54 protein-coding genes (2 of these 54 running past the window's edge) are annotated in these 57,671 nt (G+C 51.3%); 25 read left to right on the top strand and 29 right to left on the bottom strand.

The annotated features are described in order from the left end of the window. Nucleotides 1-929, top strand: the 3' portion of a protein-coding gene (locus tag HRM2_RS01705) for a sulfite exporter TauE/SafE family protein (RefSeq protein ID WP_041272985.1). It extends 223 nt beyond the left edge of the window; 929 of the gene's 1,152 nt are visible here — the last part of the coding sequence; the start codon falls outside the window, past its left edge; the stop codon is at nt 927-929. Between the two features lie 59 nt (nt 930-988). Then, nucleotides 989-1,537 carry a hypothetical protein gene (locus HRM2_RS01700; protein ID WP_012662715.1) on the top strand — a complete coding sequence of 183 codons (549 nt, stop codon included), beginning with the start codon at nt 989-991 and terminating at the stop codon, nt 1,535-1,537. 188 nt (nt 1,538-1,725) lie between these two features. On the opposite strand, the gene HRM2_RS01695 is transcribed toward HRM2_RS01700, so the two are convergent. The 3 genes from HRM2_RS01695 to fdnG all read right to left on the bottom strand — a co-directional run bounded on the left by HRM2_RS01695 (nt 1,726) and on the right by fdnG (nt 6,665). After that, on the bottom strand, nt 1,726-2,637 hold the full coding sequence (locus HRM2_RS01695; protein WP_012662714.1) for a formate dehydrogenase accessory protein FdhE: 912 nt from the start codon (nt 2,635-2,637) through the stop codon (nt 1,726-1,728). Between the two features lie 141 nt (nt 2,638-2,778). Then, a complete protein-coding gene (locus tag HRM2_RS01690) occupies nt 2,779-3,528 on the bottom strand; it encodes a 4Fe-4S dicluster domain-containing protein (RefSeq protein WP_012662713.1) in 750 nt (249 codons plus the stop codon). 83 nt (nt 3,529-3,611) lie between these two features. Further along, nucleotides 3,612-6,665 carry a formate dehydrogenase-N subunit alpha gene (gene fdnG, locus HRM2_RS01685; RefSeq protein ID WP_012662712.1) on the bottom strand — a complete coding sequence of 1,018 codons (3,054 nt, stop codon included), beginning with the start codon at nt 6,663-6,665 and terminating at the stop codon, nt 3,612-3,614. A gap of 400 nt (nt 6,666-7,065) precedes the next feature. Between fdnG and HRM2_RS01675 the strand changes: the two genes are divergently transcribed. Further along, nucleotides 7,066-7,467 (top strand): GNAT family N-acetyltransferase, encoded by a 402-nt coding sequence (locus HRM2_RS01675; RefSeq protein WP_012662711.1) that lies wholly within the window; start codon nt 7,066-7,068, stop codon nt 7,465-7,467. Nucleotides 7,468-7,514: 47 nt separating this feature from the next. Here HRM2_RS01675 and HRM2_RS01670 read toward each other — a convergent pair whose 3' ends face one another. Next, the gene (locus tag HRM2_RS01670) at nt 7,515-8,879 is read right to left on the bottom strand and encodes a sensor histidine kinase (protein ID WP_012662710.1); all 1,365 of its coding nucleotides are present in this window, start codon (nt 8,877-8,879) and stop codon (nt 7,515-7,517) included. After that, nucleotides 8,876-9,556, bottom strand: coding sequence for a response regulator transcription factor (locus HRM2_RS01665; protein ID WP_012662709.1), 681 nt, complete (start codon nt 9,554-9,556; stop codon nt 8,876-8,878). The genes HRM2_RS01670 and HRM2_RS01665 overlap by 4 nt, the downstream gene beginning before the upstream one ends. Before the next feature lie 337 nt (nt 9,557-9,893). Here HRM2_RS01665 and HRM2_RS01660 point away from each other — a divergent pair, with 337 nt between their 5' ends. Then, complete coding sequence (locus tag HRM2_RS01660; RefSeq protein WP_202944678.1) at nt 9,894-10,166, top strand: hypothetical protein; 273 nt, start codon at nt 9,894-9,896, stop codon at nt 10,164-10,166. Here the strand turns inward: HRM2_RS01660 and HRM2_RS26890 are convergent. Continuing rightward, nucleotides 10,153-10,308 carry a hypothetical protein gene (locus HRM2_RS26890; protein ID WP_187149321.1) on the bottom strand — a complete coding sequence of 52 codons (156 nt, stop codon included), beginning with the start codon at nt 10,306-10,308 and terminating at the stop codon, nt 10,153-10,155. The genes HRM2_RS01660 and HRM2_RS26890 overlap by 14 nt on opposite strands. A gap of 409 nt (nt 10,309-10,717) precedes the next feature. Continuing rightward, nucleotides 10,718-12,352 carry a long-chain-fatty-acid--CoA ligase gene (locus HRM2_RS01650; protein ID WP_012662708.1) on the bottom strand — a complete coding sequence of 545 codons (1,635 nt, stop codon included), beginning with the start codon at nt 12,350-12,352 and terminating at the stop codon, nt 10,718-10,720. Nucleotides 12,353-12,616: 264 nt separating this feature from the next. Here HRM2_RS01650 and fdhD point away from each other — a divergent pair, with 264 nt between their 5' ends. Beyond that, complete coding sequence (gene fdhD, locus HRM2_RS01645; RefSeq protein ID WP_012662707.1) at nt 12,617-13,441, top strand: formate dehydrogenase accessory sulfurtransferase FdhD; 825 nt, start codon at nt 12,617-12,619, stop codon at nt 13,439-13,441. Between the two features lie 463 nt (nt 13,442-13,904). On the opposite strand, the gene HRM2_RS27480 is transcribed toward fdhD, so the two are convergent. The 8 genes from HRM2_RS27480 to HRM2_RS01610 all read right to left on the bottom strand — a co-directional run bounded on the left by HRM2_RS27480 (nt 13,905) and on the right by HRM2_RS01610 (nt 20,029). After that, nucleotides 13,905-14,045 (bottom strand): hypothetical protein, encoded by a 141-nt coding sequence (locus tag HRM2_RS27480; protein ID WP_232364168.1) that lies wholly within the window; start codon nt 14,043-14,045, stop codon nt 13,905-13,907. A gap of 45 nt (nt 14,046-14,090) precedes the next feature. Further along, a complete protein-coding gene (locus HRM2_RS01640) occupies nt 14,091-14,750 on the bottom strand; it encodes an amino acid ABC transporter permease (RefSeq protein ID WP_041273555.1) in 660 nt (219 codons plus the stop codon). 2 nt (nt 14,751-14,752) lie between these two features. Beyond that, on the bottom strand, nt 14,753-15,517 hold the full coding sequence (locus HRM2_RS01635; RefSeq protein ID WP_012662705.1) for an amino acid ABC transporter ATP-binding protein: 765 nt from the start codon (nt 15,515-15,517) through the stop codon (nt 14,753-14,755). Nucleotides 15,518-15,519: 2 nt separating this feature from the next. Further along, complete coding sequence (locus HRM2_RS01630) at nt 15,520-16,197, bottom strand: amino acid ABC transporter permease (protein WP_012662704.1); 678 nt, start codon at nt 16,195-16,197, stop codon at nt 15,520-15,522. A gap of 57 nt (nt 16,198-16,254) precedes the next feature. Beyond that, the gene (locus tag HRM2_RS01625; RefSeq protein WP_012662703.1) at nt 16,255-17,007 is read right to left on the bottom strand and encodes an ABC transporter substrate-binding protein; all 753 of its coding nucleotides are present in this window, start codon (nt 17,005-17,007) and stop codon (nt 16,255-16,257) included. Between the two features lie 278 nt (nt 17,008-17,285). After that, nucleotides 17,286-17,702, bottom strand: a complete 417-nt coding sequence (locus HRM2_RS24860) for a response regulator (RefSeq protein WP_012662702.1) — start codon at nt 17,700-17,702, stop codon at nt 17,286-17,288. A 60-nt stretch (nt 17,703-17,762) separates the two neighbouring features. Beyond that, the gene (locus HRM2_RS01615; RefSeq protein WP_012662701.1) at nt 17,763-18,053 is read right to left on the bottom strand and encodes a glycogen-binding domain-containing protein; all 291 of its coding nucleotides are present in this window, start codon (nt 18,051-18,053) and stop codon (nt 17,763-17,765) included. A 287-nt stretch (nt 18,054-18,340) separates the two neighbouring features. Then, a complete protein-coding gene (locus HRM2_RS01610) occupies nt 18,341-20,029 on the bottom strand; it encodes a hypothetical protein (RefSeq protein ID WP_012662699.1) in 1,689 nt (562 codons plus the stop codon). Nucleotides 20,030-20,449: 420 nt separating this feature from the next. Here HRM2_RS01610 and HRM2_RS01605 point away from each other — a divergent pair, with 420 nt between their 5' ends. The 3 genes from HRM2_RS01605 (at nt 20,450) to HRM2_RS01595 (ending at nt 25,913) form a co-directional block, all read left to right on the top strand. After that, the gene (locus HRM2_RS01605; protein ID WP_012662698.1) at nt 20,450-23,455 is read left to right on the top strand and encodes a PEP/pyruvate-binding domain-containing protein; all 3,006 of its coding nucleotides are present in this window, start codon (nt 20,450-20,452) and stop codon (nt 23,453-23,455) included. 3 nt (nt 23,456-23,458) lie between these two features. Beyond that, complete coding sequence (gene gdhA, locus HRM2_RS01600) at nt 23,459-24,808, top strand: NADP-specific glutamate dehydrogenase (RefSeq protein WP_012662697.1); 1,350 nt, start codon at nt 23,459-23,461, stop codon at nt 24,806-24,808. Between the two features lie 154 nt (nt 24,809-24,962). Beyond that, complete coding sequence (locus HRM2_RS01595) at nt 24,963-25,913, top strand: helix-turn-helix transcriptional regulator (protein WP_012662696.1); 951 nt, start codon at nt 24,963-24,965, stop codon at nt 25,911-25,913. A gap of 102 nt (nt 25,914-26,015) precedes the next feature. Here HRM2_RS01595 and HRM2_RS01590 read toward each other — a convergent pair whose 3' ends face one another. After that, nucleotides 26,016-28,052: an NADPH-dependent 2,4-dienoyl-CoA reductase gene (locus HRM2_RS01590; protein ID WP_012662695.1), complete on the bottom strand. Its 2,037-nt coding sequence runs from the start codon at nt 28,050-28,052 to the stop codon at nt 26,016-26,018. A gap of 72 nt (nt 28,053-28,124) precedes the next feature. Beyond that, nucleotides 28,125-28,469: a DUF4143 domain-containing protein gene (locus tag HRM2_RS27475; protein ID WP_232364167.1), complete on the bottom strand. Its 345-nt coding sequence runs from the start codon at nt 28,467-28,469 to the stop codon at nt 28,125-28,127. A gap of 275 nt (nt 28,470-28,744) precedes the next feature. On the opposite strand from HRM2_RS27475, the gene glpA reads away from it, so the two are divergent. From glpA to HRM2_RS01525, 13 genes are all read left to right on the top strand, one after another. Continuing rightward, complete coding sequence (glpA, locus tag HRM2_RS01580; protein ID WP_012662693.1) at nt 28,745-30,349, top strand: anaerobic glycerol-3-phosphate dehydrogenase subunit A; 1,605 nt, start codon at nt 28,745-28,747, stop codon at nt 30,347-30,349. After that, a complete protein-coding gene (glpB, locus tag HRM2_RS01575) occupies nt 30,346-31,635 on the top strand; it encodes a glycerol-3-phosphate dehydrogenase subunit GlpB (protein WP_012662692.1) in 1,290 nt (429 codons plus the stop codon). The genes glpA and glpB overlap by 4 nt, the downstream gene beginning before the upstream one ends. Then, on the top strand, nt 31,632-33,335 hold the full coding sequence (locus HRM2_RS24855; RefSeq protein WP_012662691.1) for a 4Fe-4S dicluster domain-containing protein: 1,704 nt from the start codon (nt 31,632-31,634) through the stop codon (nt 33,333-33,335). Before glpB ends, HRM2_RS24855 begins: the two co-directional genes overlap by 4 nt. Then, nucleotides 33,332-34,204, top strand: coding sequence for a CoB--CoM heterodisulfide reductase iron-sulfur subunit B family protein (locus HRM2_RS01565; RefSeq protein WP_012662690.1), 873 nt, complete (start codon nt 33,332-33,334; stop codon nt 34,202-34,204). Before HRM2_RS24855 ends, HRM2_RS01565 begins: the two co-directional genes overlap by 4 nt. 529 nt (nt 34,205-34,733) lie before the next feature. Then, nucleotides 34,734-35,018 carry a hypothetical protein gene (locus HRM2_RS27295; protein WP_012662689.1) on the top strand — a complete coding sequence of 95 codons (285 nt, stop codon included), beginning with the start codon at nt 34,734-34,736 and terminating at the stop codon, nt 35,016-35,018. Next, entirely contained in the window at nt 34,958-35,728 is a 771-nt protein-coding gene (locus HRM2_RS01560) for a TRAP transporter substrate-binding protein (protein ID WP_012662688.1), read from the top strand. The genes HRM2_RS27295 and HRM2_RS01560 overlap by 61 nt, the downstream gene beginning before the upstream one ends. Before the next feature lie 57 nt (nt 35,729-35,785). Next, nucleotides 35,786-36,388 carry a TRAP transporter small permease gene (locus HRM2_RS01555; RefSeq protein WP_012662687.1) on the top strand — a complete coding sequence of 201 codons (603 nt, stop codon included), beginning with the start codon at nt 35,786-35,788 and terminating at the stop codon, nt 36,386-36,388. Further along, nucleotides 36,385-37,677, top strand: a complete 1,293-nt coding sequence (locus HRM2_RS01550; RefSeq protein WP_012662686.1) for a TRAP transporter large permease — start codon at nt 36,385-36,387, stop codon at nt 37,675-37,677. The genes HRM2_RS01555 and HRM2_RS01550 overlap by 4 nt, the downstream gene beginning before the upstream one ends. Before the next feature lie 194 nt (nt 37,678-37,871). Further along, nucleotides 37,872-39,182, top strand: a complete 1,311-nt coding sequence (hisD, locus tag HRM2_RS01545) for a histidinol dehydrogenase (RefSeq protein ID WP_012662685.1) — start codon at nt 37,872-37,874, stop codon at nt 39,180-39,182. A 12-nt stretch (nt 39,183-39,194) separates the two neighbouring features. Then, complete coding sequence (locus HRM2_RS01540; protein ID WP_012662684.1) at nt 39,195-40,394, top strand: DegT/DnrJ/EryC1/StrS family aminotransferase; 1,200 nt, start codon at nt 39,195-39,197, stop codon at nt 40,392-40,394. Nucleotides 40,395-40,415: 21 nt separating this feature from the next. Next, entirely contained in the window at nt 40,416-40,796 is a 381-nt protein-coding gene (locus HRM2_RS01535) for a RidA family protein (RefSeq protein WP_012662683.1), read from the top strand. Nucleotides 40,797-40,906: 110 nt separating this feature from the next. Further along, complete coding sequence (gene cuyB, locus HRM2_RS01530; protein ID WP_012662682.1) at nt 40,907-41,632, top strand: cysteate racemase; 726 nt, start codon at nt 40,907-40,909, stop codon at nt 41,630-41,632. Between the two features lie 81 nt (nt 41,633-41,713). Beyond that, nucleotides 41,714-42,367, top strand: coding sequence for a GntR family transcriptional regulator (locus tag HRM2_RS01525; RefSeq protein WP_012662681.1), 654 nt, complete (start codon nt 41,714-41,716; stop codon nt 42,365-42,367). A gap of 112 nt (nt 42,368-42,479) precedes the next feature. Here the strand turns inward: HRM2_RS01525 and HRM2_RS01520 are convergent, their stop codons facing one another. The 11 genes from HRM2_RS01520 to pncB all read right to left on the bottom strand — a co-directional run bounded on the left by HRM2_RS01520 (nt 42,480) and on the right by pncB (nt 53,803). Next, a complete protein-coding gene (locus tag HRM2_RS01520; RefSeq protein ID WP_012662680.1) occupies nt 42,480-43,388 on the bottom strand; it encodes an SDR family oxidoreductase in 909 nt (302 codons plus the stop codon). A 69-nt stretch (nt 43,389-43,457) separates the two neighbouring features. Next, nucleotides 43,458-43,925, bottom strand: coding sequence for a MaoC family dehydratase (locus HRM2_RS01515; protein WP_012662679.1), 468 nt, complete (start codon nt 43,923-43,925; stop codon nt 43,458-43,460). A gap of 90 nt (nt 43,926-44,015) precedes the next feature. Continuing rightward, nucleotides 44,016-44,834 (bottom strand): nitroreductase family protein, encoded by an 819-nt coding sequence (locus HRM2_RS01510; protein ID WP_012662678.1) that lies wholly within the window; start codon nt 44,832-44,834, stop codon nt 44,016-44,018. A 43-nt stretch (nt 44,835-44,877) separates the two neighbouring features. Continuing rightward, nucleotides 44,878-46,683 (bottom strand): acyl-CoA dehydrogenase, encoded by a 1,806-nt coding sequence (locus HRM2_RS01505; protein ID WP_012662677.1) that lies wholly within the window; start codon nt 46,681-46,683, stop codon nt 44,878-44,880. 339 nt (nt 46,684-47,022) lie between these two features. After that, a complete protein-coding gene (locus HRM2_RS01500; RefSeq protein WP_012662676.1) occupies nt 47,023-47,781 on the bottom strand; it encodes an SDR family oxidoreductase in 759 nt (252 codons plus the stop codon). A 13-nt stretch (nt 47,782-47,794) separates the two neighbouring features. Continuing rightward, nucleotides 47,795-48,697 (bottom strand): 3-hydroxyacyl-CoA dehydrogenase, encoded by a 903-nt coding sequence (locus HRM2_RS01495; RefSeq protein ID WP_012662675.1) that lies wholly within the window; start codon nt 48,695-48,697, stop codon nt 47,795-47,797. Between the two features lie 19 nt (nt 48,698-48,716). Then, complete coding sequence (locus HRM2_RS01490; protein WP_012662674.1) at nt 48,717-49,784, bottom strand: phosphotransferase family protein; 1,068 nt, start codon at nt 49,782-49,784, stop codon at nt 48,717-48,719. Further along, a complete protein-coding gene (locus HRM2_RS01485; protein ID WP_049770384.1) occupies nt 49,775-50,497 on the bottom strand; it encodes a TetR/AcrR family transcriptional regulator in 723 nt (240 codons plus the stop codon). The genes HRM2_RS01490 and HRM2_RS01485 overlap by 10 nt, the downstream gene beginning before the upstream one ends. A gap of 72 nt (nt 50,498-50,569) precedes the next feature. Continuing rightward, nucleotides 50,570-51,778, bottom strand: coding sequence for an acyl-CoA dehydrogenase family protein (locus HRM2_RS01480; protein WP_012662672.1), 1,209 nt, complete (start codon nt 51,776-51,778; stop codon nt 50,570-50,572). Nucleotides 51,779-51,800: 22 nt separating this feature from the next. After that, on the bottom strand, nt 51,801-52,523 hold the full coding sequence (locus HRM2_RS01475) for a histidine phosphatase family protein (RefSeq protein WP_012662671.1): 723 nt from the start codon (nt 52,521-52,523) through the stop codon (nt 51,801-51,803). A 110-nt stretch (nt 52,524-52,633) separates the two neighbouring features. After that, complete coding sequence (pncB, locus tag HRM2_RS01470) at nt 52,634-53,803, bottom strand: nicotinate phosphoribosyltransferase (protein WP_012662670.1); 1,170 nt, start codon at nt 53,801-53,803, stop codon at nt 52,634-52,636. Between the two features lie 227 nt (nt 53,804-54,030). On the opposite strand from pncB, the gene HRM2_RS24850 reads away from it, so the two are divergent. After that, complete coding sequence (locus HRM2_RS24850) at nt 54,031-54,816, top strand: electron transfer flavoprotein subunit beta/FixA family protein (protein WP_148214538.1); 786 nt, start codon at nt 54,031-54,033, stop codon at nt 54,814-54,816. After that, nucleotides 54,813-55,802, top strand: coding sequence for an electron transfer flavoprotein subunit alpha/FixB family protein (locus tag HRM2_RS01460; protein ID WP_012662668.1), 990 nt, complete (start codon nt 54,813-54,815; stop codon nt 55,800-55,802). The genes HRM2_RS24850 and HRM2_RS01460 overlap by 4 nt, the downstream gene beginning before the upstream one ends. Here HRM2_RS01460 and HRM2_RS01455 read toward each other — a convergent pair. Further along, a complete protein-coding gene (locus HRM2_RS01455) occupies nt 55,779-56,714 on the bottom strand; it encodes a universal stress protein (RefSeq protein WP_012662667.1) in 936 nt (311 codons plus the stop codon). The genes HRM2_RS01460 and HRM2_RS01455 overlap by 24 nt on opposite strands. A 198-nt stretch (nt 56,715-56,912) precedes the next feature. Here HRM2_RS01455 and HRM2_RS01450 point away from each other — a divergent pair, with 198 nt between their 5' ends. Both HRM2_RS01450 and HRM2_RS01445 read left to right on the top strand, forming a co-directional pair. Beyond that, nucleotides 56,913-57,299, top strand: a complete 387-nt coding sequence (locus HRM2_RS01450; protein ID WP_041272978.1) for a hypothetical protein — start codon at nt 56,913-56,915, stop codon at nt 57,297-57,299. Nucleotides 57,300-57,322: 23 nt separating this feature from the next. Further along, nucleotides 57,323-57,671 carry the 5' portion of an RNA polymerase sigma factor gene (locus HRM2_RS01445; RefSeq protein WP_232364166.1) on the top strand. Its footprint extends 266 nt past the window's final position, so only the first 349 of its 615 coding nucleotides appear in the window; its start codon is at nt 57,323-57,325; its stop codon lies beyond the right edge, outside the window.

Here is a 57,671-nt window from a genome sequence, read left to right as displayed (position 1 = left end):
TGGGCTGGATTTTCTCTACAGTGGGCGCTTTTGGCGGAGTCATGGCCGGTGTGGGGCATATGAGTATCTTCGGTCTCGGCGGGTACGCAAAGTCCTTCAAGGAAACGGCACCTTCTCTGAACAAGGCCATCACCGACTCGATTCGTGGTTCCAACCAGTACCTGGTGGGATTTTCGGCCCTTATTTCGTCGTTTAATTATTATAAAATGGGCCGCCTTGTTGTCCCCCTTGCGGTTTCCCTGGGTGTCGGATCCATACTGGGTGCCTGGGGATCTGTTTCCCTGAGTGCCGGCAAGATCTCATTCTCCCAGTACCAGGGATATTTTGGGGTGTTTGTCCTTGCACTGGGTCTTTATCTGCTCTATGAGACCTCTTCCAAAGGACAGGCCAGTAAGAAAAATGCCAAGGCCGCCGCCCAGGCCTTTGAGGAAACCGTTCAAAAACAAAAAAGCGGTGAAAAAGTTGATGTATCGTCACTGGGCGTCAAAATAACAAAATTTTCACTGACCCAGGTCTGTTTTACCTTTTACAGTGTTGAGTTCAAATTCAATCCCCTGATTCCCCTTGTGGGCGGCGTGGTCATTTCCGCCATTGCTGCATTCCTTGGTGTGGGTGGCGGTTTTCTGCTGGTTCCCTTCCTGACCAGCGTTGCAGAACTGCCCATGTATCTGGCTGCAGGGACCTCTGCCCTGGCCGTACTCATCAGTATGATCACCAGCATTGTTACCCTGATCTCAAAGGGTGTCCAGTTTGACTGGGCCCTGATTGGGCTGGAACTTGCCGGTGTCGCAGTGGGTTCAATTATCGGACCCAGGACATCCAAATACTTTTCAGACCTCTGGCTTAAACGCCTGTTCATCGTGCTCGCACTGTATGTCGGTGTGGACTATGTTTTAAGAGGTTTCTTTAACTATAGAATGTTTGGTTAACATTTAATCGGCCTTGCGCCTATAAAGGGCTCCGGGCCAAACACCCGGAGCTTTTCTTCATGAACTCACTTACACCGTTACTCATTATGATTGACCCCTGGTTCATCGCCCCCTTCAGGTGGCTGTCCCCACCGGCAGCCGGGTATGTTCTAGGCACGATAGTCCTGGCCCTGTACTGTTTCATCCTTGGCGATATCTCTGCGATCGGGGTAAAATATTTCAACAGGGAATACATCAGAAAACTCCAGGAAAAAATGGACCGAAATCACAATCTTTCTGAAAAAGCCCTGAAAATGGGGGACAAAGAGAGTTATAAAGCGGTTAACAGCCAGGCCCTTGATGCCTTTGGCTATTCTTTTTCACTGGGTGCAGCCATTTTTTGTGTCTCCATCTGGCCCATGCCCTTTGCCCTTGCCTGGGTGCACATGCGCTTTGCCGATGCCCCCCTGGAATTGCCTGTGACCCTCCCGCTCCTGGGCAACTCTGTGCATTATTTTGCATCGTTCCTTTTAATCTATATTGCGGTTCGAATGATCAGTGCCGCTGTATTAAATCGATTCACAGGATATTCCAGATTGATGGCAAACCTCACAGGCCGGAATCAATAGCGCTATGGGGTATTAATAAAACAGGGGACAGGGACTTCAGATGTCTTTAAATCCCCTTGAATTTCCCATTATCGGACATCAGATGTCCGATAACGGGATAGTTGCTTTCATAATTTTTACAAATTCATCCATGTGGTTCTAGGCCATGTGACGACCGGAACAAAAAATTACTGTTCCGGCCATGGCTGCTATAATGAATTCCAGGGGGTTAACGCCAGGGGAGTAAATCCTTTGCCCCGGGCCAGGATGTCCAGGGGAACCATTCCCAGTGAGGCCACCTGCATGTTCACAGGGTCAATCCGCTGGCGAAGATCAATGGTCAGAAGGTAGGTGTTGCAGTTGTGGCAGACATCAACACGCTCCCCGGCCTTGACCGGGCTGTTCTGATCAAAAAAATATTCATGCCGGGTGTGGTCGTTGTCATTGCACCCGGGACAGGTGTGACGGTTGAAACGCCATTCATGGTCACAGACGGAGCACTGGAGCCACCGCTTTCCCCCCTCACCCGAAAGCCCTGCAATGGCGGCAGGAGAACCACAGACGGGACAATAGCCGTGGAGCCATTGAAGGCCCTGGGTCAGCGGGGCAAACACCTCGGCCTGCATCTCCATGAACGGCCGGGTAAGCTGCCCCATAACAAATTTAAACACCTCAAAGGATGCACCCGTCTGTCCTGCCTGTTTTTTTAAGACTGCCTGCTGATCATCCACAAAGGCCTGGATACATTCCCGGGTGTCCAGGGCTGCGGCTGAGAAGCCCTGTTCAATTCGTTCAAGGTCCTGCTCAATGCCTTTGAATGCGGTTTTCATGGGTGGCAAAAGGCATTCTGCAGCAACGTTGAAATCCCCATGGAAGTCCATTAATCCGATGGTTGTAAACAGGGACTCCCCCTGGGCGAAACGGTTCAGGTCAAAGGGAAAATCATCAGCCTTTAAAGTTTCGGGCAGGGGATGATCTTCCTTAAAGGCAGCCTTGGCAATGAGCAGGGGGCCAAAGGCGTCAACCAGAATTTCAAGTTCCGGTCGGTTGCCGGCCATGGTCTCCAGGGCTTTTTTTATCCCCCGGGATGATTTGTCATGGCGGATACGTTCATTGGTCATATTTGAATTCCTTTGGCAGAAAAAGCCGCTCCACAAATGTGGAGCGGCTTTCTTATAAATGTAAGTCCCAGAGCGGTAATCTCTCCATAAGATTGCACAGGGGCAAATACCGGATTTATTTTGTCTGGGGACCCTGGGTCATCATACTTTCAGCTTTAAAGCCCTCATGGGTTGGGCCAGCTTAGCAAAGAATTCTTTCCGGGTCAAAGGATCCGGCATCTGTTTTGCGTCGGCAACGACATTATCTGCATAAAATTCAGGCGCATCGGTAATCAGGTAAATAACATTGACCAAGTCCTCATCCACAAGCTGAGCCTTTGGAAATTCTTTTTTAACGATATCGAGCCGTTCATGGGCAAGCTTGATCATCTCTTCCCTGGAACCGAAATTCATGGTTCCCGTGGGACAGGTTGCCACACACATGGGAACAAGCCCGTTGCGAACCCTGTCATTGCACATGTCGCACTTGACGATGGCTCCCGTTTCAGGATTTCGGCGGGGGATGTTGTAAGGACACGAATCCCGAATTTCTTCAAAAGCCTCCTGGGAAAGCTTACGGGTCAGCTCGGTATAGATAACCGCGCCGGTTACCGGGTCCTTGACGATAGCACCTTCCTGGTAATCGTCTGCAATATATTTGCAGGGAGGTTCTTCGCAGTGACGGCACTGATCTGGAAAAAAATTCCACACAATATGCCCACGGTCATTTCCATGGAGATGTTCGTTAAAACGAACGACCTTATAGTTGAAAGGGTTTAAATCCGGGGGGTTTTGATGGGTTCCCTGCTGCCGGGTCCGGACAGCCGGAAGTCCGTGCCACTCTTTACAGGCAACTTGACATCCGCGGCATGCGGTGCATCGTGATACATCTATAAAAAAAGCGTTAGGCATTTCTTTGCTCCTTGTTTTGGGCAGGCAGCTGTTTGATTAAAGTACAAGCAGCCACCTGTACTGAAAAAATATCCCAGACGGTACTAGGCATCCAGTTCCTTTAATTTATCGGCCTTTCTGACATTGACAAGACAGGCTTTAAATTCAGGAATGGTGGTATTGGGATCGCCCACAGACGGCGTCAGCCGGTTGGTGGAATCACCACATCCCTTGGTGGTCCAGCCGAAACAGAACGGCATGCCCACCTCATGAACTGTTTTACCCTGGATGGTGAACGGCCGCATGCGGATGGTGACCATGGCAATGGCCTCAACCCGTCCCCTGAGGTTTTCAACCACAACGGGTTCACCGTTCTGGATACCCTTTTCCCTGGCAAGTTCAGGGCTCATCTCCACATAGAGCTGGGGTTCTGCCTCAAGCAGGGGGGGAGAATTCCTTGTTTCACCACCGCCACACCAGTGCTCGGTCATACTGTAGGTGGTCAAGACAATGGGGAAACGTTTGTCTGCGGGTTCTGCCAGTTTATCCATCTCACCATGGAAGATTACTGCACAGGGGTTGCTCAGCTGATCGGAGAACGGATGTTTTTTCACCGGTGTTTCAATGGGCTCATAGTGCTCGGGGAATGGCCCTTCTTTACGCCCCGGGCCAAACAGCTGGCCGTGGCCTTCAGTGTGCATGATAAACGGATACCGGCCCTTTCCCGATGCAAGGGGTGGCCAGCCGCCGTCGGGAACGTCACCGATCCATTTGGCGCCATCCCAGCGAATAACCGGCTTGTGGGGAGCCCAGGGTTGCCCGTTCAGGTCCACGGATGCACGGTTGTAGAGGATTCTACGGTTCACCGGCCAACACCAGGAATAGTTGGGATACAGCCCGATGGCTGCCTGTTCCGGCGTTTGAGAAAAATCCCGACGTTTGGATTTGTTGTATTTTCTGCCGGGCTCTTCCTCTGTGTAGCCGCCGGCGTACAGCCAGTTCAGAGAGACTGTGGAACCATCGTCCTTGAGGGCGGTAAAGCTGGGGACCTGCTGCCCTTTCTTGTACAGCTTGCCTTTGATTTCTGTGTCCCTGGTGAACCACCCATTACACTTCTGGGCAATTTTTTCAGGATCGTAATAGGCGGGAAAATCCAGATTCAGAAGGGGTTCCGGATAGACACCGCCTTCACTGCGGTACAACTGCCTGACGGCGTTTGTGATCTTTACGCACATGTCACCCAGGGCCAGACATTCTCCCTGGGGTTTGATTGCCTGGTAATGCCACAGCTGCCACCGGCCGCTGTTGGTGATGGACCCTTCTTTTTCCGCACGGTTGGCCGAAGGCAGTAGAAAACATTCCGTTTTTATGCTGCCTGGGTCCACCCCTGGCCTGTGCCAGAAATCCGTTGACTCGGTGTGGTGGACTTCCGCAAAACAGGCCCAGTCCAGATTGTCCATGGCTTTTCTGACCTTGTTGGAATTTGGAACACTCTGGGCAGGATTGGTTCCCCAGATGAATCCGCCCTTAATCTTACTGTTATACATATGATCAAAAATATACAGATACGAGTAGTCAACACCGGCATCGACCTTGGGAAGCCAGTTGTAACCGAATCCGTTTTCCTGGGTTCCTTTTTCTCCAAACCACCCCTTGAGCAGGCTTGCCATATAGGCAGGCTTGTGCTGCCACCAGTTGGCACTCTGGGGGTCATTGCTGACCGGCGTGCAGGCCTCGTTATAGTCCGCCAATGTGTTCCACTGTGCCTGGGGCATGGGCAGGTATCCGGGAATGATATGCCAGAGGATACAATGGTCCGTTGAGCCCTGAACGTTGGGTTCACCACGCAGGGCCTCAATACCGCCGCCGGCCACACCAATGTTACCCAGAAGAAGCTGGATCAGCGCGCTGGCACGTATATTCTGAACACCCACCGTGTGCTGGGTCCATCCCAGTGCATAACAGATGGCACCGGCCTTGTCCTTTTTTCCGGTTTCAGCAAAGGTTTCCCATACCTTGAGCAGGTTTTCCTTTGAAACACCGGTGATCTTTGAAACGTCCTTTAAATTGTACCTGGAGTAGTGATGCTTCATCAGCTGAAACACACAATTTTTATCCTGGAGTGTTTTGTCCCGCAGGGGGACGCCGTTTTCATCTTTCTGGAACGACCATGTACCCTTGTCATATTTTCTGTCACCGGCACTATAGCCTGAGAACATTCCATTTTTGAACTCAAAGCCGGCATTTACAATAAAAGCGGCATTGGTATATTCGGTGACATACTCTGCAAAATATTTTTTATTTTCAAGGATATGATTAATCAGCCCACCCAGGAAGGCAAGGTCAGTACCGGACCTTAAGGGGACATGGAAATCACTCCTGGCGGAAGTTCTGGAAAATTTCGGATCCACATGCATGATTTTTGCGCCATTGTCTTTAGCACGTAAAATCCATTTAAAGCTGACTGGATGGTGCTCGGCTGCATTGCTGCCCATGATAAAAATGCAGTCTGAATTTTTAAGATCAATCCAGTGGTTGGTCATTGCGCCACGTCCAAACGACTCTGCCAGAGCCGCAACTGTTGCGCTGTGTCAGATACGCGCCTGGTGGTCGAAATGGACCAGCCCAAGCCCCCTTGCTGCCTGGTGCACAACGGCACACTCTTCATTGTCCATGATCGAACAGCCCAGGTGAAAGATGGATTCCACACGGTTGACCTGCTCTCCCCTGGCATTGACGCGCTTGAAATCGCTGTCACGGGTCTCTTTGATTTTTCTGGCCAGGCGGTCAAGGGTCCAGTCCCAGCTTTTTTCCTCCCAACGGTCTGAAAATGGGGCCCTGTAAAGGGGCTTTAGCAAACGATGGGGACTGTTAATCATGGAAAGCTGGGCCGCACCCTTGGCACAGAGGGCACCCTCGCTGACGGGATAGTCAGGATCACCCTCAGTGCTGACGATCTGGCCGTCTTTGACATGGGCGATATAATGACAGGTAACCGCACAGAACGGACAGATGGAAACGACCTCCTTTGCTCCGTCAATTTTCATGCCGGCGGCAAAGGCCTGGACCGGTCCAAGGTTTATTCCCAACTGGCCAAGGGGGAGTATTGCAGCCCCCATTCCGGCAAGTTTTAAAAAACGACGACGTGTAAATTTCATTCTTTACACCCTCCTTAATATCCAAAATATTAAAATTGGAGACAGATCACACTATCTGCCCTGTGATCACCCCGTTTGCAGATAACATTGTGTTGTTCGTCTAAATTGACATCAATTTTACGTCGATGTCAATAAAAACATAATAAATTCGATATGTTATATAAAACATATGCCGAACAACACAAAGGTCGTTTACGATCATTTGAGCCTGATCATCGTTTCGGCTATTTGGGAATGGATTACGGGATCATACAGAACAACATACTCATAAAAATTAAATAAACAGAATATAATTTATATTGACACATAAAAATAAGAAGTTTATTCTCTTTAATATCAGACAAACCATACCATCATCGATGGCGGAAGCAGACAGAACAGACAAAAGGATTGTTAAACCATGGAAATACGACTGGCAGACACGATTGAAACAGAGGAAGTGATTGAACTATACAGATTAAACAGCTGGTCTTCGGCAGAAAAACCAGACCAGCTCCTCCCGGCACTCAGGAATTCGGACACCCTGGTTACTGCAAGGCTTTCAGGAAAATTGATTGGCCTTGGCAATGCCATATCCGACGGTAGCCTGGTGGTTTATTATCCCCACATGCTGGTCCATCCAGATCACAAGGGAAAAGGCGTTGGACGGGCCATGATGGAAGCCCTGCAAAAACGCTACAGGTCGTTTCATCAGCAAATGCTGACCGCAGACGGCAATGCCATCGGGTTCTACAGGACTCTGGGATTTGAACGGGCAGGCAGGACAGAACCCATGTGGATTTATGCCGGCAATGAACACTGAAAATATTTTCGCCAGAACAACTGCACCCCAGACAGGTTGCGGGCAGTTTACCCATGCAGCGCCCTGTCTGCCATGGCAGTTCGGTACAGAATCCTGACCCGGGTGCCCTTGCCCGGTTGGCTGGCAATATCCATGTCCCAGCCAAACCGGGTGCACAGGCGTTTGACAATGTTAAGTCCCAGGCCAAACCCCGAGCTTGTCGCCCCCTTTACATGGGCGTTGGTGACCGCTTGAATCCGACCCTGGTCAATGCCCATGCCCGTGTCTGACACCTCAAGGAAATCCGGTTCAACAATAAGGATCACCTTACCTTCCCGGGTATAATCCAGGGCATTTTTAAGCAGATTTCCCATAACAATATGAAGAATCTCCGCCTTAACCGCGATCTCCACCTGAGGATCAACCCTGACTTCGATTTTCACGGCTTTACCGTGGAGCAGGTGCCGGCTGCCCTCAACAACACGGTCCACCACCTCACCTGCCCGGCATCGACCCTTGGAATCCACATCCTCCCTTGCAAGCCACAAAAAAGTTTCTATGGTCTGCTCCATTTCCGAAACAGACCGTTTTATCCTGGCAAGGGGACGTTTTATCAGGCCGTTGGTTTCAGCTTCAGGCTGGCTTTCAATAATCTCAACCGCCCCTTTGACAATGGTCAGGGGGGTTCGAAGCTCATGGCTTGCATCCCTTGTGAACTCTTTTTCCCGGTCGATGAACTCCCGAATCCTTGACATGGTCTGTTCCAGGGTGGTGGTGAGGACACCAATCTCGTTGGTCTCAGTTTTATCCGAAAAAAAAGCAGGTAAATTCTCGGGTTTCAAGGCCCGAATTTTTTCCATGAGCCGCCCCATGGGGGCAAGGACGGCCCTCGAGGTGAACATTCCCAGGAGAATGCCGGGAACAAGCAGAACAGCGATGGAAATCAGAATGACCTGGCCGGGCCTTATGATGTTGTTTTCCTCCATGAACTGCCGGCCGTGGAAAAACAGGTAAAACCGATCTTTTGTGTCGGGAAACGCCATCACTGCAATGTGAATGGGGTGTTCCCTGCGAATGCTGTGGATGCCCAGGGACAAGGCCTTGACCTGATTTCTGAAACGTTCCGGCACCTGATTGATCCCCCTGAAAACCCGGATATATTTCGAATGGGGAAGGGGGGTGGTTCTGTCCTGGCCATAGCGGTACTCAAAATATTCGACTTCCGTGGCAAGCAGGTTTTTAACAAGCCCGGTCATGCCCTTGCCCATGAAAAAAAAGGTGATGCTGGAGTTAAGCAGAATCAGTACAAACCCAAACAGCAGGATGGTGGCAATGATCCTGAAACGAATGCTGCCGAGGAAATTCATGGAAACCCCATCCGTCCGCACCCTGGCCTGTGGACCGTGTCCAAAATTTTTCTGGCCGATGCTCATGAATACTCCTTCAGCCGGAACCCCTTTCCATGAATCGTTTCCACAAGGGCGGCATCAAAGGGTTTGTCTATTTTTTTTCTGAGGGTATACATATGACTGCGAAGCGCATCACTGTCCGGCGGATCGTCCCCCCAGAGTTCATGCTCCAGGCGGCTGCGTGTCACAACTTCCGGGGATGCCTCCATAAGAATCTTGAGTATGGACGTACAGGTGTTGTTGAGTTCAAGCAGGGTTTCGCCCCGGCGAACCTCCAGGGTTCCCACGTCCATGACCAGATCGGCCACCTGGAGGGTCCTTGTTCCCCGATTTCTCCGTCCAGACAGGGCCTGGATTCTTGCCGCAAGTTCCTGAAGGGCAAAGGGCTTGACCAGATAATCGTCAGCCCCTGAGTCAAAACCAACAAGCTTGTCCTCCAGGGTATCCCGGGCCGTGAGCATCAGAACAGGGGTCATATTTTTAGCATCCTGCCTCAATTTCCGGCAAAGGGTAATGCCATCCATGCCCGGCAGCATGATGTCAAGAACGATCACGTCATATGGATTGGTGATGGCAAGGTGAAGGCCCCCGATGCCATCCATAGCAAAATCCAGCACAAAACCTTTTGTTTCGAGGAAATCGGCCATATTCTCCACAATATCCTGGTTGTCCTCGACAATCAGTACCCTTATTTTTTCCATAACCGTCCCATTTCCTGTATATTATTTCCCATAAGACGCTCTGGATGCGTCCCTGTTAAAACCACCCTTTCCACGCCACGCCCCAGTATCAGATATAGCATCTATCCCCTCTTTTTTCAGTACTTTCTCCTGTTTTCACCAGAGATGCATCCATACCGCCATTCAAGGTCCATGATCAATTTAAATCAGGGCGGGTGAAACCCGGGTGAAATTTATGTGAAAAATTCGTGAACAAATAAAAAGGTTGGTTTTTAAAATTTCATCCGGTATTTGATTCTACATATAGAAACAGAAATAGCCTGCCATTGGCTCGGTGGTTGGACCCCATCCCTTTCCCATGATGGTCAGGGATTTTAAGAAAATCGTGGGTATTGAGGCGGAACAGCAATTCCGTGAAATGACCGGCAGGGACCACGACAACCTGGTTGCCTGTGTGGGGGGCGGGTCCAATGCCATTGGTCTGTTTTCCGCCTTTCTTGAAAAAACCCACGTCAACAGATACGGGGTAGAACCTGCAGGCATCGGCTTCAAAGTGGGTGAACATGCGGCAACCCTTAGGGCCCACTCAAAAATAACTTTACATTTTGGAGGCCAATTCATCCAGCCCTGACGCGTTGTGAAAATTCGGCGTATTCCTGATATGCCTGTATTTTCACGCCTTGCAGGGCAGGCGACTTGACCCCCAAAATTGGTAATTTATTTTTGAGTGAACCCTTAGCCTGGGCAAGCCCGGCACCCTCCATGGCTTCCATTCCTACCTGCTACAGGATAAAGCCGGCGATCCCCTTCCGGTCTATTCCGTTGCAAGCGGGTTGGACTATCCAGGCGTGGGGCCCCAACATTCGCTGCTCAAGGATCTTGGCAGGGTCAACTACGTGACGGCCAACAACAAGGAGGCCATTAATGCCTTTTTCTCCCTTTAAAGGAGCGACGGAATCATTCCGGCCATTGAGAGCGCCCATGCCGTTGCCCATGCCATAAAACTCGCCAGAGACGAGGGTAAAGGCAAGACCATCCTTGTCAACCTGTCAGGCCGGGGAGACAAGGACATCGACTTTGTCATTGACACCTATGGCAAGGAGTATGGAATCTAACACCTAAAAGTTGCCGGTATTACCGGGGCATTGATTCTTGCATGGGCATCAATGCCCCGGATAACATTTAAAGTCTCTTTCTCAGTATTTTACCCACAGAACTTTTGGGCAGTTCGTCCATGTACTCAAAAATCGTCGGGACCTTGTGGGGGGCAAGGTGATTTTTGCAATGGGTATGAAGGTCCGCTTCATCAAGGACCTCGCCAGGTTTTATGACCACAAAAGCCTTGACCACCTCTCCGAGGGTAGAATCAGGTACGCCCTTGACACAGGCTTCCACGATCTTGGGATGGGAAAAAAGCACCTCATCGATCTCCCTTGGATAAACCGTCTGGCCACCGGTTACGATGCGATTCTTGATCCGGTCCACAATGGTGATGTAACCCTCCTCATCCATGGTGGCAACGTCCCCGGTGTGAAGCCATCCTTTTCTAAAGGTCCGGACAGTCTCCTCGTCAAGGTTATGGTATCCCAGTGCCACCTGGGGGCCCTTGACTGTCAATTCCCCTAATTCACCAATGCCCATCTCCCGGTCCGGATCCTCAACATCGGTAATCTTCACCACGGTGTCTGGATAGGGCAGTCCCACGGTACCGGGCTTGTTCTTCCCGTTCAGGGGGTTCATGGCAACCACGGGGCTTGCCTCGGAAAGTCCATACCCCTCGAGGATGGGGGCACCGGTGAGCTGTTCAAACCGGCCCAGCACATCAAGGGGACAGGGAGCCGCCCCTGAAATGCACAGTTCAAGGGACGACAGGTCATATTGCTTCAACCGGGGGTGGTTCAGAATATCCATGAACAGGGTGGCACCCGCCGGAAAAAGGGTTACACCATTCCTTGGAATGGCCTTGATGACCTCCTCGGTTGTTGCCAGGGGCAGCATCACCATTTCCACCCCCATCCGCACGCACAGGTTCAGCACAAACAGTCCAAACGAGTGGAAAATCGGCAAAGAGCCAAGAACAACCGTTTTCTGGGTCTTTATCAGGGTCAACCAGGCAATGCCCTGCTGGCAGTTTTTGGAAAGGTTGTCATGGCTCAGCACCAGCCCCTTTGCCCGCCCTGTCGTACCCACAGTGTATTGGATGGACGCAATATCCTGGCCGTTAACCTGGGTAAACGGCGATTTCTTGGAGTAACTCTTGAGCAGCGTAGACCATTCAATGAGGTCAGGCTGGGGAGGAAAATCCATGTGCTGGTCACTTGCCATGAGCTTGAAAAACTGCTTTTTGGGAAAGCCGATGTAGGTCCGGGTGTGGGCCACGATGATGCTTTTCAGCCCGGTTTTCTCCTTTAGGGCCAGCATCCTCGGCACAAGCAGATCAAGGGCAACAAGCAGGGTAGCTCCTGAATCATTGAACTGGTGAATGAGTTCGGCATCCTTGTAAAGAGGGTTGTTCATGACAACCACCGCTCCTATCCTCCATGCTGCATAGGTTGCAATGGCGATCTGGGGAATGTTTGGCAGCAGCAGGGCCACCCGGTCTCCCTTTCCCACCCCAAGGGCGATAAAGCCGTTGGCCACCTGGTTTACTTCTTCGTCAAACGCCTTGAAAGTTATTCGGGTGCCTGCAAACTCAATAATTCTTCCCTTGGGAAGGTTGGTTGCGTTTCGCTTCAGCATATCGGGCATGGTGATCGATTCATAATCAAGATTCCCTGGAACGCCTTCACCATAGGAACTCATCCACACATTTTCCATATCGCCTCCATTTTTGGGGTCAGGACTACACGCTTGTGAAATACAGTAGAACCGGCAGCGAATCATACCTTTAATTCCACTAACACACCGTTAGCTTGAATGCAAATCCAGATAGAAATTTTTTTTCATTTAATGAATCCACAGTATATTTTCAAGCCCCAGAATCATTCCGGTAAATGATATGGATTTTCATGTCCTTTTTTCAACATGTCAGTTACAATTGCCACTGGTTGAGCTAGGACACAAATCAGAAATTGGAGAGAAATGGACAAGAAAGACGCGCTTCACCGAATGCTGACACCCATCGTTGCCCGGTATTACCTTCCAGGCGGCATCAAGCCCATTGATCTGGAACTCATCCAGGAAGAACCCCTGGCCATCAACATCCAGGGAAAAACCTACGCCACGGTCATGCGAACCCCGGGGGATGAGCGGGCCCATGCCGCAGGATTCTGCCTTGCTGAAGGCATCGTGGACCATCCCGGAGATATTAGAGACATTGCCCTTTGTGACGGTGAAAATTCCAATGTTGCGGCAATCATGCTCACCCAGGCACGATACGAACAGGTCAACGCCATTCTTGGGAATAAAAGCCGCGTGAGTCAGACAAGCTGCGGCATCTGCGGGCGGGAAATAATTGACGATCTGGGGAAATTACTGACGCCGGTACCGTCAACCATGAAGATCTCCTTTGCCGAGGCAATGGCGGCCGCATCCCAGTTAAAGACCATCCAGCAGCTGAGGAGAAGATGCTTTTCCTCCCATGGTGTGGCCGTTCTCAACAATCGGCTTGAACAGATCGCCACGGCCGAAGATGCAGGCAGGCACAACGCCCTTGACAAGGCCATTGGCAAACTTTTTCTTGAACAACGATTGTCAGAGGCAAGGGTTGCGGTTCTCTCGTCCCGGTCAAGCTATGAGATGATCCAGAAATCCGCCCGGGCCGGCATTGAGATCGTCATCAGCATGTCACGGCCAACGGCCCTGGCCCTTGACCTGGCAAACCAGCTGGGAATGACCCTGGCATCGGTTCGGGATGAGGGGCTTTATGTCTACTCGGGCCAGCATCGCATGGGCACAGAGCAATAACTCCCATGACCTGCTCCGGCCATGCCCATTTTTTTTATATGAAACACTCGCCAAAGCATTGTCAATGAAGGTGTTTCAAAATTCGTTGAGGCCGGAGCCATACCTCGCTCCGGCCGTGCCGGTTTATAAGAAACTCTTGTCGAAACATCATTGTGAAAGTCTCGACTTTAGAGCCCTCTTTGGTTTCCCTGACTGGAACATTGTAAACCAAAGGGGTTAGGATTTTTGCCCTTCCAGGCGTTAAGAAGCGCAGGCTGTTTGAGGACTTTAGCCCGCAGTTCCTGCGCTTTAGTCTGGAAGGGCAGAAATTCCCCCGACGTTTACCGTTCCGGTCAGGGTAACCAAAGAGGGCGGAATGGTACTATCGCCTGCCCGGTATTATCGTGTTTCATGCTTCGTTGTGTCGGCAGGCCGACATGGCCGTTATATGAAAATAGTTTCGACCGGCAGGCGGAAACGGGTGTTACCCTTCTCTCATTCTCGCAGGCCGTCCATGGCCTGCTCCGAGGAAAATGGCAACTCCTTGGACCTCGTGTCCACCGTTGCCATTTAATCCGTTCAGGGCAACACCCGTTCCCGCCTGCCTACTACTGTCGAGTTTCATGCTTCGTTGTGGCCGAGAGCAAATACCTCGCTCCGGCCGTGCCGGTTATCCAAAACCCGGCACATGGAGGGCCTGTTCAGCCTTCCTGAGGATGATCTTTGCCAGGGATACCAGCACGAGGTAATAGCACCCGATCACAAGAAACACCTCTGTGAATCGGAAATATTCGGTCGCTATGGTCTTGCCCTCCCCGGTCAGCTCCATGAAGGTGACCACATAGGCAAGGGACGAGTACTTGATCAGGTAGACGATCTCGTTGCCACAACCGGGAAGTGCCCGGCGCATGGCCTGGGGAATGATGACCCAGACAAGGGTCTGAATCCTTGTAAAACCAAGGGCCTCGGCGGCAAGGTACTGATTCTTCCGGATGGACAAAAGGGCACCCCTCACATATTCAGACTGGTAGGCACCACTGCACAGGATAAAGCCGGTGACAGCGGCCCAGTAGGGGGAAAAATAGATGCCAATGTTGGGAAGCCCGAAATAGAGCACGAATAGCTGAACAACCAGGGGAGTTCCCCGGAAAAGGGCGGCATACCCGTCCCCGATCCTTGCAGATGTTTTGCTGCCAAAGGCCCTTATGGCCCCGGCGGTAATACCGATGACAACACCACCCAGGGCAGAGGGAACGATGAGCAGCAGACTCATGCCAAGGCCTCTGTTCAGGCCGGTGAAAAGTTCCTGGAAAAAAGTCACATCCGCCACGATCAACTGTCCTCCCCGGCAAGTTCATTGAGCCGGTCACAGAATCCCTGGCTAAAGCTTGAACACTCTGTTCCCAAAAGTTCATCCGGAGTTCCCTGCTCCACGATAACACCGTCTTTCATGAAAAGGATCTCATCGGCAAGGTTGCGGATAAGGCTGATCTGATGGGTCGCCATGATCATGGTCATTCCCTTCTGGGCAAGGGCGCGTATCACCGCCACCACCTCCCCCACAAGTTCAGGATCAAGGGCAGATGTAGGCTCGTCCAGAAGCAGCACCCTGGGATCCATGGCAAGTGCCCTTGCAATGGCCACCCGCTGTTTCTGGCCACCGGAAAGTTCAGCAGGGTAGAGGTGGGCTTTATCTGCCAGCCCCACCTGGTCAAGCTCGACCATGGCCCGCTTCAGGGCGGCCGCCTTTTTCATTCGCTTGACCTTGCAGAGGGCAATGATGATGTTGTCAACCGCAGGCAGATGATCAAAAAGATTAAAATCCTGGAAGATCATACCCATCTTCTGGCGAAAGGCGTAAAGCTCTTTTTTCTTATGAATATCCACCAACTCACCGTTAAACCGGATGGTTCCTGTATCTGGGGTGACAAGGCAGTTAAGGCATTGTAAAAGGGTGCTTTTACCGCCTCCTGACGGGCCGATGAGGATCTTGATGGCTCCCTTGGAGATTGACATATCAATCCCCTTGAGAATCTGGGTCTCCCCAAAGGATTTGGTGAGGTTTTCAACGTTCAGGATGGATTCAGAAGGAGTCATTGTTAATTTCCCTGGTGCGAATAGCCCGGAATCCGGACCTTGTTTTCCAGTGCCCTCAACCCCTTTACGCCGGACCAGGTCAGGACGAAATAAAGAAGACCTGCCGTGATGTACAGGGGAAGATGCTGGTAGGTTCTTGAAGCGACAAACTGGGTCCTGGCCATAATTTCAGGTGCGCCGATGACAAAAGCCAGGGCCGAATCCTTGAGGATGATGGAAAACTCGTTGGACCAGGCTGGAATGGAGATGCGAAGCACCTGGGGCAGCACAATGTACACAATGGCCTGGACATTGCTCATACCAAGGGCATTGGCTGCCTTGAACTGACCGCTGGGAATCGAAAGCATCGCCCCCCTGAAGATGTTTGCCTGGTAAGCGGCCGTGGTCATGCCAAGGACAAGGGTAACGGCAACAACGGCCGGAAAGGTAAGACCCATGAAATTAAACAGGCCAAAATAAAAGAGGAACAAAAGGACCAGCACGGGCACGCCCTGGAAAAACCAGACGTAAAACCCCACCACTCGACGAACCCATTTACGGCCATAGACCATGCCGCAGGCCATTGTAAGCCCCAGAACAAGCCCTATAAACATGGCACCCAAGACAATGGCTCCTGTGGTAAGTGATCCCCTGATTAAAAAAGGGAGTGCATCTTTTATGACAATAAGACTTTCAAGCATGGATCAGACCAGACACAAAAAAGGCGGGGACACCCACGGCACCCCCGCCTTTTTCATTTATTTCAGGTTATACTTTACGGCAAGCTCATCCCAGTAGGGTGTTGCCATGAGTTTTTTAAGGCTTGCATTGATTTTTTCAAGGAGTTCTGTTTCATCCTTTCTCACTGCATAACCAAAGTCTTCGGCTTCCATGCCAAAGTTTCCGAGGATCTTGACATCCTTCTTGGAAACAGCATCATGGGCAGGTGCATCGTCCATGGCAGCAGCTGCGATCCTGCCGTTCAAAACATCTTCCACGGCAAGGGGAGAGGAGCTGTAGTAGCCAAGTTTGAAATTCCAGGCCCTTGGCTCGGACTCGGCCTTAAGCCATTTTGCCTCAGTGGTTCCCTGCTGAACACCGATTTTTTTACCACCCTTCATGAGGTCGTTCATGGTGAGGGTCGAATCCTTCTTGACCACCATGACCTGATTTATCTTCCAGTAAGGGATGGTGAAGGTGACTTTCTCAGACCGGTCCGGGGTGATACTCATACCTGAAGCGATAATATCGATCTTTTTGGTTAAAAGGCTGGTGATGATCCCGTCCCAGTCAATGGGCATATGCTCAACCTCAAGCCCCAGGTCCTTTGCAATCCATTCCATGGCTTCAACATCAAACCCCGCAGGCTTTCCGGTCTTGTCAATATAGGCAAAGGGCGGAAAGTTTGCATCAATTCCATTAACGATCTTTTTACCGGCAAAGGCGGTCGTGGTACCGGCCACGATCAAACTTACGGCAGCCACAAGCAAAATCAAGTTTCTCTTTAGCATGGTTCATTTCCTTTCATTCATTTTTGGGTTGACTTACAAAATTTACCTTAAAACGATACAATAGAAACTTTTTTCCACCGGATGTCAAGAAAGTTGTTGATTTCCCCTTGATTTTTAACAGTTCAAACCCATCTCACGGGGACACGCCTGGTGATTCCCAAAAAACAACAAAGAAAACATCTGGAATATTAATAAAAACGATATGATCGCCGTGTAGCGTGCGTCTAAGAAAATCGCCAGGGCCATCAAGAAAGCCCTGGGGTGACGTTGATTGTAATTCACACCCTAGGGGATGTCTGTTGCCGGGTTTCACCAGCAAAATAATTGGGTTCAGTGAGTTCGGCGACAGCTTTCAAGAAAATTTCCATGGTAAAGGGTTTGCAAAGCACAGCATCAAAGGGGCTGTCCTTAAAAAGCCATGGCATTCCTGATATTCCAAGTACCGGGGTATGGCTGTGACTTCCTTTTTTAACATGTTCGACAATCTGAGTGCCCGTAAGCCCGGGCATGGATAGGTCTGTTATGATCAGGTCATAGGAATCAGAGGCAATGTTTTTTAAGCCTTCGATACCATTTTCGGCAGTCGTTACCCTGTATTTGTATTCTCCCAAAGAGAGGTAAAGTTCTAATATATCCAGAATCATGGGTTCATCGTCAATGATGAGAACGCGGTATTGATGATCAGCCTCTTTCATATATAGCCCCCATGACAATCCCGGGGGTTGCATTTACAGGTGCTTCCAGTATCATTGGGTCTATTTCACTGTCAATAAGTTATTATAGGTGCCAAAGGGGTTCAGCCTGCTATGAAGGGTTGTGGGGTCCTCCTGCCATTTTCCGTCAACACGGTACTTATACTCATAGGTTCCAGGGGCAAGCACCAGGGTTTTTTTCCAGACCCCGAGGCTTCCTTTTTTCATGCGATGTTTTTTGCCGTTCCACTTGTTGAAATCCCCAAAAATCATGACTTCAGTCGCCCCAGGGGCGTGGAAGGTAAATTCAATCCTTTTCCTGCCACTTTTCTTCGTGGTCTTTTTAACTCCCATTTTAGATCACCTCATTTAAAAAGGTTGTAACGGAAATAAACTCCATGTTTCCATGGACATGGCCCAGTGATGAGAAGAACCTTTTTCAAGACAGCCCATTCGCAAGTGTTGATTATTCAGCTTATCAGGGAAAAGGTCAACAACAGATAAGACCAAAAGAACACCGGGAAAATGCCAGGTAAAACCTGGGAATAATACCAGGACAGACACCCTGCTCCGGCCCTGGCGATTGTACCGCAGGTCCAGATGCGACAAAACGCCGCCCTGGAATTATTTACATCTGAGCCCTAATTTGTGTTTGAAGCCTGGTGAAGGGTAACCTGGGTAAACGGAATCTCCCACCCGAATTGGTTACAGGCATCCACAGAGAACCGCTGAATTTCCCGGGTCAGCCTGCCGTATAGCGGGGCGGAACGACCGTTGAAATCTGCGATAATTTCAAAGTCCAGGGACGATGCAGCAGCTGTCTTAAAATCCACCCTCAACAAAATAAGATCCTCGCCAAACCCATTTGCCGCAAGTTTTTCCGTGACGTTTTTTCCCAGCTGTTCTGGAATTTTATGGGTACAGTCACCCTGGTGTTTGTAGTCAATGCCAAAGACCACCTTCAGCCGGAAGTTGTGGGAAAGATTCAGGGGTGCCTGGGCCAGAAAATCCTGGGTTGGATAGGTTTTAAAGGCACCTCCCCTCAAGGCCAGTCGCACCATCTCATGGGTCTGGCTTACGACCTCTCCCCGGGTACCGTCGGACAGGATCACCCACTCTTTTTCCCGACAGGGAAACCAGGGCTCATCTGCATGACAGGGATAAGAGGTAAGCTCCATAAAGGCCGCCAGGGGAAGTCTGAGCCGACTCTTTAAGGCTGGATTCTCAAGCTCACTGTAGAGATTCAGGGAAACTACCTTCCAGGGGACTCCATGGTAGATCAGCCGTTCATTTTCCCTTACGGACCCAAGGTTGAGCAGCAGTTTAATCTCCTTCCAGAATTGCATGATATTTTTCTTGGCAGTCCAGATAAACCCCAGGAGGAACAGGGAAATCAGGGTGATCAGCACCCAGTCGCCACAGGCATAAAGCACCAGGATAAAGGCAAAGGTTGATCCCAGACCTGTGCCCAGGTGATAAAGGACATCAAAGACGCGGATGTAAACCGGTCGATTTCTGTGGATGGGGCTGACCCGGTAGATAAATCGATGCATGAGGCGAAGCATGAAAAAAACACCCAAAAAGGCAGCCGTGGCAAGCAGCAGGTTCTTACCCCGGCTTTTAAAAAACAGCTCAAACAGCTCACTCAACGAGTCAAGGGCAGACTTTTTTTCCCGGGTCAACTCCTCAAGCTTGAGCTTTGCCGTGCTCATCTGATTCATGGTCTGCTCCTGGCGATCCGACCAGACTTTTTTCAACTCCGCAAACTCTTTTTTAAGGGTTTGATCCTTGGCCCGGGCCATGAGAAGATCAATGTTTTCAGTCGCCTTTTGAAGGATGGGGAGCCGGACTTCATAATAGGCAATGTCGTTGTGCAGTTTTTCGATCTGGCGGGGCTTTGCCGTCATTTTTTTGGCTTCCAGGATAATCGGCCGCAAAAGATCCAGCACTTCATCCTCCCACTTAAAGGTCGTCTGGGGCTTTTCATCAAACATGGAAAGGTCAATGCCCGTGGAAACCTGGTCAAAATCACGCTCCAGGGCATGGAGGCGACCTGCGATTTTATTGATTTCATCGGAAATACTGGTCTTGTCAACCTGAAGTTGAGCATTTGAAAGCGCCTTTTCCTTGGCTGCGATCTGTCTTCTCAAATTCTGCATATCCCCAATCATGGTTTTGAGGGTAAGAATATATTTTTCTTCCTTGGTTATTGTTGACTCGGCGACTTCTGTGCCCTGTTTTTCTTCCTGGGCAACAAGGGAAGAAATGGGGGAGAACACCGACAGAGCGACCACGATAAAGACCATCAGGAGCAAAATTCTTGATTTCAATTGAGATTTCCTCATTCTAAAGAAAATTAAAAACCTTACATTACCATTGACAGGTCTTTGAATACAACTTTTTTAGCACCCCCCATAATATTGACTTCAGATTCAGCCCAGGTGACTCAAAAATAAATAATCGCGATATCTTGCCTGTCTTTCACCCCGTATTGGTAGATTTATCTATATCTGAGCCCTATCAGGATGGTCAGGCCATGTTCAAAACGGCCGAAAAATGGCTTTTCCAGAAAAGAATACGATATTTTTTTACGCATTATACTCGTATTTTAGTCGCATTGCCTAAACGTTTAAAGTAGAATAAGAGTACCAGACATTAATGCGTAGAGAAACTAAGCATTTTTATTGTGGTCATAACCTTTCCGGCAGATTGAGGCCGTGACCCACAGCAACGGTTAAAGGCAAACAACCATGGAAAAAAACGATAACATACAGGACCCGCTGATCCATATCAAGCCTGACATTTTCAGGGAACTCATGCCCCTTCAGGTTCGGGAAATCCTCCTTATTTCAAGCCTGTACAATATATACAGCATGGAAGATGACGGCAGTCTTACCTCCAAAATTGTCAACGAATACAGGGGGCTCAATCTCTCCCACCCCCCCAGGATCACGGGGGTATCTTCTGTGAACCGGGCACTTTCCATTGTTGAAGAAAAAAAATTTGACCTGGTTTTCATTGTCCCCCACCTGGACGGAATGGACCCCATGACCCTGGGCGGCAGGCTCAAAGCCATCCACCCGGATCTTCCGGTCATCCTTCTGTCGCCCAGCACCCGGGGCATTTACCCCGAGTTCAAACGTCAAAAGATCGAAGGCGTTGATCGGGTCTTTGTCTGGTCGGGCAACCCAGACATGCTCCTGGCCATGGTCAAAAACACCGAAGATCACCTCAATGTTTCCCACGATACAGAGCTTGCCAATGTCCGGGTGGTTATCCTGGTCGAAGACTCCCCGGAATACGCCTCATATTTCCTGCCGATCATATACAAGGAGATCGTCTCCCAGACCCAGGCCCTGCTTGAAGTCGGATGCAACGACAACCTCAAACTGATGACCATGCGGGCCAGACCCAAGATCCTTCTGGCAACCACCCATGGGGAGGCCATGGCCCTCTATGAAAAATACCGCTCCTTTCTTCTGTGCGTCATCTCCGATACCAGGCTTCCAAGAAAGGACAGGGATGACCCGGCGGCCGGCATCTCCATTCTTTCCAGGATACGCAGGGATATCCCTGAAATCCCTTTGCTGCTCATGAGCAACGAACAGGAAAATCGCGAAAAAGCCCGGCTTATCCCGGCGGCGTTCCTTAATAAAAACGCCCGGGATCTTTACAAAAAAATCCACCATTTTTTCCTCAACCACCTGGGATTTGGCGATTTTATATTCTGCAAGGCCGATGGTCAGGAGGTCGACCGGGCCGCGAACCTCTTGAAACTTGAATCAAGACTGGCCAGGGTCCCGGATGAATCCATCATGTACCACGCAAACCGGGACCACTTTTCAAACTGGCTCATGGCACGCTCGGAGATTGCCATGGGGCTGAAGTTAAGGGCTGTAAAAAGTGCTGATTTCAACGATGTGGACGAACTGCGTCAATACCTTATCTCCAACATTAATCAACTGAGGAAGGAACGTCAGCGGGGCATTATTCTTCAGTTCGACCGGGAACTCTTTGATGCCGAAGTGATGGAATTTGTGAAAATCGGCCGGGGATCCCTGGGGGGAAAGGCCAGGGGCCTTGCATTCATGGCAACTCTCCTGGGGCAACACCCCGAGATTCAGCAGCGTTATCCTGACATCAATGTGAAGATCCCCAAAACCCTGGTCATCTGCACGGACATCTTTGACACCTTTGTCACCGTCAACAACCTGGCGATCTTTGCCGGTGCAGGATACAAGGTCATACAGATTGTCCAGGCATTCCTGGACGCCCCCCTGCCCGATCATTTGACCCAGAAACTTGAAATTTTCCTTGATCAGGTCAAGGTCCCCCTGGCCGTGCGCTCTTCAAGCCAGCTGGAGGACGCCCATTTCCAACCCTATGCCGGGCTCTACAAGACCTACAAGATCCCCAACAACCACCCGGATAGGGCCGTCCGGCTGAATCATCTTGTCACGGCGATCAAGCTTGTCTATGCGTCCACCTATTACGAGGATGCCAAGTCCTTTTACCGGAACACCTCAAATCAGCCCTTTGACGACTCCATGGCCGTGATCATCCAGGAGGTATGCGGAGAGCAGTACAACGACTATTTTTATCCGACCATCGCCGGTGTGGCCCAATCCTATAACTTCTATCCTTTCGCCCACATAAAGGCCGAAGACGGAGTGGTCCACATGGCCCTGGGACTGGGCAAAACAGTGGTCGAAGGGGAACAAAGTTTCAGATTCTCACCCAAACACCCCCACATTACCCCCCAGTTTCCCACGGTCAAAGAGTTCCTGAACCATACCCAGCGATCGTTTTACGCATTAAAAACAAAGGGCTACCCTGAGGCCCTTCACTTTCCAACCCTTTCCAACCTGGAACGAAGGCAGGTTAGCGATGCCCTGGAAGAATTTCCCGTAAAAGCCATGAGCAGCACCTATGTGGCCGACGAGGACCGCATCAGGGATACCTGGTACTGCCCCGGACCAAAGGTTTTGACCTTTGCCCAAATCCTGAAATTCAATACGCCGCCCATCACCGATCTTCTCAACGACCTTCTGGCCCTTGGACGAAAGGGAATCGGGGCTGCCGTTGAGATCGAATTTTCAGCAAACATCCACGAGGACAAAAAAAGGCCCTGCGATTTATTCTTTCTCCAGATCCGGCCCATGGTCACGAGTCAGGACCGGTCCAGCGTGACCATCTCTTCCCGGGAGATCGTCAAAGCGGTATGCTTTTCCTCCAGGGCCTTAGGCAATGGTGTCATTGATAGCATTCAAGACATTGTCTATGTCAAACCCACTGATTTCAAGGGGGATAAGACCCGGGAGATTGCCCGGGAGGTCGACACCATCAATACCGGGCTTGTGGCCGGGAACCGGCGGTTTATCCTGGCAGGTCCAGGACGATGGGGGGCCTCTGACCCCTGGCTTGGCATCCCGGTGAAATGGCGCAACATTTCGGGGGTTGGTGCCATTATCGAAATCAGAAGCAGGGCCATCAACGCCGATCCTTCCCAGGGTTCCCATTTTTTCCACAACATAACCTCCCTGGGCATCCCCTACATCACCGTCAACGAGACTCTGAAATCGTCCGCACATGATCCCGGGGGTCATGTCAAAGATGACCACCTTGACTGGCAATGGCTGGAGAGTCTCGAAACCGTCACTGAAACTGTTTTTTTACGCCATGTGCGGCTCAAGCGACCCCTCACTATAAAAATAGATGGAAAACGCTCGTGGTGCATCATTCAAAAAGGAGAATAACCCATGTCAGAAGAACTAAATCGAATCATAGACAAGGACCCGGAGCAAAAAGAATTTCACCAGGCAGTTAAAGAGGTGGTGGAGACGGTTCAGCCGGTCCTGGACCGAAATCCAGAGTACCGCCAGGCCAGGGTCCTTGAACGTATTGCAGAACCCGAACGGACCATCATGTTCAGGGTATCCTGGATGGACGATGCAGGCAAGGTCCAGGTGAACCGGGGGTTCAGGATCGAGATGAACAGCGCCATAGGCCCCTACAAGGGCGGACTGCGGTTTCACCCCTCGGTCAACCTGAGCATCCTCAAGTTCCTGGCCTTTGAGCAGGTGTTCAAGAACGCATTGACCACCCTGCCCATGGGCGGCGGAAAAGGCGGGTCTGACTTTGATCCCAAGGGCAAATCCGACGCCGAAGTGATGCGCTTCTGCCAGAGCTTCATGGCGGAACTGTTCCGCCACATCGGTCCGAATACCGACGTTCCGGCAGGCGACATTGGCGTGGGCGGCAGAGAGATCGGGTTTCTCTTTGGCATGTACAAGAAACTGACCAACGAATTTTCAGGGGTTTTAACGGGCAAGGGCCTGGGCTGGGGCGGCAGCTTGATCCGGCCCGAGGCAACCGGTTACGGCAGTGTCTACTTTGCCGCAGAAATGCTTGCAACCCGAAACGACTCCCTGGAAGGCAAGACCTGCCTGGTGTCCGGGGCAGGCAACGTTGCCCAGTACACCGTTGAAAAGATCCTTGACCTTGGCGGCAGGGTTGTCACCCTGTCCGATTCAGCAGGTTTCATCCATGACGAACAGGGTATCGACAGGGAAAAGCTGGCCCACGTGATGACCCTCAAGAACGTCAAGCGCGGCAGGATCAAGGCCTATGTGGACGCCTACCCCGATGCCTCCTACACAGCGTTTGATTCGGCCATGGACCACAACCCCCTCTGGGACATCAAGGCCGACTGCGCCTTTCCCAGCGCCACCCAGAACGAAATCAACCAAAAAGATGCAACCAACCTGCTCAAAAACGGGGTGTCCCTGGTATGCGAAGGCGCCAACATGCCCTCCACCCCCGAAGCCGTTGATATCTTTGTGGACAACAAGATCCTCTATGCACCGGGAAAGGCTGCAAATGCCGGCGGTGTTGCCGTGTCGGGCCTTGAGATGTCCCAGAACAGCATGCGCATCAACTGGCCAAGGGAAGAGGTTGACAAGCGGTTGCACCACATCATGAAGAGCATTCACACCTCGTGCACGGATGCGGCAGCCGAGTACGGTCAGCCCGGAAACTACGTTGCCGGAGCCAACATTGCAGGCTTTGTCAAGGTGGTCAACGCCATGCTCGACCAGGGGCTTGTATAGGAACCATAATCCTGGTATGCAAGCGGTTTATTTTTGTGACACCGGGGACGTTTGACAAAACGTCCCCGGGCCTTGAGGGGGCAGCACTCCGGTACGTTGCCCCCCACGTCTGCACCCCGGTGAAACCGCCCATATTGTGGAGGGCAATGGAGACATGACAAAGACACAACACCCCCTTGAGCTTGCGACCCTGCTCAAACGAAACCAGGAACTTGAACGGCTCACCCAGGCCCATACCCGCATGGAACAGGCCCTCAAGATCCAGGCCCACGACCTTAAGGAACGCATCAAGGAGATCAACTGCCTCTACGGCATCTCAAAGGTCGTGGAGCGGACCGAGCTTCCCCTGGAGGTGATCTTTCAGCAGGTGATAGACCTCATTCCTGCCTCTTGGCAATACCCCGAGATCACCTGCGCCCAGCTTCTAATCAACCATCAGAGTTACCGAACCGCCAACTACAGGAATACCTTTTGGCACCAGCGGGCCGACATTGTGGTCTATGGACAGGTCCTTGGTGTCATGACCGTATGCTATCTTGAAAAAAGGCCGGAAAAGGAAGAGGGACCCTTTTTAAAGGAAGAGAGATCCCTTCTCAACGCCATAGCAGAACGCATCGGCAGAATATACGAGCACAAACAGGCGGAACAGGCCCTGGGCCAGAGCGAACAAAAACTCAAGGAGCAGAACCTGCTGTTAAAAGATAAAAACATCGCCCTGAGGGAGGTGATGAACCAGCTGATCACGGAAAAGGAGACCCTTGAAAAAAATGTCCTGGCCAATGTGGATCAGCTCCTGCTTCCCCTGGTGAAAAAGCTGAAAAACAAGGGGTCAGCCATTGACCAGGAGTACCTGAACCTGCTCGAAGAGAACATCCGCCACCTGACCTCATCATTTGGCACCCAGATTTCCAGGAAAAACCCCACACTCACCCCCAGGGAAAACGAAATCTGCAACATGGTGAGAAGCGGACTGAGCTCCAAGGAGGCGGCAAAGCTGTTGAACATCTCCTACCGAAGCGTTGAAACCTATCGAAACTACATCCGGAAAAAACTTGGCATCACAAACAAAAAGGTCAACCTGGCAACCTATCTCTCAACCCTCTAAAAGGCGGTTCAACATCCAACCAGTGCCGGCCCCATGATAATCAACCTGATTGGAATTGTTGTTTCACTTGATCATTGAGTTTCAGATCATTACCCGGCAGTGTCAAATAATGGCAGCCAGACGGGTGGCCTGGTCAATGGCCCGTTTTGCATCAAGTTCAGACGCCACATCGGCCCCGCCCACAACATGCAGGGGCAGGCCGGTAATTTCATCTGCAAGGATTCGGTTTGACACCTGGCCGGCACAGATCACAATGGTGTCCACCCCAAGGGTTCTGGGCCTGCCTGCAACCACAAGGTGAAGTCCCTGGTCGTCAATCCACTGGTAATCACAGCCTGCAATCATGGTCACCCCTTTTTTAACAAGATCCGTGCGATGGATCCAACCGGTGGTTTTGCCCAGCCCGGAACCCACCTTTGTGGGTTTTCGCTGCAACAGATAGACGGTTCTGGGAGAAGGTTCAACCCGGGCGGTGACATTTTCAACGCCTCCCCTGGCCGTAAGGGTCATATCAACCCCCCACTCGTCCATAAAGGCAGGAATATCCTGGCTGGTGAAAGGCCCCTGGTGGACAAGGGTTTCACATACGTCAAACCCGATCCCACCGGCACCGATGACGGCAACCGTGGCACCCACCGCTGCCCCCTTGATGGCCTCCAGGTAGGTCATCACCTTTGGATGGTCAATACCTTCAATATCGGGTTTGCGCGGCACAATGCCCGTGGCAATAACCACTTCGTCAAAATCCCCCTGTTCGACCATCTCCCGGGAGACAACGGTGTTGAGCCGGACATCCACTCCCGTAAGTTCAAGCATGCGGCCAAAATAGCGAAGAGTTTCATGGAACTCCTCCTTTCCAGGGACCTGTTTGGCAAGGTTGAACTGTCCGCCGATTTCAGGGGCCCCATCAAAAAGAACCACCCCATGCCCCCGCTTTGCAGCGGTCACAGCAAAGGCAAGACCTGCGGGTCCTGCACCCACAACGGCGATCTTCTTGGTCTGCCCGGCAGGTGCTATCACCAGCTCGGTTTCATGGCAGGCACGGGGATTGACCAGGCAGGAGGTCAGTTTGCCGGCAAAGATATGATCCAGGCAGGCCTGGTTGCAGCCGATGCAGGTATTGATCTCATCGGTCCGCCCCTGTTCAGCCTTTTGAACAAACGCGGGATCCGCCAGAAAAGGCCGGGCCATGGAGACCATGTCGGCATCCCCCCGGGCAAGAACCGCTTCAGCCACCCCGGGGGTGTTGATGCGGTTGGAGGTAATGATGGGAAGGTTGAGTTCAGCTCGCACCTTGGCCGTGACCCAGGTAAAGGCAGCCCGTGGCACCCGTGTGGCAATGGTGGGAATCCTGGCCTCGTGCCAGCCGATACCCGTGTTGATGAGTGTGGCGCCGGCATCCTCAACCCCCCTGCCAAGGGTCACGATCTCGTCAAAGGTGCTTCCCCCGTCCACAAGATCAAGCATGGACAATCGATATATGATGATAAAATCAGAGCCCACAGCCTTGCGTACCCGGGCCACAATCTCCAGGGGGAACCGAATCCGGTTGCGATAATCGCCGCCCCAGCGGTCCGTTCTCTGATTGGTGCGGGCCGCAATAAACTGGTTGATCAGATACCCCTCAGACCCCATGATCTCAACACCGTCGTAACCGGCCTGCTTTGCAAGGGAGGCACAGCAAACAAAATCACAGATCTGCTGTTCAATATCATCTTCGGTCAACTGCCTTGGCTCAAAAGGGGTAATGGGCGATTTCACCGGCGAAGGCGCCACCAGGTCTGGATTAAAGGCATAACGGCCCGTGTGCAGAATCTGCATGCAGATCTTACCGCCCGCCTTGTGCACGGCATTGGTGACGATCTGATGGTTGGCCACATCCTTGGGTGTGGCCATGAGGGCCGCCTCCCCATGGACCGCTCCCACCCCATTGGGGCCGATGCCCCCCGTGACAATGAGGCCGACACCCCCAAGGGCGCGCTCGGCATAAAATGCGGCCATTCGCTCAAAACCGCCGGGTATCTCTTCCAGCCCAAGATGCATGGATCCCATGAGCACCCGGTTTTTAAGTGTGGTAAACCCCAGATCCAGGGGTTCCAGCAGATGGGAAAAAGGGGAAAGGGAACGTTTTTTCGGCATGGGGGTTTCTCCTCGGTAACGGGCATTTTCAACATTACAGGCGATTCAAATGTCAAAAAAATAGGCTATTGTTTAAGAACAGTCAATACCAATGAGCCCACAAACAGATAATTCCTTGATCCTGCCCGCTCCAATATGAGATTTATCAAGTAAAGCATGAAGGATTCCACTATCACTTAAATAAATTTTTGGAGATTTAATCAATCTCTTCTTTTGGTTTATTTCCGCGGGTGGCAATAAACGAAGCATATAGGTCTGTTTCAGAATTGCCAGGTATTTCTTTAAAGTCGGATTTGAAATATCAACAGCTGCTGCCAGTTTAAAAAGCTCTGGTTCTAAAAGGTTGTTCTGGATAAAGGCGGCGGGAATCTCCCGTCGTATTTCGCCTGCGTTTACTCCGGGGTCAATGATGTCCATGATGATTCTGTTGAGGGCCCTGACCTGGGGCATGAACCTGTCAGTACTTTTTACATCTTGTAAAAAGCATTGAATTCCCCTTTCAGGCGGCAATCTGCGGATGGGCAGGGCCAAGTTGATTGTTTCCGGGTTCGCGGTGATCCATGAAGCGGTTCGGTGTCCGGGTTATGTGACCTTTTTTCAGCCGCTTACACGTTTACCCCAGGGCAATTATTTTAGAATATTGGCACAACACTTGCTGATATTTAAATTAATTGAACACAAAAGGACCGACCATGGAAAAAACAATCGAAACCCAGGTGCTGGTGATCGGAGGCGGGGCAACGGGTACCGGTATTGCCAGGGACCTGACCCTTCGCGGCGTCAAGGTCATCCTCATTGAGAAAAGCGATTTAAATGCCGGTGCTTCCGGGGCAAACCACGGGCTTTTGCACTCGGGCGCACGGTATGTCCATTCCGATGCCGAGGCTGCCATGGAATGCCTGGCAGAGGGATTGCTCTTAAAGCAGATCGCTCCCCATTGTATTGAAGAGACCGGTGGACTCTTTGTAGCGGTCCCCGGGGATGACGAGGGGTATATCGCTGATTTTCCCAGCATGTGCCAACGTTCGGGTATTCACTGCCAGCCCCTGGATTTAAAAGAGGTAAGGCAGATGGAGCCCTGCTTGTCCCCGAAACTCATTGCCGCCTTTGGGGTGCCGGATGCAGCCATTGATCCCTTTAAACTGTCCATTGAAAACCTGAACGATGCTTTGAACCGGGGCGGTCAATACTATGACCATGCCCGGCTGGAAGCATTTATCGTTGAACACCATCGGATTGTGGGTGCTCGAATTTTGAATACGAACACCCGGGAATTGTTTCGAATCAGGGCCGATATTTACGTGAGTGCCACGGGTGCCTGGGCCGATGATGTGGCTGCCCGGGCCGGGGTTCATATCCCCATGGTTTATTCCAAGGGCAGTTTGCTGGTCACGGGCAGGCGAATGGCAACCCGGGTTATTAACCGCCTGAGGCATCCTGGTAACGGTGACATCCTCATGCCCGGCGGCGTGGTTTCCATCCTTGGCACCACATCGGTGCGAATGGATTCTCCGGACAATCTTTTTCCCAGCGTTGACGAGGTGGATTTGATCATTGACCAGGGCGAACAGATGATACCTGCCCTGGGTCATCGCAGGTATATCAGGGCTTATTCCGGGGTCCGACCCCTGGTCAGTGCCGGCGGGGGTGAAGACCGAACCGTATCCCGGGGCTTTTCCCTCCTGGACCATGCCGGGGACGGAGTGGATAATTTCATCACCATTACCGGGGGAAAACTGACCACCTTCAGGCTGATGGCGGAAAAAACCTCAAACAGAGTCTGTGACAAGCTTGGCATTTCTGCTGCCTGTCAAACCCGGGACCTGATTCTGCCCAAAACTGCAGGAGGGGGATGGACCGAGCCAGGGGTTGCCCTGGGCCAGAAATTTTTCTCCCGGTCAAAGGGGGACCCCTTGCTGTGCGAATGTGAAATGGTACCGGCCAGTGCCATTGACGCCATTATTTCCTCTATTCGGAAAAACTGGGCAGAGCCAGACCTTTTGGCGATTGCCCTGAGAAGTCGTATGGGCAAAGGTCCCTGCCAGGGATCTTTCTGCAGTGTCCGGGTGCTGTCCCATCTGTACAACCAGGGAGAAGTGGCCGGCCCCAAGGGGGGAGACGGTCTTCGGCGTTTTTTAAATGAACGGTGGAAGGGGGAACATGCCCTGTTGTGGGGAACAGCCCTTGCCCAGTCCTCCCTCAAGGAGATGATCCACTGTGGTCTGTTCTGCCTTGAAATGGAACCCCCATATCAAACAGGAGAGACACCCGCCGAGCCACCAGGAGGGCAGAGATGACCGAACCCAGAAACATGGACTGCGATCTTCTGGTCATTGGAGCGGGGTTTGCCGGTATGGTTGCGGCTGCCCGGGCCGCCCACCTGGGGTTGACCACGGTATTGGCCGGAAATTCCGGGGGGCTGATCCTGGTGAGCGGGCTCATGGACTATCTGGGGGTCTATCCCATGGATGCCAGGGGGGCCTTGGAAGATCCGGCCCAGGGGCTTGCCTGGCTTCAGGCAAATGATTCGGCCCATCCCTATGGGGGATCCCGCCATGGACAGATCGTTCAATACTTTGGGTTTCTAAAAGCGGTTCTGGGCAAAGCTGGTCTTGCCTACCATTTGTCCTCCGGCAGGAATCTTCCGGTTTTAACGGCCCTGGGAACGATGAAGCCCAGTTTTATGGTGCCCAGAACCATGGAAAAAGGAACCCGGCTTCTGGGCGAACAAAAACGGTTGCTCGTGATTGACATAAAAGGCCTCCTGGGATTCAGCGCCAGACAGGTGGCAGCCAAGTTGAAAAATCGTCTGGCCCATGTCATCCCCTTAAGTATTGAGCTCCCGGGCGTCAACACAAGCGTGCCCCCCCTTGTCCTGGCCCAACGATTTGAAGACCCCCGGGTACAGGATGCTTTTGTTGACCAGGTGATTGCCTTTTCAGATCAAGCAGATATTGCGGGTATGCCTGCTGTCTGCGGTATTAACGACAGTCTTGGCCTCCAGGAAAAACTGGAAAAAAGAATCGGATTGGATCTGTTTGAAATCCCGGGTATTCCCCCCTCCATTCCCGGGTTGCGCCTAAAAAATGCCTTTGATCGATTCCTGGCCCAATCGGGCGTGACATTCTTGAGCAATACCATGATCAAGGATCCTGTATTTAAAGGCAAAAAATTTACCTGCCTAGGTGTCACCGACAGCCAGAACCTGCCCATATCTGCCAGGGGCGTGGTGCTTGCCACGGGAAGATTTCTGGGTAACGGCCTCCACGCCCGCCGGGACCGGATTGTGGAGCCGGTGTTTAACCTGAACGTGCACCAGCCGGTAATGCGCAACCTCTGGCACGGAACCGATTTTTTGTCCCGCCAGGGTCATCAAATCAATCAGGCAGGTGTTGAAACAGACCCGGGATTCAGGCCCCTCAATTCCAAGGCCCAGCCCGTGTTACCCCATCTTTACGCTGCTGGCAGTATTCTGGCCCACAACGACTGGGTGCGGCTCAAATCCGGGGCCGGGGTTTCCCTGGTCTCAGCCTGTACCGCAGTGGATGCTTTTTACCGGGAAAACACAGGGGCAGGATCATGATATTTCGAATCCTCTTATCTATTGCACTGATCATTTCTCTGGCAGGTCTTGTTTATCGTTTCAGGTCCATTGCAGGAAAAAGCCGGTCTTTTGAAAAGGGCAGTCGGTTTCAGGCAAAGACGAAATTGGGTCTCAATATCCCGGGGGGGGTTTTAAATACCCTGTTCCAGACAAAATTGTTCAAGGTCGGAAAACAGCGGTGGCTGGTTCATTTTTTGGTCATTTCCGGGTTTGGCTATCTCCTGGTCGTCCATGCCCTGGATGATGTGACCTCGGGTCTTTTCTATTGGTATCAGCCGGGGATTGCACCCTTCCGGTTCCTGAGAAACATCGCAGGTGCCCTTGTTGGCCTGGGATCTATCGTTTTTCTGGTTCGCCGGCTGAACCGGTTCAGGCCAGCCAGACCCACGATAAACAGATCCCGCATAAAGGGTTCAAGCATAAACGGACCTGGAATCAATGGACAACAGGGCAATCAAAACACGACCCATCAATTTCAGTGGCTCGTCTCCATCCTGCTGATCCTGGGCCTTGTGGGGTCCGGGTTTCTGCTCGAAGCCTTCAGGATCATTTCTGAACCCCGGTTTGACGAAATGGTATCCGCCTATTCCGACCTGGATGAAGAAAACGGGCTCATGGCGTTGAGGGGGTTCTGGATCCAGAGTTATCACCTGAAGGTGAAAGACACGACCCCCAGGGCAAGGGATTTTGAAACGGGTAGAGACTTGAACCGGGAATTTTGCATGGATTGCCATGACAGACCCGACAGCGCCTTTGTCTCAACCCCCCTTGCAGAGGGCGTTAAGGGTCTTGGCAATCCATTGGCCAGGTTCCGGGCAGACAATATCCTGTACTGGCTCCACTATGGGATCTTCCTTATTATACTGGCCCTGCTTCCTTTTTCCCGACTGTTTCACATCATCGCCATTCCCGTGGCAAGCACCCGGAAGCGGGTCACGCCCCAATCCCTGGAACAAGAACGGGGAGTGCTGGATTTTTTCAGCCTGATGGCCTGCACAAACTGCGGATTTTGTTCACAGGTCTGCAATGTGTATCCGAATTTTCAGATCACGGGAAATGCTGGAATTCTGCCCCATGTGAAAATTGAGGCCATCAGGACCATGGCGGAAAAAGGGCTCAAGGATCCCCGTGCTGCTGTCCTTCTACGTTCGGGAAATGATGATTGTACCCGGTGCGGCCGGTGCGGGGATATCTGCCCCGCAGGTATTGACCTGGTTCGGGTGTGGGAATCGGCTGATTTTCTGATGGAAGGCCTGGGCTGCCCGGACAATTATACCCAGGTGTTTGACACATCCCTTGACCAGTGGACAGGGCAAGCCCGCCCTTCACAGGAACCGGGCGCGATGGCTTGCCTTCCCGGTCTGGCCGACCAGGTGGAATCCTTTGAAAATTGCGTCCAGTGTACCATCTGCACCAATGCATGTCCCGTGGTGGCCTACGACCCTGGGGGAACCGACCTGGGTCCCCACCAGGTGATGAACCTGTTACGACTGGGAAAAAAAGAGATGGCCACAGCATCCCCCATGGTCTGGAATTGCCTCACCTGTTATGCCTGCCAGGAATTATGTCCCCAGGGCATACGGATCACGGATATCCTTCTTGAACTTCGCGCCCAGGGGCAAAACAGGGCAGAGCAAATTAAGTTGTCTAAATTAACCTTCCAGGGGGCTGACAAATGAGAGTGGCCTATTTTCCCGGGTGTCAAATCACCTTTAATCTCAAGTCCTATGGACGGTCCGTGGAGGCAGTCATGGCCGCACTGGGGGTGACCCTTGTCCGGCTGCCGTTTAACTGCTGCGGCAACCCGTCCCGGGGAAAGGACCTTGAAGTGAGTGTTTTTTCAGCCATAAAGAACCTGGCCCTGGCAGAGAGCTATGGGCTGGACATTATGACGCCCTGCAAATGCTGCTTTGGCCAGCTTAAATATGCGTTGTACTGGTACGAAAACAGAACGGCGCTCCGGGATAAAATTGACCGGATACTGGCAGACCAAGGCCTTTTTTACACCGGTTCGCCGGGTGGCCCCCCGGGAAAACCTCCCGAAGTCAAACATCTGCTTTCATTTTTGTACCATGACATTGGGATCGGCACCCTGAAGGAAAAGATCACAAGGCGCCTGGCGCCTGAAAAAATAGCCCTCCAGCATGGATGTCATGCCCTGCGGCCATTTTCCGTCACCGGGTTTGACAATCCTGCTGCCCCCAGAATATTCAAGGCCCTGGTGAATATCACGGGCCTTGGGGCCATTGACTGGTCACTTGAAACAGAGTGCTGCGGCAGCCCCGTGGCCAGGGACAATGAAGCGCTGGCCCTGAAAATGATCACCCATAAGGCAGAAACTGCCCGCCGGGAAGGCGCTGCCTATATCTGCACGGCCTGTACCCATTGCCAGATCCAGTACCAGGGGAAAGAAGCCGCCCATATCCTTTCAAATAAAAATATTTTGGCCGTTACCTATCCCCTTTTCCTGGGCGCAGCCCTGGGGATTCCCCTTGCTGAAATGACAACTGAAGACAGTATCCCACCAGAATTTAAATATCTGGGATAGGATGCAACGTAGAGACTCCCAGCTTGGACGCCTCTACACAACCTCCGTGATACCCTACCCCTCCATGTAATCCCATTTTGAACAACATAACCTGGAAGAAAGTTAGACAATAACTGTTCATCTCATAAATGGTGTTTTAATTATTTTATAAAAAATATTTAAATATATTTTATAAAATAATTGACTTTCTCTTTGGAAATAGATACGACATAAAATATGATTTTCACAAAACTATGATTTGGAGATAATTATGCCTGTGTATTTAAGGAAAATTCACCAGCAGACACCCTGCCCACCAGAGAATAAAACATATCCCGTTTTGACAAAAACCGGAAGCCGTTTGGCTGTCCGGTTTTTTTATATCCAGCTGACATGGTCGGAGCGAGAGATGGCCTGCGGCCACAGAAAATGATGAAACTCCGCCAATGGTAACATATTGGCGTGCGTCTCATATAAAACCCAAAGGGGTTAAACCACATTCCCGGGATTCCGGGATGCTCTGTTCTTTAAATTTTTTCAAGGAGGACGTATGAAACAGCTTACAATGATTGGAGTTCTTGTATTTTTTTTGACAGCCCTCATGGTGCCGGGACCGGCCATGGCGCAGAAAACCCTGAAGCTTGGCCTGGGTGATCCCATCGATTCTGACCAGGGGGTGCTGGCCCTCCGCTTCAAAGAGATTGTTGAAAAAACCAGTAACGGCGAATATAAGGTTGATCTTTCCCTGCAGGCCAACTGGGCGACGAGCAGAAGATGCTCAAGGATGTCCGCAGGGGCTCCATTGACGGTGCCGTGGTTGCCATCAACAACGTAACCCCTTTCTCAAAAACAGTTGGGGTACTGACGCTACCGTATCTGGTTCAGAGTTTCGACGATGCCGTCAAAATAACCACAGGTGACCTTGGCGAGCACTGGCGGGAGATCCTGTCAACGGAAGCCGGTGTCCGGGTCCTTGGCTGGGCATATTCAAACTTCCGAGTTCTGACCAATTCCAAAAGACCAGTATCCACACTGGCTGACCTCAAAGGCCTTAAAATAAGGGTGCCCAAAAACCCCATCATGATCGAGACCTGGAAGGCACTGGGTGCAGAGCCCATTCCCATGGCATGGCCCGAAACATTTACCGCCATGCAGCAAAAAGTTGTGGATGGCCAGGACAATCCCCATACTGTGAACTACACCATGAAATTCTATGAGGTTCAGGACTACACTTCAGAATGCCATTACCTCTTCTCCCTCCAGCCCCTGATTTTCGGCGAAAAATTCTTCAATTCCCTATCCGCCAAGGACCAGGCCATGTTTACCCGCGCCGGTATCGAGGCCCAGCAGTATAACCTGCTCTTTTCAGTCAGCGAATCTGAGAAGGCCAAACAAAAAATGATAGAAAAAGGTGTTGAATACATGGAGATCCAGGATGAAGACCAGTGGGCAAAAATCGCCATGGATCAGGTATGGCCAAAATTTTACGACTCAATCGGCGGGAAAGTTGCCGTTGATGATGTTGTAAAAGCCCTCGGACGCTAACCATAGCTTACCTGCCCGGCAGATCACAGCCGGGCAGGAGCCACCCTGGAGTCTGCCATGCAAACAAAAAAAATTTTACATATTTTGGACAACCTGGAATCCTACATCTGCCAGGCCCTTCTGGTCTTTTTCGTCTGCCTGCTTTTTTTGCAGATTGTCCTGAGGATAACTTTCGGCGGGGTGGATTTTCTTTCAGGATTTATACCGGTCCTTAAACACTACTCGCTGCCCGCCTCCCTGCCCTGGGGAGAGGAGTTGTCCAGATTCGCCTTTGTCTGGTTTGTCTTTTTCGGTGCCACATATGCTGCCCGGCTGGCAGCCCACAACCGGGTGACATTCCAGTTTAAAATTTTTCCAAAAATCGTTGGGAACATATCCACCCTGCTCTCGGACCTGGTCTGGATCGTTTTCAACTGCACCATGGTTTATTACAGCCTTATCGTGATCAAAGAAGGATTTGAATTTCCCGAATATTCTCCAACCCTTGACTGGCTCATGGCCTATGTTTTTTTAATTTTCCCCATTGCCTTTTCCCTAATGACCCTAAGAATCATTCAAGTCAACATCATGAAATATATTTTTCACATTGAAATAGCCGATGTGGATAAAATCGACACAGCCCCGGATCAAGACGCCGGACAAAACGGGGGGGTATCATGAGTGTAACCGCCATTCTTTTCCTGACCTTTGTGGTCCTGCTCTTCATGGGCGCCCCCATCACCCTCTCCCTTGGTGCAGCGGCCATGGCTGGAATGATCGCCTCCGGAAAACCCCTGGAGGGCCTTGTTGAAATTGCCTATACATCGGTAAACTCTTTTCCCATCATGGCATTACCCGCTTTTATCCTGTCCGGTGCCCTCATGGAGTCGGCAGGAATTTCAAGGCGGCTTGTGGCCGTGGCAGAATCCCTGGCAGGACCTTTTACAGGCGGCATGGCCGCATCCACCATTTTATCCTGCCTCTTTTTCGGCGCCATCTCAGGATCGGGGCCGGCCACCACGGCTGCCGTGGGCATGCTCATGATTCCGGCCATGGTTCGCCACGGTTACGGCAAGGGGTATGCCGGTGCCGTGACCTCGTCTTCCGGCGGCCTTGGCGTTGTCATCCCGCCGTCTATTCCCATGGTTATTTACGGAGTATCAGCATCCCAATCCATTGCAGACCTCTTTGTTGCAGGCTTTTTCCCAGGCATTCTGCTATGCGGGGGTCTGATGACCATGAACTATATCCGGTCCAAACAAAAAAAGTACGAGGGTGATGGAAACGTCATTTCAGCAACCAAAATTGCTAAAACCATAAAAGATGGATTCTGGGCCCTGCTTACCCCTGTCATCATTCTGGGCGGCATTTACACCGGGTTCTTTACTCCCACGGAAGCGGCCATTGTGTCGATCTTCTACACCCTGTTTGTGGGTATTTTTATTTACAAGGAAATCAAACTGACCGGAGTCATGAAGGCCCTTGAAAGCACCACCTGGCTCACAGGCAGGGTACTCATCATCATGTTCACGGCCCTGGCATTTGGACAACTTCTGACCCTCAACAAAGTCCCTGATCTCATTGCCCAGGGTCTGATGGACCTCACGGGTAATCTTTACCTGATCTGGGTTCTGGTCATCTTTTTTCTCTTGTTCATGGGCATGTTCATGGAAACCCTGGCAACCATCATGCTGGTAACCCCCGTACTCCTGCCTGTAATGATCTCCCTGGGTGTTGACCCCATCCACTTTGGTGTCGTCCTTGTCTGCTGCTGCGAAATTGGGTTTGCAACGCCACCCCTGGGAGAAAACATGTTTATTGCATCGGGGGTGGCCAACACCACCCTGGAAGATATTTCCGTCAATGCACTGCCCTTTGTGTTCGTCAGTATACTGGTGGTCTTTCTCATAGCCTATATTCCAGGATTAACCCTGTGGCTGCCCAGGGTTCTGGGTGCACTAATGAACTAACCATCCCCCTTTGGCCGGACATTTCCGGCCAAAGGATACCTTTAAAAAGGATCATGATTACATATATTTACACTATATAGATCTATTACTTTTATGATTTTATAAAATATTTTATAAAATCTATTGATACCCGGTTTCTTTTCAGGTAATAGTAACAGTCAGGTACGATTTCACCACAATCAGGAGGAAACGATATGGAGTACATCAAAAAAGCCGAAAAAACTGCCGAGGGTAACTCCGACCGCATCCGCGGGACAGTCAAGGAAATTCTGGCCGACATAGAACAAAGAGGCGAAGAGGCCGTAACCGCCCTGGCCAAAAAATTTGACAACTGGGAAGGGCCCTTTGTATTAAGCCCTGAAAAAAAGCAGCGCCTTATCGACAAGGTCCCTGAAAGTGTAAAGGCAGATATAAGGTATGCCCACCAACAGGTTTCAGCCTTTGCAACGGCCCAGCGAGAGAGCCTCAAAGAGTTTGAAGTACACCCCATGGACGGCGTTCGCCTGGGCCAGCGCATCATCCCCATAGAAGTGGCAGGCTGCTATGTTCCCGGCGGCAGGTTTGCCCATGCCTGTTCTGCCATCATGAGTGTGGCAACGGCCAAGGTGGCGGGAGTCAAAACCGTGATCGCCTGTTCTCCTCCCAGGGGAGATTCCATTGCCCCGGCTGTTGTGTATGCCCTTGATGTGGCAGGAGCGGACATCATCATCGAGATGGGCGGTGTCCAGGCCATTGCCACCATGGCATTCGGACTTTTCACCGGCAAACCCGCCAACATCCTGGTAGGCCCCGGTAATGCCTATGTGGCCGAGGCCAAAAGTATTCTTTCCTCCCAGGGCAAATGCACCATCGACGTTTTCGCAGGCCCCACTGAATCGGCCATCATCGCAGACAAGACCGCCGACGCCATGACCGTTGCCATTGACCTTGTATCCCAGGCAGAACATGGTTATGATTCGCCCGTCTGGCTCTACACAGACTCCAGGGATCTTGGGGAACGGGTATTGGAAATCATGCCCAAGATCATCGCCGACATGCCCAACCCTGAAGTTCCTGAATCCTCATGGCGGGACTACGGCGAAATCATTCTTTGCAAAGACAGGGAAGAGATGTGTCAGGTCAACGACGAATATGCGGCAGAGCATGTTCAGGTCATGGCCGAAGATCTTGATTTCTGGGTTAAAAACTTAAAATCCTATGGATCATTGTTCCTGGGTGAAGGCAGCACCGTTCCCCAGGGGGATAAATGCTCGGGAACCAACCATATTCTGCCCACCAAAAAGGCGGGTTATTACTCAGGCGGTTTAAACGTTCATAAATTTCTCAAAATTTACACCTACCAGGAGATATCCAAAGAGGCCAACATCACCGTCAGCGCCGCTGCATCCCGACTTTCAAGGGTTGAAGGCATGGAAGGTCATGCCAGGGCCTGTGACTGGAGACTGCGTAAATTTTTCCCGGATAATGAGTGGGATTTTGAAGTTTACAACCAGACCAAATATTAGGAGAGATTTTCCATGAGTTGCACACAGTTTACAAAGGATTTCACCCAGCAGGAATCCATTCCCCAGGCCGGCATTGACAAGGCATTGGAAATCATGGCATCGGGAAAGCTCCACAGGTACAACACTGCACCCGGTGAAAAGGGTGAAGCTGCACTTCTGGAAGAAGAATTTGCCCAATACATGGGTAAAAAGTATTGCCTCAGTTGCGCCTCCTGCGGTTCTTCCATGTATCTTGCACTGAAAAGCAGCGGGGTAAAACCAGGAGACAAGGTTCTCTGCAATGCATTTACACTGGCGCCGGTTCCAGGAGCCATTGAAAACTCAGGGGCCGAAATCGTCCTTGTGGATATCACCGACGACTACACCATTGATCTTGACGATCTTGATAAAAAAGCCAAATCGTCTGACGTGCACTGGTTGCTGCTCTCCCATATGCGGGGCCATATCGCCAACATGGACCGCATCATGGAGATCTGCAACACCCGGGGGCTCACCCTCATCGAAGACTGCGCCCATACCATGGGGGCTTACTGGGACCAGAAGAAATCGGGCAGTTTTGGCAAGGTCGGCTGTTTCTCTACCCAGACCTACAAGCACATGAATTCAGGTGAAGGGGGCCTTCTGGTCACGGACGACCCTGAAGTCATTGCCAGGGCCATTATCCTTTCAGGCTCATACATGCTCTATGAGCGGCACACGTCCAGGCCGGATATGTCTGTGTTTGAATCTTTAAAGACCATGGTTCCCAACTATTCGTGCCGCATGGACAACCTGAGGGCTGCACTTTTACGTCCCCAGTTAGCAGATCTGGATACCCAGTGCCGACGCTGGAACGAGCGGTATGACCGCCTGGCCCTGGGTCTAAAAAAAATTCCAGGGCTTTTTCTGCCCGACCGTGACCCAAGGGAGGCCTATGTAGGGTCATCCATACAGTTTTCCCTGAACGGTAAATCCGAAGCACAGATTCTTGAATTTCTAAGCAAATGCAAAGAACAGGGCGTTGAACTCAAATGGTTCGGAAATAAAGAACCCGTGGGCTTCACCTCTGCCTATGAATCGTGGAAATACCTGGGCCAGCTTCCGGATCTGACCAATACCAGACGGATTCTAGCGGTAATGTGTGATATGAGAATTCCTTTGACCTTTACCCTTGAAGATTGCGATACGATCCTTAACATTATCGAACAAACAGTAAAAACGATATTAATCTGAATTTTGGCAAGGAGAACCATCATGTCCAAGATCACTATCAACACTGACAAAGCACCTGCTGCCATAGGGCCTTACTCCCAGGCAGTTAAGACAGGAAACATGCTGTTTACCTCAGGCCAGCTCCCCATCGACCCGGCCACGGGAAAAATTCCAGAGGGCAGCATTGAAATCCGTGCCCACCGCGTATTCAAGAACCTGGCTGCCATTGCCGAAGAGGCGGGAACCAATCTTGACAAGGCCGTTAAAACAACGGTTTACCTGGCGGACATCAAAGATTTTGCAGCTGTAAACACCGTATATGCAGAATATTTCAAAGCGCCGTTTCCCGCACGGTCGGCATTCCAGGTGGCCGCTCTGCCCCTTGGGGCGGACATTGAAGTGGAAGCAATTTTTGAAGTATAAGGAAATTTTTACAGTTCAAAGATCCTGAGACTTTCAGGAAATAAAGATCAATTCTCCTTCTTCCGGCACGGATGCCGGAAGAAGGAGTTGTACAAGGAGTGCCATTTTACATGACTTGCAAAGCAGAAAAAATCGTTGGCATTTTAGGGGGTATGGGACCCGAAGCAACCGTTGACCTGATGCAGAGGATCATTAGCCTGACACCTGCCACAGATGATCTAGACCACATCCGCTGTATTGTTGACAACAACCCAAAGGTACCATCACGAATCAAGGCCATCATCGAGGGCATTGGTGAGGATCCGGGACCTTGCATGGCAGATATGGGACGCCGTCTTGAAACCTGGGGAGCAGATTTTCTGGTCATTGCCTGCAACACGGCCCACCATTATTACCAGGCGGTCCAGGATGCCGTGAATATCCCTGTGATACACATTGTTGGGCTTGTCACAGACCATTTGATTCAGAAATACCCTGAACATAAGAAAATCGGAATGCTTGCTTCCCCTGCAGTTGCCATGACCGGGCTTTACACCAAGAGATTCCAATCAAAAGGGTTAATCGATATCTGGCCAAAACCTGAGGTCCAGCAACAGATGCTTGAAGTTATAAAATCGGTCAAAAAGGGAGAATCCGGTCCTGAAGTTACGAACCGCTACAAAAATATCTGCCGCCACCTGGCCGAACAAGGCGCAACCCTTGCCGTTGTTGCCTGTACGGAATTGAGCGCCCTTGACTGCAATTTACCAATCCCTGCAGTTGATGCGGCTCAGGTTCTAGCCCAGGAGATCGTGGATGTGGCAAAAAACCGCAAGCCCCTTGTCACTTACATCTAAATAGTTGACAAAAACCGACATCCCAACTAAGTGATGATCGTATTTTTATGTTTTCGATCTATTTGCGATAGGATATTCAACATGATCAGCAATAAGTCTTCCATGAAGTCTCTCAGGGCATATGAGAAAATTCGAGATATGGTCCTCACCGGTGTAAAACTGCCGGGTACCCGGCTTATCCTGGCAGAGCTTGAATCAGAACTTGGCATTGGCCGGGGCCCCATCCGGGAAGCTTTGATGCGACTTGACCGATCAGGCCTGGTTAAAAATATCCCTTACAAAGGGGCGATTGTGGCCACTCCGCCCACCCAGAAAGAAATTTTTCACATTTACGCTCTTCGGGTGGACCTGGAGATAAAACTGGCCCTTGAAGCCATGGAAAACCTGGGGAAAGCTGAGTTTAAGACCCTTGATTCACTGCTCAAAAGCATGGAAACCCTGCCCGAGAACCACTATCTCTATGACCATGAATTTCACAACCAGATTTACAATGCCTCCAACCTCCCCCACCTGGTAGCCATCGCCCAAACATTGTCCCTGTCCGTTGAAAGCGTACTCACCGTCTTTCGATGGGACAAGGAACTGTGCAAAAAAATCAACACCGAACACAGGGCCATTCTTGCTGCACTCAAGGCCAGGGATGCCGATGGGGTAAACCTGTATCTCGAACAAAACATTAAAAACGGACTAAACATCATCAATGAGACCTATACCCGGATGCACGGTCTACCCTGATTCAACTTCAATATCAACTTCCAGTGGCAATGCTGCAACCTGTAATGCGAAACATGGGAGTCAACACGAGACCGGCCGTTGGTGTTCACCCGCTCACCCCTATACCCTGGGACTAACTGAGCAAAGGCCCCATATATTCAAATATGCCAAGCCCGCTGCCGTGCTCTCTTTTATTTTCCATGTCTGAAATTTTGTCAAAGTTATCCCTTATCTCTTCAACGCTGATCTTTCGTTGTGCATCGCCGAGACACACACCATCCCCTGAAACAATCGCTGTGCGGCCATACCAGCCAGCACCCATGGCATAGATATTTCCACAGGCTGTGTTCTCTTCTGAACACAGATAAAGCACCATGGGTTCGTTGAACTGGGGGTTCATCTTCTGTTCAAATTCAGGCGGAAACAAATCTGATGTCATGCGGGACCATGCAGTGGGAGCAATGGTGTTGATCTTGATGTCAAACTTTGCGACTTCAAGCTTCAGGGTATTCATGATTCCCACCAGACCCATTTTTGCAGCCCCATAGTTGGTTTGACCAAAATTGCCGTAAAGACCGGATGTGGATGCCGTAAAGATTACCCGGCCGTAGTTGTTCTCCTTCATCACCTTGACGGCCGGCTGGGTGACACAAAACCCACCCTTGAGGTGAACGCCGATGACCAGGTCCCACTCCTCTTCAGTCATTTTCATGAAGGATTTATCCCTGAGGATTCCGGCGTTGTTAATGAGAATATCAACCTTGCCGTAGGTGTCCACGGCAGTTTTTACTATATTTTCACCCCCTGCCATGGTGGCCACGGAATCATAGTTTGCAACGGCCCCACCACCGGCAGCAACAATTTCATCAACCACCTTGTCTGCGGCCGAGGTGTCAGCCCCGGCGCCGTCCCTGCTCGCACCCAGATCGTTTACAACGACTTTAGCTCCCCTGCGGGCAAGTTCCAGGGCATACATTCTGCCTATGCCTTGTCCTGCCCCTGTAACAATTGCCACTCTGCCGTCAAAGCGTATCTCTTTCATCTGTTTCTCCTGTCCCTTGAATGGATATCCGATTGTTTCTGGTCAAAACTTAAGGTTATGGGTTCTGTATCACTTTTTTACATCAAACATGGTCAGCATTTCAGCAACCAGTGCCGGTTTTTCCTGCCCTTCAATTTCAACGGTGTGGGAGGTGGTTACCACGACCCGGCCGTTGGATTTTTCCTCGACGGCGGCAAGAAAGATTCGATCCCTGATTCTGGAACCCACCAGAACCGGCGCAATGAATCTGACTTTATTCATACCATAATTTATGACGATCACAGCCCCCTGGGGAACCACCATATGATTTTCTGAAAAATGGGAAAGCAGAGACAGGGTCAAATACCCATGGGCTATTGTTTTTCCAAAGGGGCCTTTGGCTGAAGCTGCTTGATCCACATGGATCCACTGGTGATCCATTGTGCAGTCAGCAAACGCATCAATTCTGTCCTGGTCAATGGGCAACCAGTCACTGACCCCAAGTTCTGTCCCTATTCTTTGTTTAATCTCTTCCAGGGGAAGAATTTCAACAGCCATTTCATCACCGCCTTTTTTGTGGGGGCCAGGTCCGAAACCTGACCCATCCAGTGGAGAATCCGCCCCAAATCACCAGGCGATCTGATTCGGTTACTTCCAGGTAATCCCGGGCCGGTTCCGTGGGGGAATCCGTTTATAGGTGTAAGTGGGATAACCCACCATCATGGTGCCGAAACTTACATGATTTTCCGGCAATTCCAGGGCAGCCTTAAGCGGGGGCCAAAAAACAGCTGCCGTATTGAAATAACCGCACCAGCATCCGCCAAGCTCAAGGGAAGGCAGAACAAGTTCAAGCCAGGTCATGGCAATGGTGCAGGCAGTCTGGGCCGTTGGGTCTTTTTGATTGCCATGGGCAATGATGAGATGGGGCGCATTACGGGTGATCGTATCAAGACCTGCCTCCCACCCGGAAACAACAAGGTCAAGGTGCAGGGGCCCTGCCATCTGGGGTTTTTCCTTGATCATCCAACGCATCCAGTCAATCACCTTTTCGTTGAGATCTTTAATATGGGCGGTATCATGGATCACATGCCATTTGACCGGCTGGCGGTTGTGACCGGACGGCGCATGGCTTGCAATGGTAATGGCCCGTTCCAGAAGTTTTTTTTCCACGGGTTTTTTTTTATAGGTTCGGATGGACCTTCCCTGGCGAAGAAAGATCTCTGCCTGTTCCGGAGTAAAGGTTGGTGTTTCTTCAAGGGAGATACAGTCTGCAGGTTTCAGGTTCTTGTGGGAAAAAGCCTGGGTGGGACAGACGGCAACACAGTGACCGCAGTTGATGCACAGGGCTTCCGCCTTGTCCACGGGCTGGGGCAACCCGTCGACCATGGTGATGATCCGCACCGGGCACTCTGCCACACAGATGGCATCCTGGTTGCAGAGTTCCGGGTCAATGGTGAACAGCGTCATTATTATTTTCCTTGTATTGGAGATCGAGGTTAAAAAAAACCCCTTAATCGTTAAAGTGTTCCCGGGTCGCTTCCATGGTAATGAAATCCTTGTCCATGAGCCGTTGGGACAGTCCCAGGGTTTTGGGTAACTCATACCTGAAAAAATACCGAAAGGTCAACAGCTTGCCCTGGTAAAAGGCGAGATCTTTTGGCCTGCATCCCTTTTCAATGGCCTCATGGGCCCCGTTGGCCTGGACCAGCCACTGCCAGGCAATGGCGATGATACCGGTCATTTCAAGGAAAAGGGTGGCGTCGGCCAGGAATGTTTCCGGTCCCTTTTCACCAGCAACACCGAACAGATGGGCCGTCACCTGCTGAAGCCGTTCAAGGGCCTGGGCCAGAAGCCCTGCATAGGTGGCTGTCTCCGGAACCGCCGTGGCCTTTGCAATGGCCTTGTTAACCTCTTCCACAAACAGCATCGCAGCCCGTCCGTTGTTCATCACCATTTTCCGACCCAGAAGATCCATACCCTGCATACCCGTGGTTCCTTCGTGGATGGGATGAATCCTTGAATCCCGGAAATACTGCTCCACCGGAAAATCCTCGCAATAGCCGTACCCACCAAAGCACTGGATGGCCTGGCTGGTGGAAAGGATGCCCATTTCACTGGGATAGCTCTTGGCAATGGGGGTGAGCAGGTCCAGCAACAGTAGATTACGCTGCTGTTCATCTCCCTGGGTGGTCTTTGCCAGGTCCGTATACAGGCAGCACTGGAGGCAGAGGCTCAACGACCCTTCCACAATGGCCCGCTGGAACAAAAGCATACGTTTGACATCAGGATGTTCGATGATCGGCACCTGGGGGGTGGCAGGGTTCTTTTCAGACAGCCGTCGTCCCTGGGGACGCTCCATGGCATAGTCAAGGGCGGCATAATAGGCGGCCGTGGCAATGGCCGTGGCCCCTAGCCCCACACCCAGACGTGCCTCGTTCATCATCTGAAACATGCAGGCAAGCCCACGATTTTTTTCACCCACAAGAAACCCGCGGCAGTCGTTTTTCTCGCCAATGGAAAGTTCCGTAATCGGTGCCCCCCTGTAACCGAGCTTGTGGTAGACACCGGCCACCACAACGTCGTTTGACACAAACTTGCCCCCTGTTTCCGGGCGAAGTTTGGGCACCACAAATAGGGAGATCCCCTTTGACCCGGCAGGTTCTCCTTCTATCCTTGCCAGCATGAGATGGACCACGTTGTCCACCCCGTCGTGATCCCCGGCAGAGATAAAGGTTTTCTGCCCCTTTATGGCGTAAAACCCCTTGTCTGTGGGAAAGGCCGTGGTGGTGATGTCCGAAAGCGAACTGCCGGCATGGGGTTCGGTCAGGGCCATGGTTCCCTGCCATCGTCCGGCCAGCATGGGCGGAAGATAGGTGTCGATGAGCTCTTTACTGCCAAAGGTGAGAATCAGCTCGGCAGCCCCGGCCGTGAGCTCAGGAAACACCGAGGCCGAATAGTTGGCCGCGGCAAAGATAAACCGGCAGGCATTGGCAACGATGGTCGGCAGGCCCTCACCGTCATGGTCTTCAGGAAAGCTTGACCCGATCCAGCCGCCTTCTCCATAGGCAGCCATGAGGCTTCGGACCTGGGGATGCACCTTCACCTTTCCATCCACAAGGGCCGGTCCGTTTTTATCCATTTCATCAAGGATGGGATAGAGCTTTGACCGGGCAAGGGTTACGGCGGCATTGACCACCATGGTGAAAATTTTTTTGTTGTGCTGGCCATAGCGTTCCGACCGAGTCAGACGTTCCACATCAAAAATGTCGTAAAGCAGAAAGTTAAGGTTTTTTTCGCTGATAAATTTTGCGCCCATCTTGATTCCTCGTTTTTTTTATAAGAAACTCTTGTCGAAACATCATTGTGAAAGTCTCGACTTTAGAGCCCTCTTTGGTTTCCCTGACTGGAACATTGTAAACCAAAGGGGTTAGGATTTTTGCCCTTCCAGGCGTTAAGAAGCGCAGGCTGTTTGAGGACTTTAGCCCGCAGTTCCTGCGATTTAGTCTGGAAGGGCAGAAATTCCCCCGACGTTTACCGTTCCGGTCAGGGTAACCAAAGAGGGCGGAATGGTACTATTGCCTGCCCGGTATTATCGTGTTTCATGCTTCGTTGTGGCCAAAGCAAACGTCCTGCTGCGGCCATGCCCGGATTAATCTCAGGCCAGCATGCCGCCGTCACAGGTGATGGTCGATCCCGTGGTAAACGATGAGGCCGACGAAGCAAGATAGAGAACAGCCCCGGTCATCTCATCGGGCCGGGCCATTCGACCCAGGGGAATCTGCTTCATCACCATGTTTTTGATCTCCTCGTTGGTGGTGATGGCCGAGGCAAACTTTGTGTCGGTCAATCCTGGCAGCAGGGCATTGACTCGAATATTAAAAGGTGCCAGCTCCTTTGCATAGGCCCGGGTCATGGAAATGAGACCCGCCTTGGTGATGGAATAGATTCCCTGGAAGGGTGCCGGAACAACGCCGTTAATCGACGAAACATTGATGATAGTTGCCTGACCACTCTTCTTCATCAGGGGAACTGCCTTCTGGATCATGAAAAAAGGGCCCTTGAGGTTGACATCATGGGTCTTGTCCCAGGCCCATTCCTCGGCCGCAGCCATTTCACCGAAATAGGGGTTGGCACCGGCATTGTTGACCAGGATGTCCAGGCGGCCGTGGGTCTCCTTGATCCCTTTGATCAGATTATCTATCTGCTGGAGATCTCCGAGATGGCAGGCGGCCGATTCCGCCCTTCCGCCCCCTGCAATGATTTTTTGTTCAACGGCCTTGACCCCCTCTATTTTTCTGCTGACCAGGATACAAAGGGCACCCTTTTCAGCCAGACACATGGCAATAGCCTCGCCAATGCCCCGGCTGGCACCGGTGATCAGGGCTATTTTATTATCAAGATTGAATGGATCCATGAAATTTCCTCCTTTACATTGTCATGAAATCGGGTCGTGAAAAAATGGGATCTGGATAGGTGTAAAATCCCTGTCCAGTTTTGATGCCGTACATGTTTTTGTCAAGATAGCCCTTGAGAAAGGCGGCATTTGCCTTTGCCTGGGTGTCGTTGCGCTTGTTTGCCCAATAGCTTGTCACCTTCCAGCAGGTGTCAAGACCGATGCTGTCCATGATGCCAAACGGCCCCACCGAAGTGTGCATAACCCCCATCCAGGAGCGGTCGATTTCCTGGATGCTCGTCACCCCTTTGGCTGCCAGGGAAAGGGCTGACCCGATGAATGACATGAGCATGTTGTTGAACACATATCCGTTGTTCTCCCTTGCCAAAACAATGGGAATCTGGCCCATGGATTCTGCAAAGGCCTTGACAAGGTCCATGGTCTGGCTGGACGTCCCGGGATGGGGCATGACATCCACAATTTTTGAGAGGGTCACGTCATGGAAGTGGAGGGCGCACAACTTGTCCGGCCGGCCTGAGCGATCGGCAAACATGGACGGTACAAGGGAAGAAGTGTTGGTGGTGAAAATCGTTTCAGGTTTGCAGTGGTCGTTGATCGCACCAAAAAATTTTCCCTTGAGTTCCGGGTCTTCAGGTATGCTCTCCATGACAAGATCGGCATCCACAGCTGCGGCTTTTATGTCAGATGTGGTAGTTATCTGTTCAAGGGCAAGACTGCAGGCATCGCTGGTACATACCCCTACCCTGACCATCCGGTCTCCATTTTTTCTGATGCCCTCAACGCCCTTGGCCAGGATCTCATCAGAGATGTCATACATCACGACACGGTAACCGCTGATGGCGGCAAGGATTGCTGTCTGCTGCCCCATGGTTCCGGCCCCTGCAACGAGTATGGTTTTTATGTCTGTCAGTTTCATGGTGATGGGTTACTCCTTCCTATAATTTTGAATTGTCCATGAGGCGCAGGGCCGCTCTTTCCAGAATCTGAACCGCGCCGATGAGCATGGCAAACCGAGGGTCACGGGTGATGCCCTTATGGTAGCGCTGGTAGATCTGCTGGGCAATGACGGCCAGGCGGAACATGCCGAAGCACAGATAAAAATCAAAGGCATCCATGGATCGGCCCGTGATTTCGGCATAGAGATCTATGATCTCCCTCCGGGTCAAGGCCCCGTCAAGATTGGTGGGCCCACCCCGCAGCATCTGGCACTCTTCAGGGTCAGTCCGGTCAATCCAGTAGGCAAGGGAATTACCAAGGTCCATCAAAGGATCTCCATAGGTGGCCATCTCCCAGTCAAGCACACCGATGATCTCCATGGGACTTTGGGGATTGAGCACCACATTGTCCAGTTTGTAGTCGTTGTGCACCAGGGTGGGGCTGTCCGTGTCCGGCTGCATCTTCTCCTTAAGCCAGGCCATGACCTTTTCAAAGTCCGGGGCATCTGGAGTTCTGGCATTTCTATAGCGCTCTGACCAACCCTTGACCTGGCGGGCCACATACCCCTCTGGTTTTCCCAGAAACGCCAACCCTGCGGAACGAACATCAATGGCGTGTAGATCAGCCTGGAGACGGACAAGGTTGGTACAAAGTGTATGGGCCTGGTCAGGCGTAAACGTCAACCCGGCCGGCAAATCTTTTCTGAGAATGATTCCCTTGATTTTTTCCATGATGTAAAAGGGGCATCCCATGGTTGCGGGATCTTCTGAAAAGGCAAGGGGTTTAGGACAAAGGGGAAACACGGGATGGAGGGCCGTCAGAATCCGGTATTCCCGGCCCATGTCATGGGCTGATTTTATCTTGGCGCCCACGGGGGGCCGCCGCAGGACCAACTCTTGATCACCAACACGAATCTGGTAGGTAAGGTTTGAAAATCCGCTTGGAAACTGGCGGATGGTTAACTCTCCGGTCAAGTCAGGCAGGGTCTTGTCCAAAAAGAGCCGTACCTTTTTGGGATCAAGGGCCTCACCCTCCCTTACCCCGACGGCTTGGTCTGTCACTTGCATGGGTGTTCTCCTTTGTCTGTTGAAACCAGGGTTTGTTTGATGCAGAAATTATCAACAATTTCGAGAATATAGTCTGAATAGTCATCAACGGATATGTTGCGCTTGGCGTACTTCCAACGCTTAAGATACCAGTCCTGCTGCATGGCCTTGATAATGCTGGCCGTGAGCCTGTGGTTGCGTGGAACAAAAACCCCCTGGCGCTCCCCCTGTTCAAGGATGGCCACCAGGATCTCTTCGGTATACTCTTCAAGGCGGATGACCGATTCCAGAGCGTCTTCAGTTAAATTTCTGGCTTCCATAAAAGTGAAATAAAACCAGGGCCGGGCCTTTTCGCTCAAGAACAGATGGGCCTTGATCACATTTTTAAGACGTGTGACAGGGTCCTCCGGCCGGTTGGCAAAGGGTTCAAGCACCCGTTCAATCATGGTGCGGCCCTGGCGCTGGATAATGGCAAGCAGTTCCTCCTTGCCTTTGAAATAACCGTAGAGGGAGCCCATGCTCATCTGGGTTTTTGCACTTAAATCCCGCATGCTCATGGCCTGAAATCCCTTTTCATAGGTGATCTGGAACACGGCATCAAAAATCTTTTTAAAATTTTTAACAGCTGTTTTCTCTTTTTTGATGCGGATGGCATCCTGGTTCTCCTCGAACACCTCCTTGCAGATGGTGTCCCCAAAGCTGTTCATGCTTTTTTCAAATTCATGGTAATTCATGTCACGCAAAGATCTCCTGCGTTGATGCGGGGTGCCAGGGAACTTTGCCGTTCCAGATCCCGACACGCATATCTATTTAATGGTTCGTCCCTCATAGGATCTAAGGATCCGTTTTGCAAGGCTCATCTTGTGAACCTCATCGGCCCCGTCGTAGATCCTTGCGGCCCGTTCGTGTCGATAGAAAAAGGCCAGGATGGTGTCGTCGGTCATGCCAAGGCCGCCATGGAGCTGGAGGGCCCGGTCCACCACCCGGTTCATGGTGTTGGCAACCACAAACTTGATGGTTGATATGGCCTCCCTTGAAGCAGCTGCGCCATTCTGGTCAATCTGCCAGGCCGCATTCAGGGTCATCAGCCTTGCCGCATCAATCTCCGCCTTTGATTCAGCAATCCAGTTCTGAACCGTCTGCTGGGTACCTAGGGTTTTGCCTTTCGGGGTGATGACCCGGTAGTTGGCCCGGTGGCACATGAGATCAAAGGATCGACTGCAGATGCCCAGCCACCGCATGCAGTGATGAATACGACCGGGTCCGAGGCGTTCCTGGGCAATGACAAAACCCTGGCCCTCGGGCCCCAGGAGGTTCTCCTGGGGAACCCTGCAGCTCTGGTAAAGAATTTCAGCATGGCTGAGGTAGTCGTTTCCCTCGTGCCCCATGACGGGAATATTTCTCACCAGGTTAAATCCCGGGGTATTGGTGGGCACGAGAATCATACTTGCCCTTAGATAGGGTGATGCTTCCGGGTTGGTAACAGCCATGACAATGGCAAAATCCGACCCGTCCGCAGACGATGTATACCACTTGTGGCCGTTGATCACATAGTCACCCCCGTCCTTTACAGCTGTTGTTTCAAGCATCACAGGATTGGAGCCAGGCATGTCCACCTCGGTCATGGAGAAACAGGATCGGATATCTCCCTGGACCAGGGGATTGAGGTAGCGCTGTTTTTGTTCGTCAGTGCCGAACATATGCAGAATTTCCACATTCCCGGCATCCGGGGCCTGGCACCAGAACACAAAGTGTCCCAGGGGAGACCGGCCAAGGGCTTCGGATACAAGCCCGTGCTCCAGAAGGGAAAGCCCCATTCCACCACACTCCACAGGAAAATTGGGGGCCCATAGTTCCATCTTTTTGACCATGGCCTGTTTTTCCTTTAACACAGGCAGCATACTCCTGAAATCCTTGACAAGGAACTCAGGCTCCAGGGGGATGAGCTCCCTGTCCACAAACTCATTGATCATTTCCACAATGGTTTCAATCTTTTTTGACACGGAAAAGTCCATTTGATTCTCCTTGCATAAACATTTATCGGTATGTGATCAGGTCCTGCTCTGGGTCCATCCTGAGGTGGGCAACAGAGTTGAATCCGGCCATGGTAAGCTTGTTTTCATCATAGGTTAACCGGCTGATGGAGGCATTGCAGATCTGCCAGCCGGTCTCCATGGTGACTGCCATGGAAAGGTTGAGCGCCTTTTGCACCAAGACTGCGATAACGCCCCCCGAGGTAAATACGGCAATCTGCCTGCCCGTTCCATTTTTCGCGATTATTCTGGAAATGCCCCTGTGTATGCGTTTTTTGTACTGTTCAAATGTTTCAGCACCGGGGATATCGTATTGCCCCGAGACCCACCGTTTGAACATAAGGCTGAACAGCGCCACAAAGGTTGGGTCATCCGTGAATATCTTTTTGCTTTTTTCCCTGAAGGCCGGGTCCTCAGCCACCAGGGCTGGCAGCTGGCTGTTAATGATGGCCATGAAATCGTACTCGTTGAACTCGGGAAGAATGGCAGGTTCCCATGGGGATTGCCGGGAGAGTGACGATTCATTCCAGGCAAGGGACATGGTCCGCTTTGCCGTGTCTGTCTGACGCTTCATGCTGCCTGCGTAAACAGCGTCAAAGGCTGTTTTTGACCTGGCAAAATAGTGTCCCAGGGCTTCGGCCTGGCGAAATCCCGTGGCTGAAAGCGCATCATACTCGTCATCACCAAAACACGCCTGACCATGGCGTATCAACCAGATGGTCCCCATTTCTTCCCCCCTGCATCGTCTGTTCTATTCTTAAACTGGCACCACCTTATCCCCTTAAAGATGTCAAGTCAATAAAAATAGAACGAACGTTCGCTTTTTTGAGGAAAGATTCACATTCCCCGTTCAAGCACCTTGATGCAGTGGGCCAGCTCCTCGCTGTCACCCGTGTGTTTGCCCTTATCATCGGAAAGCTTGATGGCGTTGTGCCAATCCTTTTCAGGGGCGGTTCTGCACTTTGCAAGCTTGATCACCATGTTAAGGGGGGTAACGCCGACATCATTGGTAAGGTTGGTGCCGATGCCGTAGGAATCTCGTATCCGGTTAATGCAGTGGTTGTGAATGTGAACAGCCTTGTCAATGTCAAGCCCGTCTGAAAAAACGATGGTCTTTGTGATGGGATCGATGTGCAGTTTTTTGTAGTGGTCCACAATCCTGTCGATAAAGGCGATGGGATCTCCTGAGTCATGGCGGACCCCGTCAAAGAGTTTGGCATGGAGGGTATCAAAGGTGGAAAGGAAAATATCCGTTGTAAAAGTGTCAGTCAGGGCAATACCCAGGTGTCCGTGGAATGCCGTTGCCCAGGCCGCAACGGCTGTGGGATTTGCCATTCTGTAGCCGTTGAGTACGCCATGGAACATGATCCATTCATGGGCCATGGTGCCGATGGGTTTGATGTTGAAAAGTCTGGCCAGATTGACGTTGCTGGTGCCGATGAGGGTGTTATGCTCAAGGGCCAGGATATCCCGGATTAATGCCTCGTGACCCGAGGATGAAAACCGCCGCCGGGTGCCGAAATCAGCATAGCGAATGTTGTTGCAACTCAGGATTTTTGCCTTGTTGAGGTTAATGACCCGGATCTGTTCGTCGGGCAGGGGCCGGGCATTGGTCATGACAAAATAAAGCTCACTGATGATGGCCATGAGTGGCACTTCCCAGAGAATGGTTCGGTACCAGGGCCCCTTGATGGTAACCGACAGTTCACTGTTGGTCTGGGAAACGGTGACTTCATCGGGATCAAAGGTGTAGTGCTCTAGAAAATCCAGGTATACCGGGGTCATGAAGTAACAGGTTTTATCAAGATACTCCTTCTCCTCCGGGGTCAGCCGGAAATTTTTCATTCCCTGTACTTCAACCTGGAGTCTTTGTGCAAAATCTTTGGGAAAAGGCGTATTGGAGCGGTTGATAAATTCATATTCCACATCCACGCGGGGATATAGCATATGCACGGCCTGTTGCATGGTAAATTTGTACAGGTCATTATCAAGGATGCTCTGGATCATTTTTAAATTCCTCTGTCGGATGCATTATTTCATTATCAATATATACACTTTGTTTTTTGTAAGTACATTTTTTACACGATATTGGCAATGTCAATTTTATTTGACTCTCTGACCGTTGTCGTTTTACCCAAAGTTTTTAAGTGTTAAATCAACTGCCGGATAAAAAATAGAACAAACGTTCGTTTTTTGTCTTGATCCAGATTTAATTGTATGCCTATAACCTTGGCATGAATATTCTTGTATGCATAAAACAGGTAACAACGAGCCCCCAGGGCCACACCTTTGCCATGAACCGCTTTGACGAGTATGCTCTTGAGGCGGCAATTCAAATAAAAGAGCAGTTTCAGGACCAGGGACATGGAGCGGTTGTGGATGTGGTTACCGTGGGCCGTAAAAAAGCCGAAGAAGTTATTAAACGAGCCTTTGGCATGGGTGCTGACAACGGCTATCACATTGTTGTGGAAAAAGATCAGACTCCCGGAGTGACGGCAGAATTGATCTTTCAAACCCTGGGGCAAACCCTTGGACAAACCATGGGCCTGCCCCACCACTCCACACCAGGAAACCACACCTATGACCTTGTACTCACGGGCATGATCTCCCAGGACGCAATGGAAGGACTGACCGGACCCATCCTTGCCGAACGCATGGGCATTGCATGTGCCACGGGTGTTATAAAGATCTCCTTGGTTTCAGGAACCTCTGACATAACCGTTGAAAGGGAATTGGACCGGGGGGAACGCGAATGTCTGGCAATAAAACTTCCGGCCCTTTTAACCGTCCAGGCGGGCATGAATACCCCCCGGTATCCAACCCTTTCCAAGCTGCTCAAGGCCGGATCAAAAAAAATAACGACGGTTATCGTTCCCCAGGATAAACTTTTCAAAGAAGACCAGACCGTCATACGGCTCCAGGAGCCCACAAAAAGCCGTTCTGGAACCCTGCTTGAAGGAAGCGTCGAAGACAAGGCCGAAGCGCTCTTTTCCATTTTAAGAAAAAGGGGGGTCATATGAAACCCATCGCGGTTGTTGTCGAGCATGACGGTAAAAGAATCCTTCCCGTCACCCACGAACTGATACATCTGGCAACCCTTCTGGCAAACGGAATCCATGCCCCGATTGTGCTGGTGATTCCGGGAACAGACCAGCCAGATATGGCAGCAGAACTTGCCCGCCTGGGAATGCGGACTATTTGTCTTGCCATAACAGGCATTGACGGATACAACAGCGGGGCATACAAGACGGCCCTGGCTGAACTGTTTGCCACGCTTTCACCTTCCCACATCCTTGTTGCCCACACGGCAACGGGAAGGGATTTTGCACCGGGCCTTGCCGTACGGTTAAACGGCACCGCCATTGCCGGGGTGAACAACCTGTTATGGGAAGATGGTGTGCCCCTTTTTTCAAGGCCCATTTTCAATGGTGCAAAAAACGCCCTGATCCAGGCAAACAAAACCCCCTGCATTGCCATGGTCCAACCCAGTGCGTTCTTATCCCCAGAGGTTCCGGCATCGGCTCCCCTTCCCGGCCCCATTGAAACCATGGAAATCAAATTTTCAGACCCAGGAATTAAACGCCTGGGCACCCGTTCTGCCGACAAAAGAGGAGATGATCTTGAACGAGCCACGGTGATTGTTTCCGCAGGAAGGGGGCTTGGCTCAAGGGAGAACCTCGGTGCCGTGGAGGGATTTGCCGCACTTTTTCCCAACGCCGCCATGGGAGTATCCCGGCCACTGGTGGACGATGGATGGATGCCCTACCGGTTCCAGGTGGGCATCACCGGCGCCAGGGTTTCCCCCGAGGTGTACATTGCCTGCGGCATCTCAGGATCTTCCCAGCACCTTGCCGGCATCATGGGTTCAAAAACCATTGTCAGCATCAATTCAGACCCCAATGCCGCCATATTCAACCACTCGGATTACTGCATTGTCGCAGATATCCTGACCTTTATCAGCGCCTTTGAGGCCATTGCCGCATCAGTTAACGATCCAGACCGCTGAGTTGGCGGCAAGCTGGACTACCTTTTTGCTCACCCGACCGATAAAGAACTCCTCCACACGGCTCAACCCCCGTCGGCCCACGGCAATGGTGCCAAACCCGTTTGCCTCAGCATCCTGGACAATGGCCCTGGCCCGGGAGTATTCGTTTTCCTTGATCTCCCAGCAGATGTTTTCCCGTTTAACCCCTGCGCCAACCAGCTGTTCAACTGCATTTTCAATCATGGGTTCAACAATCCTGCGGGTTTGGCTGAACATCTCCTCTTCGGCAATGTGGATATCCTGGGCCGCAGAGGTATAAACATCGCTGATGGTTCGGATGACGTAACAGATCTTGATGCTGCTCGCCTCCTTGTTCATCATCCGACAGATGCAGTCCACAGTCCGCTGGGCGCTCTCTGAACCATCAAAGGCAATCATCACCTTTTTAGGAATGGTGCAGGCACCCACGACAATGAGGGGCATGCCCACGATTTTACCCACAAGCTTTGTTGCAACGTTGCCCAGAATAAAATCCTTGAAACGGCTGACACCTGTACGACCCACGACAACGCAATGGAACCCCTTTTCCGACTCATCAATGATCTCCCTTGCAACATCCTTGACAGCATCCTGGTATTTAAGGGTTATGGACTTGTAGGGGAACCCGAGTTCCAGAAGAATGACCCTTGCCGCTTCCATCTGGTTTTTCATGGCCTTTTCATGCTCCAGGGTCCAGGATTTAACAGAACTCATCCTTCTCTGAAACCCGGAACCAAGATTCATGTCCCAGAAGGATTCGGGGATATGGCTATCCACATGGAAAAGTTCTATTTCCGTGTGCCTGGGTGAGAAAAAATCCCCGGCATACTGAACAGCCTCAAGGGCGTGGGCCGAGGCATCCATGGCGATGAGTATTTTTTTGCTGTTTTCCATGACAACCTCCATCTTTTATCGTATCAGGCATTGGGGCTGATTATAATTTACTGTATCAGGCAAAAAATAGGTTGTCAAAAGCCCCTTGTTTTTTAATTTTGAACATTCTCAACGCACCGGTGTCTTACTTCTATACGAAACACCCACCAGGGTGAATCAATAAAACGGCAAAACAGAGGTTTAAACAGGAGGTATACAATGAAAAAAATAATTGGTATGACTTTGATGACCCTATTGATGATATCGATTTATGCGGCCCCGGGATATGCGGGTTCAAGGAATCAGAACCTGGTCCAGGGGATCGTAATCGGCACGGGGGCCGTGATTCTTGGTGCAGCCCTGCTCCAGGGATTCCACCATGATAACCGGGTCCGTGTAGTGGCTTCCAACCACCGGGGTTACAGACCCGATACCAGGCAACACAGTCCTGTCCGGGGGCAACGGGCCTGGGCTAACCCCCGGTATGAACGACAATGGAATTCCGGTCACGATAACCGCCAGGGGCACCGGATCAATGGACCGTATGAGCGGGTTGTTGTAGGCCAGAAATTCCGTGATAGCAGGCGAAACCCGGGTCGCCGTTAACCCCGGGGGCTATTTTTTAAACCTTGGGACAGGGTACCGTGGAAAACGAAACCATCAAATCTCCGGCCGGGCTGAATCTGGATGAAAAACATCTCATCAAAGAACTCAAGCTCGGCCGGGAAAAGGCCTTCAGGGTTCTTGTTGATCGATACCAGAGACGCCTGCTCAAGGTGTCCTATGGTATTGTTCTTGAAGAAGAGGAGAGCCTTGAAATCGTTCAGGATGTCTTTGTCACGGTTTACCGGCAAATTGGCAGTTTCAGGGGAGATTCAAGGCTTTTCACCTGGCTTGTAAAGATTACGATCAACCTCAGTCTCAACTGGAAACGGCGCTGGAAACGACGATTCAGATGGTCCCACAGTTCGTTTGAAG

Origin of the sequence: Desulforapulum autotrophicum HRM2, from assembly GCF_000020365.1 — a bacterium.
In the GTDB taxonomy this organism is placed as follows: domain Bacteria; phylum Desulfobacterota; class Desulfobacteria; order Desulfobacterales; family Desulfobacteraceae; genus Desulforapulum; species Desulforapulum autotrophicum.
The sequence above is the reverse complement of the archived record's forward strand: the minus strand, read 5'-3'. Positions and strand labels throughout refer to the sequence as shown.

Coding starts and splice junctions, on each gene's coding strand:
- HRM2_RS01700 (WP_012662715.1), top strand. CDS start 989: ATGAACTCACTTACACCGTTACTCATTATGATTGACCCCTGGTTCATC.
- HRM2_RS01695 (WP_012662714.1), bottom strand. CDS start 2,637: ATGACCAATGAACGTATCCGCCATGACAAATCATCCCGGGGGATAAAA.
- HRM2_RS01690 (WP_012662713.1), bottom strand. CDS start 3,528: ATGCCTAACGCTTTTTTTATAGATGTATCACGATGCACCGCATGCCGC.
- HRM2_RS01675 (WP_012662711.1), top strand. CDS start 7,066: ATGGAAATACGACTGGCAGACACGATTGAAACAGAGGAAGTGATTGAA.
- HRM2_RS01670 (WP_012662710.1), bottom strand. CDS start 8,879: ATGAGCATCGGCCAGAAAAATTTTGGACACGGTCCACAGGCCAGGGTG.
- HRM2_RS01665 (WP_012662709.1), bottom strand. CDS start 9,556: ATGGAAAAAATAAGGGTACTGATTGTCGAGGACAACCAGGATATTGTG.
- HRM2_RS01660 (WP_202944678.1), top strand. CDS start 9,894: ATGATGGTCAGGGATTTTAAGAAAATCGTGGGTATTGAGGCGGAACAG.
- HRM2_RS26890 (WP_187149321.1), bottom strand. CDS start 10,308: ATGGAAGCCATGGAGGGTGCCGGGCTTGCCCAGGCTAAGGGTTCACTC.
- HRM2_RS01650 (WP_012662708.1), bottom strand. CDS start 12,352: ATGGAAAATGTGTGGATGAGTTCCTATGGTGAAGGCGTTCCAGGGAAT.
- fdhD (WP_012662707.1), top strand. CDS start 12,617: ATGGACAAGAAAGACGCGCTTCACCGAATGCTGACACCCATCGTTGCC.
- HRM2_RS27480 (WP_232364168.1), bottom strand. CDS start 14,045: ATGAAACTCGACAGTAGTAGGCAGGCGGGAACGGGTGTTGCCCTGAAC.
- HRM2_RS01635 (WP_012662705.1), bottom strand. CDS start 15,517: ATGACTCCTTCTGAATCCATCCTGAACGTTGAAAACCTCACCAAATCC.
- HRM2_RS01630 (WP_012662704.1), bottom strand. CDS start 16,197: ATGCTTGAAAGTCTTATTGTCATAAAAGATGCACTCCCTTTTTTAATC.
- HRM2_RS01625 (WP_012662703.1), bottom strand. CDS start 17,007: ATGCTAAAGAGAAACTTGATTTTGCTTGTGGCTGCCGTAAGTTTGATC.
- HRM2_RS24860 (WP_012662702.1), bottom strand. CDS start 17,702: ATGAAAGAGGCTGATCATCAATACCGCGTTCTCATCATTGACGATGAA.
- HRM2_RS01615 (WP_012662701.1), bottom strand. CDS start 18,053: ATGGGAGTTAAAAAGACCACGAAGAAAAGTGGCAGGAAAAGGATTGAA.
- HRM2_RS01605 (WP_012662698.1), top strand. CDS start 20,450: ATGGAAAAAAACGATAACATACAGGACCCGCTGATCCATATCAAGCCT.
- gdhA (WP_012662697.1), top strand. CDS start 23,459: ATGTCAGAAGAACTAAATCGAATCATAGACAAGGACCCGGAGCAAAAA.
- HRM2_RS01595 (WP_012662696.1), top strand. CDS start 24,963: ATGACAAAGACACAACACCCCCTTGAGCTTGCGACCCTGCTCAAACGA.
- HRM2_RS01590 (WP_012662695.1), bottom strand. CDS start 28,052: ATGCCGAAAAAACGTTCCCTTTCCCCTTTTTCCCATCTGCTGGAACCC.
- HRM2_RS27475 (WP_232364167.1), bottom strand. CDS start 28,469: ATGGACATCATTGACCCCGGAGTAAACGCAGGCGAAATACGACGGGAG.
- glpA (WP_012662693.1), top strand. CDS start 28,745: ATGGAAAAAACAATCGAAACCCAGGTGCTGGTGATCGGAGGCGGGGCA.
- glpB (WP_012662692.1), top strand. CDS start 30,346: ATGACCGAACCCAGAAACATGGACTGCGATCTTCTGGTCATTGGAGCG.
- HRM2_RS24855 (WP_012662691.1), top strand. CDS start 31,632: ATGATATTTCGAATCCTCTTATCTATTGCACTGATCATTTCTCTGGCA.
- HRM2_RS01565 (WP_012662690.1), top strand. CDS start 33,332: ATGAGAGTGGCCTATTTTCCCGGGTGTCAAATCACCTTTAATCTCAAG.
- HRM2_RS27295 (WP_012662689.1), top strand. CDS start 34,734: ATGAAACAGCTTACAATGATTGGAGTTCTTGTATTTTTTTTGACAGCC.
- HRM2_RS01560 (WP_012662688.1), top strand. CDS start 34,958: ATGCTCAAGGATGTCCGCAGGGGCTCCATTGACGGTGCCGTGGTTGCC.
- HRM2_RS01555 (WP_012662687.1), top strand. CDS start 35,786: ATGCAAACAAAAAAAATTTTACATATTTTGGACAACCTGGAATCCTAC.
- HRM2_RS01550 (WP_012662686.1), top strand. CDS start 36,385: ATGAGTGTAACCGCCATTCTTTTCCTGACCTTTGTGGTCCTGCTCTTC.
- hisD (WP_012662685.1), top strand. CDS start 37,872: ATGGAGTACATCAAAAAAGCCGAAAAAACTGCCGAGGGTAACTCCGAC.
- HRM2_RS01540 (WP_012662684.1), top strand. CDS start 39,195: ATGAGTTGCACACAGTTTACAAAGGATTTCACCCAGCAGGAATCCATT.
- HRM2_RS01535 (WP_012662683.1), top strand. CDS start 40,416: ATGTCCAAGATCACTATCAACACTGACAAAGCACCTGCTGCCATAGGG.
- cuyB (WP_012662682.1), top strand. CDS start 40,907: ATGACTTGCAAAGCAGAAAAAATCGTTGGCATTTTAGGGGGTATGGGA.
- HRM2_RS01525 (WP_012662681.1), top strand. CDS start 41,714: ATGATCAGCAATAAGTCTTCCATGAAGTCTCTCAGGGCATATGAGAAA.
- HRM2_RS01520 (WP_012662680.1), bottom strand. CDS start 43,388: ATGAAAGAGATACGCTTTGACGGCAGAGTGGCAATTGTTACAGGGGCA.
- HRM2_RS01515 (WP_012662679.1), bottom strand. CDS start 43,925: ATGGCTGTTGAAATTCTTCCCCTGGAAGAGATTAAACAAAGAATAGGG.
- HRM2_RS01510 (WP_012662678.1), bottom strand. CDS start 44,834: ATGACGCTGTTCACCATTGACCCGGAACTCTGCAACCAGGATGCCATC.
- HRM2_RS01505 (WP_012662677.1), bottom strand. CDS start 46,683: ATGGGCGCAAAATTTATCAGCGAAAAAAACCTTAACTTTCTGCTTTAC.
- HRM2_RS01500 (WP_012662676.1), bottom strand. CDS start 47,781: ATGGATCCATTCAATCTTGATAATAAAATAGCCCTGATCACCGGTGCC.
- HRM2_RS01495 (WP_012662675.1), bottom strand. CDS start 48,697: ATGAAACTGACAGACATAAAAACCATACTCGTTGCAGGGGCCGGAACC.
- HRM2_RS01490 (WP_012662674.1), bottom strand. CDS start 49,784: ATGCAAGTGACAGACCAAGCCGTCGGGGTAAGGGAGGGTGAGGCCCTT.
- HRM2_RS01485 (WP_049770384.1), bottom strand. CDS start 50,497: ATGAATTACCATGAATTTGAAAAAAGCATGAACAGCTTTGGGGACACC.
- HRM2_RS01480 (WP_012662672.1), bottom strand. CDS start 51,778: ATGGACTTTTCCGTGTCAAAAAAGATTGAAACCATTGTGGAAATGATC.
- HRM2_RS01475 (WP_012662671.1), bottom strand. CDS start 52,523: ATGGGGACCATCTGGTTGATACGCCATGGTCAGGCGTGTTTTGGTGAT.
- pncB (WP_012662670.1), bottom strand. CDS start 53,803: ATGATCCAGAGCATCCTTGATAATGACCTGTACAAATTTACCATGCAA.
- HRM2_RS24850 (WP_148214538.1), top strand. CDS start 54,031: ATGAATATTCTTGTATGCATAAAACAGGTAACAACGAGCCCCCAGGGC.
- HRM2_RS01460 (WP_012662668.1), top strand. CDS start 54,813: ATGAAACCCATCGCGGTTGTTGTCGAGCATGACGGTAAAAGAATCCTT.
- HRM2_RS01455 (WP_012662667.1), bottom strand. CDS start 56,714: ATGGAAAACAGCAAAAAAATACTCATCGCCATGGATGCCTCGGCCCAC.
- HRM2_RS01450 (WP_041272978.1), top strand. CDS start 56,913: ATGAAAAAAATAATTGGTATGACTTTGATGACCCTATTGATGATATCG.